This is a genomic window from Janthinobacterium sp. ROICE36, assembly GCF_002869965.1.
Lineage (GTDB): Bacteria > Pseudomonadota > Gammaproteobacteria > Burkholderiales > Burkholderiaceae_D > Janthinobacterium.
Map to the genome: position 1 here is coordinate 56991 of NZ_PEBS01000014.1, position 42441 is coordinate 99431.

Below are 42441 nucleotides of genomic sequence, written 5' to 3' on the forward strand. Positions count from 1 at the left end.
AGAGGCCGAAAGCCTGATCAAGACGGTGCGCAGCGTCGGCTACATGTTGTCTGAAAAGTAAAGCCTGTCTCCTATGAATCCGAAATTGCTGTTCTGGGTGCCGGCCGCCTTGCGCATGATACTGGCGCTGCTGGGCGTGGCCGTCGTCTGGTATCTGTTTGGCGCCACGTATGCGCTGGGCATCGCCTTCGTGCTGATGGCCATGATGGTGTTCGTGCAGTTGTCGTATCTGTTCCAGCTGAGTAACTGGCTGGACAATCCGCAAAGCGCCAAGCTGCCCGACGGCTGGGGCGCCTGGACCAGCATTTTCGCGCGCCTGTACCGCATGCGCCGCGACGACGAGAAAAACCAGGCCGAGCTGACGGAATGGCTGGCGCGTTTCCGCCAAGCCATGCATTTGCTGCCGGACGGCGTTGTCATCATGGACGACGTGCTGTTCCTCGAATGGTGCAATCCGGCGGCCGAGAAGCACCTGGGCCTGACGCACGAACGCGACAAGGGCATGCGCGTCACCAACCTGATCCGCAGCCCCGAGTTCATGGATTACATCATCCTGGGCCGCTACGACCAGCCGCTGACGATCACTTTCCGCAACCGCAAGCTGATCGTGCAGATCATCCCGTTTGAAAACCGCCGCCAGATCCTCGTCACGCACGATGTGACGGAGACGGAACGCATCGAAATGATGCGCCGCGACTTCATCGCCAATGCCTCGCACGAACTGCGCACGCCGCTGACGGTCATCGTGGGCTTCCTGGAAATCGCTTCTGCCGAGCTGGACCTGGATGCCACCACGCGCGCCGCCCACCTCAAGCTGATGACGGAGCAGGGCCACCGCATGCAGCATTTGATCGAGGACATGCTGACCCTGTCGCGCCTGGAATCGGTCGACTACCCGCTGCGCCCCGAGCCCGTGGATGTCAAAAAGCTCATGCAGCAAGTCTTGCGCGACGCCAAGGGTTTGTCGGCCGGCAAGCACGAGATCAAGATGGAATGCAAGGGCCCCGACGTGCTGGGGAGTTATGACGAGCTGTATAGCGCCTTCGGCAACCTGGCTTCGAACGCCGTGCGCTACACGCCGGCCGGTGGCAGCATCACGCTGCGCTGGCAGGATGGCCCGGCCGGACCGCAATTCATTGCGCAGGATACGGGCATCGGCATCAGCCCCGAGCATATCTCGCGCCTGACCGAGCGTTTCTACCGCGTCGACAAGAGCCGTTCGCGCGAAACCCAGGGTACGGGCCTGGGCCTGGCCATCGTCAAGCACGTGCTGTTGCGCCATGGAGGTACTCTGGCCATCCAGTCCGTGGCCGACAAGGGCAGCAGCTTCATCGTCAGCATGCCCAAATCCGTCGTCACGCCGCTGCAGGGAGAGTTGCTGGTCAAGTAGTCCGGGGGAGGGCAGTCCCCTCCCTGTTTCTCCGGCGACTGGTGCAATGTTGGCATAAGTCGTTACAATCAGGCCATGACTTTAAACAACACTTCTTTTCGCCACGCCGGCGCGCAGCAACTGGCCCAGTCGCTGCAAGCTGCGCGCCAGGACACCTTGTCCCTGTTCGACTGTTATGTCAGTGCCGGTCTGGACGTGGTAGCTGGCCTGCCCCGCCATCCGCGCCTCAATCCGCCCTTATGGCAACTCGCGCACATCGCCTGGTTCGCCGAGTGGTACATCCTGCGCGAAGCCGCTTCCAGCCATCCGGCCGACGCCATCTACAATTCTTTGCTGACGCGTGGCGACGACCTGTTTGACGCCAACATGGTCGAGCACCGCGCGCGCTGGAAGCTGGAATTGCCCAGCCCGGGTGCCGTGAAAACGTATTGCCACGAAGTGCTCGACCGGGTCCTGGATAAACTCTCGCGCGAAGCCAATGTCGACAGCGCGCTGGCGCCGTACCGGCTGGCGCTGGCGCATGAGGATTTATGCGGCGAGGAAATGCTGGCTGGCTTGCAATGGCTGGGCCTGGAAGCACCGGAATCGCTCGCCTCCAGCCCGGCCTTGCCGCCAGGCGCGGGTGAGATCGTTTTTCCTGGCGGCAGCATCGAACTGGGTTCGCCACGCGGCGCCGGGTTTGCCTTCGACAATGAATCTCCACCTTACCGCTGCTACGTGCCGCCGTTTTCCATCGATGCTTGCGCCGTATCAAATGCCCAGTTTGCCGATTTCGTCGCCGATGGCGGCTACCAGAACCGCCAGTTCTGGAGCGTGGCCGGCAGCGCCTGGCTGATGCAGCAGGAGCGCTCGTCGCCTTTGTACTGGCTGCGCGAAGCGACGCAGTGGCGCACCATGCGTTTCGGCCAGCGCACGACCTTGCCGCCGAATGAAGCCGTGCGCCACATCAATCTTTATGAAGCACAAGCGTACTGCGCCTGGGCGGGGCGGCGCCTGGCGACCGAGGCGGAATGGGAGTATGCTGCGCTGTCCGGCCATCCGCGCTTTCACTGGGGCCAGGTGTGGGAGTGGACGGCGACGCCGTTCGAGCCGTATCCGGGCTTTGCGCCCGATGCCTGGCGCGAGTATTCAGCGCCGTATTTCATGCAGCAGCAGGTGCTGCGCGGCGCCGCCTTCGCCACGCCGCCGCGCCTGCAGTCGGCCCACATGCGCGCCTTCCACGCGCCCGAGCGCGGCGATATCTTTGCCGGCCTGCGCACCTGCGCCTGGTAAGTCCGAGACAGCCAGCTGCTACCCTTTTCAGGAATACTTTTGAGTACAGATAACGCCCCGCAGTTCATTCCCAAACGCATCACGCCCACGCCGGAGCAGGTCGCCATCCAGACGTCGCAAAAGAAAGTGGTCTTGATCGATGCCAATGCCGGCGCGGCCAAGACGACAACCCTGGCCCTGCGCCTGGCCGAGGCGCTGCACCGGGGCCGCGCGCCGGAACGCATGCTGGCCCTCGTGTTTACCGAGGCGGCGCGCGTGGCCCTGCGCCAGCGCCTGCTGGAAGTGGGCGTGCCGCTGGGCGTCGTCAAGCGCCTCGTCATCGACACCTTCGACGCTTTTGCCGCCAAGGTGCTGCTGCAGCTGGAAAGCATGCAGGTGGCATCCATGCGCAGCGATGAAGAGCTGCGCCCCGTGGCCTGGGAAGCGCTGGAAGTGGTCTCCGAAAAGTACGCCGACCGTTACCAGCTGGAAATCAACACGACCAACGGGGCGATCGCCGAATTCCTGAAATTGCAATTGCGTACCAAGGCGCGCATGGATTTTCAGCATCCCGACTTCGAGAGCAACTCGCTGGACGACAATCTGGAAATGCTGGGCATGTCGCGCACGCATTATCTGTGGCTGCGCGAATACGAGGGCTTGCGCGGCGCCGACACGGGCGACATCCAGTTCCGCGCGCCGTTCGACGCCACCTACGACCTGGTGCGCATGCTCGACGGCGACGAGCCGCTGCGCCAGCAATTGCCGGCCTTCCAGATCATCGTGGCCGATGAATTGCACGATTTGAACGAAGCGTCGTTCCGCCTGCTGACCATGCTGATACGCCGTGGCAACGCGTTTTTCTGCGGCGCCGGCGACAAGGATCAAGTGATCTACACATGGTCGGGCGCCGACCATCGCTTTTTGCGCCAGCGCTTCGAGCAGGAGTTCCCCACCTTGCAGCGCTTGCCGCTGACGGCCTCCTACCGTTACGGGCCGCAACTGGCGCAGGCCGTGGGCGTGCTGAAAAACAAGGCCAGCGTGTCGGCCCTGTCGCGCGCCACCCACATCGAAGTGCTCGAGTATGACCATGCGCAGCCGCAAGCGTGCAGCGCGCAGCTGATCGCCGCGCTCGAACACGCGCATGCGGGCACCACGGCTATTTTGCTGCGCGACCGCGACCAGGCGATCCGCGTGGAAACGGCGCTGTTCCAGAGCGGCATCGCGTATGGCCTGGTGGACATGAACAGCTATCTGCTGAGCCTGGAAGTGCTGATGCTGCGCGGCATGGTCGCCATCGCCCGCAAGGACTTGCACGCGATCAAGAGCGGCCCGCGCCGCGGCGAGATCCTCGAAGCCCTGGTGGCGTTCGCGGAAATCCCGTTTACGCGCGCTGAGCTCCAGCAAGCCAAGGCCGACGTGGCCAATTACCCGGACTTGCTGGAAGGCTTTTTGACGAACCAGCTGGCCAAGTCGCACAACCAGGACAAGGCGGCGCTGACCCTGGCCGCCGTCGATTACCTGCGCGCGCTGCCCGCCGACGCTTTGGCGGGCGACGCCCTGCAGCACATCTTTGGCCTGATGCAGCTGGAACAGACGGCGCGCCGCATCTATGTCGATCCGGCTCAGGCGCGGGTGGTGGCGCGTTCCCTGCACGGTTTTATTGCCGTCTGCAGCGAAGCGGGCGTGGCGCTGGGCGGCTTTGCCGGCTGGCTTGGCGAGATGGAAGAGGCCGTGACGGTCTCCACCGGCAAGCCCAGGCTGGTGATCGCCTGCATCGACCAGATCAAGGGCCTGGAATATAACCACGTGATTTTGCCTTACCTGGCGGTCGATGAATTCCCGCGCAGCAAGACTGACCCGCTGGAAGAGGAAAACCGTTTTTATGTGGCCGCCACGCGCGCGCGCGACAGGCTGACCTTGCTGACGCCGGAAGACCCCGCCTACCGGAGCCGTTACATCGCCGCTCTGCAGCTGAAAAACAAGATTGTTGTGTCCAAGGCATAAATCTTTTGCCGTGTGGCTGCTTTTTGTGAAAGACGAAAGCGGGCATACTTTGTTCATGTGATCGCAATTGATCTGAACCAACAAAGGAGCAAGGGCATGAAAGTATTTCTGACAGGCGCGGCAGGTTTCATTGGCAGTTCCATCGCGGCGGGTCTCGTGCGCGCCGGCCATCAGGTCACGGGGCTCGTGCGCAAACAGGAACAGGTGGCCGAGCTGGCTACCATAGGCGTGCACGGTATCGTCGGCACCTCGAACGACCGCGAGCTGCTCATGGAGCAGGCGAAGGCGGCGGATGCCGTCATCAATGCGGCCAGCAGCGACCATCGGGGCGCAGTGGACGCCATCCTCGACGCGCTGGCCGGCACCAACAAGCCGTTCCTGCACACGAGCGGCTCGTCCATCGTGGGCGACGCGTCGGGCGGCGAGGGCACGCAACAGATTTATTATGAAGACAAGCTGCCGGCGCCCACGGCCGACAAGGCGGCCCGGGTCGCCATCGATGAGCTGGTTCTGGCCAGCGCCGCGCAAGGTGTGCGCGCCAGCGTGCTGTGCAACACCTTGATCTACGGCCACGGCGCCTTGCCGCGCGACAGCGTGCAATTGCCCCGTTTGCTCAAGCAGGCGCGCAAGAGCGGCATCGTGCGCCACGTGGGGCCGGGCCGCAATAGTTGGTCCAATGTGCATATCGACGATGTCGTCAGCCTGTATCTGCTGGCGCTGGAAAAGTCGCCCGCTGGCACCTTTTACTTTGTCGAGTCGGGCGAAGCGGCCTTCCGCGACATGACGGCCGCCATCGCCAAGGCACTGGATCTGGGTCCTGCGCAGGATTGGCCGCTGCCCGAGGCGATAGCCGAATGGGGCGACGAGATGGCGTCCTACGGCCTCGGTTCCAACAGCCGCGTGCGCGGCGCACGGGCGCGCACCCTGCTGGGCTGGCAGCCGCAGGGTCCATCCGTGTTGGCATGGATCGAGAACGACATGCTGCAGGCGCCGCACGCCGTCGCCGTTTGATGTAGCTCAGCAAAACCCCATCAGTGTGCGCTAGCGAACGGTGCTGTATGGCGATCGGGAGTATGATGGCTCTGCTTGGTTGAGACGCACTGCCGTGAAGTTGGCGGCATGTTCGATCTTCCAGCAGGTCAGCCGGTCGCCTCAAGGATCGGCACCAGATTTCCGCTGCCCGCGCGTTGGCGCCATGCGGCTGAGCACTGCAACTCCAGCGCGGTGCGTATTGCGAACCCCTTCAAGGCCGGCCTAGCCGGTCTTTTTTTGCCTGTTGTTGCCGCCGCCGCGCCATTCACCGCCGCCTGTCCGCCATTCGCCGAAACGGTGTTTTCGCGCGCCCGAAATCCGCGTATCTTGACGATCAACCAACTTCAAGGGGTGATCGTGAAACCTGAACCTGCCTATTGCCGCCGTACCCAGCTGCTGTGGGGCGTGCTGCTGATCGCTATCGGCGCCGTCATCCTGCTGGACCGGCTCGATGTGATCTATCTCCACGATTACTATGCACTATGGCATTATTGGCCGCTGATACTGCTCGTCTTTGGCCTCAACAAGCTGCTCACGCCCGTGTCCGCCAAGCAGGTGCTGAGTGGCCTGTGGCTGATCTTTTTCGCTGCATGGTGGTATGTGTCGTACGAAGAACTGTGGAACTTGACCTTCTACAATAGCTGGCCGGCCTTGCTGATCGCCTGGGGCGTGGGCCTGGTGCTGGAACCGCTGCTGAACAAACATTTTATTGCCTATCGGGAGTCCGAGCATGACAAATAAACCGCCGCTGCACTCGCCATCGCAGATTGTGCTGGGCCTCATCGTCATCGGCCTGGGGCTGTTGTTCCTGCTCGATAACCTGGGTTTCATCAATGTGCGCTACACCTTCCGCTTCTGGCCCACGGCGCTGATCGTGTTTGGCTTGCTGAAACTGTCGCAAAGCCGCAGCGCGAACGGTTATTTGCTGGGCGGCATGCTGGTGCTGCTGGGCGTGGTCTGGACCCTCAAGCACATGGGTATCTTCTACCTGAACTGGGACTTGCTGTGGCCCTTGCTGATCATCGGCCTGGGCGTGGCCGTGGTGTCGAAGTCCTTGCCCGGCGCGCAGCAACGCCAGCGGCGCCGGCGCTTTGCTGCGCCGCAAGACGGCACGCCAGCGCCTGACTCTTTCGGTCAGGCCGGGAATGGCGCCGTGTCGCTCGACAAGGATGCCGCCGATGCCACTGCAGCGCCCGGCGCCGACGGGCAGGCGGACGATGACAGCATCATCGAAGTGACGGCCATCCTGGGCGGCTATGTGCGGCGCGTGTCGTCGCAGCGCTTCAGGGGTGGCGATATCAATGTCATCATGGCCGGCTGCGAAATCGACTTGCGCCAGGCGTCGATAGACGGTGAAGCCGTGCTCAACGTATTTGCCCTGTGCGGCGGCGTCACCATCAAGATTCCGCCCGACTGGAGCGTGGTGCTGCAGGGCACGCCCATCCTGGGCGGCTTCGAAGAAAAAACCATCGTGCCGCCGAACCAGAACAAGCGTTTGTACGTGACCGGCTACGCCATCATGGGCGGCCTGGAAATTCGCAACTAGGCGCGCATGTCCGGGCCCTTGTCGAAGCGGCGTGGCGCCGTGGCCGTGGTAGTGGTCTGCCTGGCGCTGGGCTTTGCCCTGGCCGCCATCCTGGCCAGGGTGGTCCATGCGCCCTGGCTCAACGCCGTCTTGCTGGTGGTGCCCGCCACGCTCGTGTATGCGATCGGTTCGGGTTTTTCCGCATTTTACCTGTGCCGCGCCTACCCCTTGCACGCCCGCCATCCGCTCGCCATTGCCGGCGTGATGGGCGTGGCGGCCCTGTTTGCGGGCTTGCTGTGGGCCACCCTGCTGCAATTTTTGAACAGCCTCAGTCTGTTGACGGAGCTGCGCTGGCTGGGCGTGAACCTGACGCAGTCGCTGCTGGCCCTGTTCTTCGGCCTGGGCGTGCTGCTGTATTGCCTGGCTGCCGCCGTGCATTATCTGTTGCTGGAATTCGTGCGTGCCAAGATGGCCGAGCAGCGGGGCCTGGAAGCGCAGCTGATGGCGCAGGAAGCGCAATTGCGTATGCTGCGCACGCAGATCGACCCGCATTTCCTGTTCAACAGCCTGAACTCCATCAGCGCCCTGACGTCCATCGATGCGGCTGGCGCGCGCCAGATGACGATACAGCTGGCCAGTTTCTTTCGCCAGAGCCTGAGCCTGGAAGCGCACAAGCACATCAGCGTGGAACAGGAGCTGGTGCTGATCCGCCACTTTCTCGCCATCGAGCAGGTGCGTTTCGGCGCGCGCCTGCAAGTGGCGGTAGCCATCGACGACGCCGCGCTGGCCTGCCTGCTGCCGCCCATGCTGATACAGCCGCTGGTGGAAAATGCCGTCAAGCACGGTATCTGCGGCTTGACGGAGGGCGGCTTGATCGATATCGAGGTGCGGCGCGCGGGCAGCCTGCTGCAGATTGCCGTACGCAATCCCGTTGATGTGGATCAAGGGCTAGCGCGCGGCAAGGGTGTGGGGCTGGAGAATGTGCGTCAGCGCCTGACCGGCGCGTATGGCCACGAGGCCAGCGTGCACTGGGGCCGGCGCGATGGCCATTTCGAAGTGATGATTTCCATGCCGGCGCAGACCGGCGACACGGAGGAAGCATGAAGCAGGCAAGAATGCGGGTCGCCATCGTCGACGATGAGCTGCTGGCACGTAGCGTGCTGCGTGAATACCTGGCGCGCCATGACGATCTCGACATCGTGGCCGAGTGCGCCAACGGCTTCGACGCCGTCAAGGCCATCGCGGAACTGGAACCGGAACTGGTGTTTCTCGACATCCAGATGCCGCGCCTGGACGGCTTCGAGGTAGCGGAGCTGATCGGCGCGAAGGCAAAGCTGATCTTTGTCACGGCCTATGACCAGTACGCCTTGAAAGCGTTCGAATGCCATGCCCTGGACTATCTGTTGAAACCGTTCAGCGAACAGTGCTTCGAGCAGGCGCTGGCGCATGCGCGCGCCAACCGCAGCACGCCCGAGACGGTGCGCACGGCGGCGCGCGAGGCGGCCGCGCGCGCCGCGCCCCTGGACCGCGTGCTGATACGCGATGGCGCCAAGGTCCATGTGATCGCCAGCGCCCGCATCGATTACATCGAGGCGCAGGACGATTACATCAGCATCCGCTCCGAAGGCAAGTCCTACCTGAAAAGCCAGACGCTGGCGCAACTGGAAACCCAGCTCGATCCTGCCAAGTTCCTGCGCGTGCACAGGTCGTATCTGCTCAATATCGACGGCATTCGCCGCATCGAGGCGGCCACCAGGGATAGTCACGTGGCCATCTTGCGCGATGACACGAGGATACCCGTGAGCAAGGCGGGCTACCAGAAGCTGAAGTTACTGGTTGGCTAGCTGCACATCCCACCAGGTGGGCAAGAGTTGCCGGATTTCCGGGCGCGAAAAGCGGTCGTCGATCAGATACACGACGCCCTTGTCCGACTGCGTGCGGATGACCCTGCCGGCCGCTTGCACCACCTTTTGCATGCCCGGGTACAAATACGTGTAGTCGTAGCCGGCGCCGAAGAGGTCGCCCATGCGCTGGCGGATCTGTTCGTTGACGGGATTGATCTGCGGCAAACCCAGGGTGGCGATGAAGGCGCCGATCAGGCGCGCGCCCGGCAAGTCGATGCCTTCGCCGAAGGCGCCGCCCAGTACGGCAAAGCCGATGCCGCGCGTGTCCAGCCCGAAACGACCGAGGAATTGCGCGCGGGCACTATCGTCCATGCGGCGCGGCTGCTGCCAGATGGGCACATCGGGATAATGCTGTGCAAACAGGGTGGCCGTCTTTTCCATGTAGTCGAAGCTGCTGAAGAAGGCCAGGTAGTTGCCCGGCGTTTCCGCGTACTGGCGCGCCATCAGCTGGGCGATGGGCAGCAGCGAGGCGGCGCGGTGCTGGTAGCGCGTGGAAATGCTGTCGGCCACGCGCACGGACAGCTGTTCTGCCTGGAACGGCGATTCCACGTCGACCCAGGCCGTGTCGGCCGGCATGCCCAGGGTGTCGCTGTAGTAATTCCAGGGACTCAGGGTGGCGGAAAACAGTGCCGTGCTGTGGCTGGCCGCGAAGCGTTCCTTGAGGAAGGGCGCCGGGACGATGTTGCGGATGCACACGGTCGTACCCGTCTCCGTTTTGCTGACGTCGAACAGCGAATGCGCGCCGAAACTCTCTGCCAGGCGATTGATCAGCAGCACGTCGAAATAGAAACGCTGCAAATCGTCATCCAGCCCCCCCGCGTGGTCGGCCAGGTAGTCGCCGATGGCCGTCGCCACCCCTTGCAAGGCGCCAAAGAATTTGTCCGGCAAGGCCGCATGCACGTGATAGTCGCCATCCTGTTCTTTCAGCAAGGCCGTCCACTGGCGCGAGAGGCGGTCCAGCGGCTTTTTCAAGGTATCGGGCGCGAACTTGCGCAGCATTTTCAGATTGATCTGCGCCAGTTCGGCCGAATACATGCTGCGCGCGCGCGACACCATATTGTGCGCTTCGTCGACCAGCACGTTGACTTTCCAGTCGTGGGCCAGGGTCATGCCGTACAGCATGGCGCTGAGGTCGAAATAGTAATTGTAGTCGCCGATGACGACATCGCTCCAGCGCGCCAGCTCCATGCCCAGGTAGTAGGGGCAAATACCCTGTTGCAAGGCGATGGCGCGCACGGCTTCCTTGTCCAGTATCAAGCCGCTGGCCAGCGCGACTTCGCGCGCCAGTGGCAAGCGGTCATAAAAACCCTTGGCCAGCGGACACGATTCGCCGTGGCAGGCCTTGTCAGGATGCACGCAGGCGCTGGTCTTGGCGCTCAGTTCCAGCACGCGCAAAGGCAGCAGCGGGGCGCTGTCTTTCAGGATGGCGCAGGCGTCGAGCGCCATTTGCCGCCCGGGCACCTTGGAGGCGAGGAAAAACAGTTTATCGAGGCCATGCGCGGCCGTGGCTTTCAACATGGGAAACAGGCTGCCCACCGTCTTGCCGATACCCGTGGGCGCCTGCGCCAGCAAGCCGCAGCCGCGGCTGCTGGCCTTGTACATGGCTTCGGCCAATTGGCGCTGGCCCGGACGGAAGTCGGCATGGGGGAAGGCCATGCTGGTGAGCTGCACATCGCGGTTGGCGCGGTGCGCCATTTCCTGCTCGGCCCAGTCGAGGAAGAGGGCGCAATGCTGTTCGAAGAACAGACGCAGTGCTTCGGCCGTGCATTCCTCATGCATGAGCGTTTCCTTCTGGCTGGCGATGTCGAAATACACGAGCGCCACGCGCAGCATGGGCAAGTTCAGCTGCTGGCACAGCAAGTGGCCGTAGATGCGCGCCTGCGCCCAGTGCAGCTGGCGGTGGTTGGCTGGCATGGCGTCCAGCTCGCCCCGGTAGGTCTTGATTTCTTCCAGTTGGCGCCGCGCGGGATCATAGCCATCGGCGCGGCCCCGCACATGCAGGGGGCCGAAGTCGCCGGAAAGACTGATTTCGCGTTGGTAATCGTCGTCGCGCCGGCCCGTGACGGTGGCGTGGCCGGCCATGCCTTCCTGCGCCGTGGGCGACGGTGTGAAACGCAAGTCCAGGTCGCCCACCTTGGCCGTGAATTCGCACAGGGCGCGTACGGCGATCGTGTACTTCATGCTGGCTCCCACTGCAGGTAGCACACGCTGACGGGCATGGCGTGCTCGGCGCAATACGCGATCCAGCGCAGCTGGTTGTCTTGCAAGCGGTCGCCGGGACCCTTGACTTCGATCATGCGGTAGCGCTGCTCGGCCGGCCAGAACTGGATTAAATCAGGCAAGCCGCTGCGGTTGCTTTTGATATCGAGCAAGATGCGTTCAAACGCCTTTTTCAGATGAAAGGCCGGAATGCAGCTCAGCGCCAGGTCCAGCAAGCCGTCGTCCAGCACTTCCCAGCTGACAAAGGGCGAGACGATGCCATGCTTGGCTGCAAGCGTGGCGCGGATGGCGGCCCCATAGCTGCCGTCGTCCAGTTGCGCCAGGCAGGCGGCGAAGTCCGTGCTGCGGCGCGGGTAAAAATCGGCGCTGTGCAAGTCGGCCGGCCCCCGGTGGAACGGGTGGAAGAAGGCGCCCGGCATGGCCTTGAAGATGGCGGGCCAGCACAGCAGGCCGAACAGCGAGTTGATCAGGGTGTTTTCCACGTAGTACACGGGCGCGTCATCCTGCATCAAGTGCTGTTGCACCACCGCTTCCACATAGCATGCTTCGCCTGGATGCGGCAGCAGCAGGTCGATGCGCTCCACGGCCGCCGCCGCGCTGGCTGCCAGCTTCGCATGGCCCAGCTTGCGTCGCAAACGGGGCGCCATGCGCAGCAGCAATTGCTGTTCCGCTTCGCTTTCCGGCGCTGCCAGCGCGAGCGTCAGGCGCTCGTAGGCCGCTTGCGTCTGCTCATCTTTTTCCAGCACGCGGATGGCGCGGCCGCGCGCGCCCGGGTAGCGGCAATCGGCATAGGCGCGGTAGGCGGCGGGCCAGTCCTGGCATTTCTCCAGGTGCTGGGCGATCTGGAAGCGCAGCTTGTCGCGCCGGCTGGCCAGCCAGGTATTGTCCCGTGACAAGGGCAGTGCCGCCAGTTCCTGCAGCACTTCGTCTGCCGGCGCACTGTCGTTGTAGCGTTCGCGGCACTGGTGCAGCACTTCGTAGTGCTCGATATCCTGGCGCGTGCGAAAGCCCCGCGATTGCGGCGAAAACTCCACTTTTTCATACTGGTACACACCGAGGTCGGAGAGCACGAATTCCGACCAGTCCTGGTGATAGTTGCCAAAATAAATCAGGCGCAGGCGGTCGCACAGCGCTTGCAGGCCGATGCGGTACAGCACGTCGGTGCAGGCTGGATGCCATGCAGAAAACGGTTTTTCGTCCGCATGCTGTTCGCGCAAGGCATCCAGCTGCTCGGACTTGCGCGCCGCCTTCAGGGGCGCGGCGAGGCTGAAGGCCTGGACGATTTCCCCTTTCAGCAGTTGCTCGAACAGTGTATCGAGCGCAATAGCAGGATCGGCTACCACCCAGCCCGTGGCCAGCAAGGGAAGGGCGGCCGCGCGCGTGTCGCCGATTTCCGGGTAATTGAGCTTGCTGGCGCGAAACAGACAGCCCTTGCGCATGACGAGGCGCACGAACAGCGCGCGCGACGGCTGCGGCAGTGCGCCGAATGCGGCGATGAATTGCGTTTCTTCAGCACTCAGCAGATCGGCGTAACGCGCGCCTATCCAGCTCAGCACATCCTGGAAATTATCCAGATAATACAGGGGATTTTCCAGGACTCTCAGCATAGCAATGTTAATAAGGCAAGATACAAGGTGATCGGTTTTACTGTGTTTATATACAGCTTAAACCTTCCGTCGCCGCTTGCCCAGCGAATTATGTTCAGCCAGCCGTGCTGTAGGCAAAACAGCTGTCGAAGTTTTCGTAGGGAATGAATTCCTCGCGCAGGCTGGCCAGTTCGATATCGGTCAGCAAACCCCGATGTGCCTCTTTTCTTCCTTTGGGCAGCACCACCTCGTAATGGACGATGTCCCTGGCCAGCAGCGCGGACAGGACCTGCGCCTGTTCCGGCTTCAGGTAGCGCGCATGCGTGGCCAGGGTCTTTGCCAGTTGATCCTTGAAGTCCGCGTCGCTGACCTCGTTGTAACTATCCTGCTCGGCCATGCTGTTCAACAACATGTGAAACATAAAATCTTGCAGGTTTTTCGCCAGGTACTGGGCTTCATTCTGGTCGTGCCACAGCAGCACGATGGGCAGCTCGCCATCGTGCTGGCCTGACGCAAAAAAACAGTAGTGGTCGCCCGCGCCCGTTTGCGCGAACGGGATGAACTGGTAGGCGGGGTCGATGTGCCGATAGTCGTCCGCGTCCAGCAAGGTTTCCACTGCTTCGGCAACGGCCTCGATATTGAGCAATTCGAAATCGTCCGCATGCAGCAGCAAGGTGGGATGATCCTTTAATGTGGGAAACACCAGCTTGTACCAGTCGGGGCCGTATTCGCCCACGGCCAGCATGTCGTCGCGCTCCAACTGCCGGTACAGAGCGGGATAGGTGAAGCCGTGTTGCTGTTCAATTTCTGACAATCTCATGTTTGCTCTGTTCAAGGTGATTCATGGGGCAATGATAGCCGAGGCGATGGCTTGCACGGCAACAATGATGGGCATAATTAATAAACATTTTAGTTTACTTATATGACATGGTCACGTAGTCTTGCCAGACAATAGCCATCGAGCCCGCATGAAAAACATCATTTTAATTTCCGCCGCCTGTTTGCTGGCCCTGCTGTCGACCATCGGCGCCTCGCTGCCATACCCTATCCTGCCGCCTTTGTTCGCCGCCGAGGCGCCGAACGCCTTCAATAATTTCCTGGGCTTGCCGTCGAAACTGCTGTTCGGCCTGGCGCTGACCATCAACCCGCTGGGCTTGCTGATCGGCTCGGCGGTGCTGGGGCCCCTGTCCGACCGCTATGGCCGCCGTCCCTTGCTGATGCGCACGGCCGTGGGCGCCGCCATTGGCCACGCCATCACGGCCTGGGCGCTGCTGATCCAGTCCTACCCGCTGTTCATCGTCGCCCGTTTCATCACCGGTTTGCTGGAGGGCAACGGCGCCGTGGCGCGCGCCATGCTGGCCGACCAACTGACGGGACCGCTGCGCCTGCGCGCCATGTCCTGGCTGAATGGCGCGTTTTACCTGGGCTGGCTGGTGGGCCCCATCCTGGCGGGCGCGACGCTGCATTGGGGCGTGACGGTGCCGTTCTGGATTGCCGCCGCCGCCCTGATGCTCGTCGCCGTGCTGGTAGCCGCCGGCTTGCCGCGTGAAACACCGTCCCTGCTGACGACGTCGTGGTGGCAAGTGGCGCGCGACCGGCATTCCCTGAACCTGCTGCGCCATGCCGAGCTACGCACCCTGTTCATCGTGCAACTGGCGCTGACCTGCGGGGTGGCCAGTTTTTACGAGTTTTATCCGCTGTGGCTGGTTGAAACGGCCGCTTACCGTGCGCAGGAGATTGCCTGGGTGAATGTGGGCCTGTGCGGCACGATGACCGTCACTTCGCTGCTGGCGGGCGGCCCCAGCCGCCATGCGCCCTTGTTGCGTGCCAGCTGGTATGCCTGCGGCGTGGCGCTGGCCGTAGGGATATTGGCGCTGGGCAATATCTGGGTGGGCATCGCCGCCATCGTCCTGTTCGGCATTCCGAATGCCTTGTACAACACGGTGATACAGGGCTGGTGCGCCGAGCGCTTCAGCGCGCACGGGCAGGGCGCCGTGATGGGCTTGTTGGCCACCACCTTTTGCATCGCCAACATCGTCGTGGCCCTGAGCGGCTCGCTGCTGACCCTGATCGACACGCGGCTGATCCTCGTTGCGGGTGCCGTGTCCGCCGCTTGGGCTGCCTGGCGCATGGCGTCCTGGCGCCGCCAGCTGGACGACGCCGTCGACGCCAAGGCGGTGGCATGAGCGCGAACACGTCCGAACAGACGCTGTTCCTGCTGAAGATGCGCGGGCCGCAGACGGCGCAGCAGCTGGCGGCCTTGCTCGATATCACCTCCATGGGCGCGCGGCGCCAGCTCGAGGCGGCGCAGGACAAGGGCCTGGTGGCGCACGCGGATGTGGCGGACAAGGTGGGCCGCCCGTCGCGGCGCTGGCAACTGACGCCAGCGGGCCACGCGCGCTTTCCCGACCGCCATGCCGACCTGGCCTTGGAATTGATTACGCAAGTGAAAGCCCTGTTCGGCGACGAGGGCTTGGATAAACTGATCGGTGCGCGCGAGCGCAGCAGCGAGCTGGCCTATGGCAGGCTGGTCGACCCGCAGCTTGCGCTGGCGCAAAGAGTGGATAGTCTGGCGCGCGCGCGCGATGGCGAGGGCTACATGGCCCATGCCGAGCCGCAGGACGATGGCAGTGTCTTGCTGGTGGAAAACCATTGCCCGATGTGCGCGGCGGCCACGGTGTGTCAGAATTTCTGTCGCTCGGAGCTGGCCATCTTTCAGCGGGTATTGGGAGAGGACTGCACGGTGGAGCGCAGCGAGTATCTGCTGGAGGGGGGAAGGCGCTGCGTGTACCGGATCATGCCTATCGGAACCTGAGGACTCAGGCCCCGATAGTGGCAAACTTACTTCTTGGCAGCCTTCGGCTTGGCAGCAGGCGCCGCCTTTTCAGCCGCAGCTTGTACGCCTGCCGTGGCCTGCGCCACTTGCGCGCTGGCCTTGGCAATTTGATCTTCCACGGTTTTCACGGCTTGTTTGGTGGCCTTGGTCACTTGCTCGTAGCCAAGGAAGGCATTGTCGATGGCGGCCTTGACGATGGCTACGGCGTTTTCCGAGCCCGGCGGCACGTTTTTCGTGACGTCGTAGATCAGGGCGCTCAAATTGCTTTTCGCTTCGGCCACGTGGGCTTCCGCGGCCGTGGTGAATTCCGTGTGGATTTCCTTGATGATGTCGTCGAGTTGCTGTTTATACGCTTTCGCGCCGGCCACGCCCGGTTGCAACTGGGCGGCGGCGGCGGCCATGGCGGCCTTCGGATCCTTGGCCTGGCTGATTTCCTTGCCGGCGGCAAGGCCTTCCTCGATGCCGGACTTGGCGGTGGCCATGTTCAGTGCCAGCACCTGTTCCACGCCTTGCACGGCCTTGGAGGTGAGGGTGTTGAAGGTCATCAGCTGGAATTCAAACAGGGCCTTGGTGGCCGATGCGAATTGTTCTGGATTCGTAAACATGTGGTCTCCTCGGTTTGAATAGATACGTTCTTATCGTTCCATACTCTTTCGACGCCGCAATGCCATCGCTTGATCTCAAGCCGGTGCCCCGTGTGGTCATGACACCATTATTTAGCAAGCGCCGGTTTTTCGCAACGGCTATCTTTATACGGTCCCGAGGCCAGCTCCCAGCCAAATCCCAGGGTGGACTGGGCACACGACAGGGTGCCGTCGATCTTGCTGCGCCACTGGTACCAGGGCGCCGGTCCGGCCGAGGCGCAGGCGCAGGCTGCCAGCAGGGTCGTGGCAATCAGGTATTTCATAAGTGCTCCGAAAGAAAAGCCTGCAGGCATTGTAGCGCGCTTGCCGTTCAGGGAGGGGGCGATTGCGGCGCCGCAGCGGGCAGCTGCAGGGTGAAGGTGGTGCCGCTGCCGGCGCCGGTGCTGCTGGTGGCGTCGATATGGCCGCCCAGCACGCCCGTGACGATGTTGTGCGCCACGTGCAGGCCCAGGCCCGAGCCGCCCGAACCGAGCTTGGTCGTGAAGAAGGGGTCGTAGACATGCGCCAGGTCGTCGGCGGCGATGCCCACGCCCGTGTCGCTGATGGACAGGATGATCGTCTGCCCGTCGTCGCTGCCGCGCGCGGTGATGGCGATATTGCCGCCGCTGCAGCCCTCGAAGGCATGGCGCTGGCAGTTTTCCAGCAGGTTGCTCAGCACCTGGCCCAGCGGACCGGGATAGCTGTCCATGGCCAGGCCGTCCGGCACGTCCTGCGTCAGGCTCAGGCCGGCGGCCTTGAGGGGCGTCGACATGGGCAGCATCAGTTCGGCGATGAACTGGCGCAGCAGGAAGTGGCGGCGTTGCGAGCTGGCGCGGTCGACGGCGATCTGCTTGAAGCTGGAGACCAGGTCGGCGGCGCGCTGCAAGTTGCGCAGCATGATGGCGTCGGCCTCGCTGGCCTGGGTCAGGTAGGCGCCCAGTTCGGAGCGGCGCAAGCCATCGAGGAAGCTGGCCTGGATTTCGCGCGTGCGTTCGGCCATGGTGGTGGCTACCACCAGGCCGTTGCCGATCGGCGTATTGAGTTCATGCGCGATGCCGGCCACCAGCGCACCGAGCGCGGCCAGCTTGTCGCGGCGCACCAGTTCTTCCTGTGTGATGGACAGGTTTTCCAGCGCAGCGGCCAATTCCAGGTTGGTTTGCTCCGATTGTTCCTTGGCCTGCGTCAAGGCCGCCGTGCGTTCATCCACCAGCTCTTCCAGGTGGGTGCGGTGACGCTGCAGCTCGCGTTCATGGCGCATGCGGCCGATGGCGATGCCGGCCAGGTCGGTGGCCGTGTCGATCAGCTCCAGGTCGCGCGCATCGGGCTTGCGCACTTCGCGGTAATACATGGCGAACGAACCGAGGACGGCGCCATCCTGACCGAAGATGGGGCGCGACCAGCAGGCGCGCAAACCGAACGGCGCCGCCAGCTCGCGGTAGGGCGCCCACAGCGGGTCTTGCATGATGTCGGCGACCACCACCAGTTCGCGCAGGAACATGGCCGTGCCGCAAGACCCCACGCCGGGACCGATGGCCACGTCTTCGAGCAGGGCCATGTACTCGGGCGGCAGGCTGGGTCCGGCCGCGCTGTGCATGCGGATGCCGTCGTCATCGAGCAGCATGATGGAGCAGACCACGCCGCGCGACTGGCCTTCGATCAGCAGCAGCAGCTGGTTCAGGGTGGGGATCAGAGGAGCGCCCTTGGCGACCATTTCCAGCAAGTCGCTCTGGCCCGCGCGCATGGCTTCGGCGAGATTGCGTTCGGTCAAATCGATGATGCGCGCATGCACGAGCTGGCGGCCCGGCACGGACAGGCGCATCAAACGGATTTCGCAGGCGATCGGGTGGCTGTCGCGGTGGCAGCAGCTGGCGCGGAAGACGACGATCTTGCCTTGCAAGGTATCGGCGATCTTCTCTTCCAGCAATTGCGGCGAGGCGCGGCCATCGTCCTGATGCCTGGGGAATAGCGGCTCCATGCCGCCTTGCAGCAGCTCGGCCAGCGGCAGGCCGAACAATTCTTCGGCCAGGTGGTTGGCGTCGATCAGCAGGCGGTTGTCGATATCGAACAGCAGCACGGCATCGGGCGAGCCGGCCAGGATGGAATGGTAATTGACTTCCAGCGTTTGCGGATGCAGGGGCCGCGGTGGCGTGGCGGGAATGGCGCAGGGGCGGTCGGCGGGCGTTGCGGCCTTGTGCAGCGCCAGTTCCATGAGGATTTTCTCCGCCACGTCGCGCGCATTGAACGGCATCTTGATGTAGTCGGAAGCGCCAGCGCCCACGCTGCGTCCCTGTTCCTCGGCGCTGGGGGTGGCTGACATCAGCAGCAGCGGCACGCCATGGCGTGCGCCCGCATTGCGCAGGCGCATGCAGGTGGCGCCGATATTCGCGCCGGCCAGGGCCGCGTCGAGCAGGATCAGGTCTGTGCCGCCGGCCGCCAGTTCCACGCCTTCGTCGATATCGCCCGCCAGTCCCGTGCCCAGGTTATGCCGGTCCAGCACATACAGCAGTTCGCGCACATCGTTAGGCGAATTGCTTACCAGTAGCACGTTGGCCCGGTCGGCGTTGGAGGAAATCAACTGATTCATGGTGTCGCGTCCTTACGCGTATCGTGAGGCTAGTATTACATCAAGGCAAGTAGGAGTAAACGATAATTCTTGATAAGCAAAAGCAATGCGTTTGCGCGCTGTTTTACGCTGCGTTTTGCGCGTTCTGCGGCGCCAGTTCGGCGCGCGCCTGTTCGATGCGCGGGTAATTATCCTCGATCCAGTCGACCAGCACGGCCAGGCGTTCGGCCGCTTCGTGTCCCAGCGGCGTGAGGCTGTATTCCACCTTGGGCGGTATCACCAGATACGCCTGGCGCAGCACGAAGCCGTCGCCCGCCAGCGCTTCCAGGGTTTGCGCCAGCATTTTTTCGCTGACCCCGCCCACTTCGCGGCGCAGTTCGCTGAAGCGCCGCGTGCCGCTCAGCAGTAGTACCAGTACCAGCACGGCCCAGCGGCTGGTCAGATGGCTGAGCACGGCGCGCGATGGGCAGGCGGCCGCCAGCAGTTGCGCTCCCTGGCCTTGCCGGGCGAGGGCGGCGCGCAGGCTGGCGCCGGGAGTGTCTCTGGACATGATAGTTGGCCTTCATTGTTCTAGTGTTAATTGATACTTACCAAAAGGTACGTACTTACAATAAGTAAGTAATAGTCCTATTATAGGGTTTTACCCGTCACCCTCCAAGGAAAAATCATGATCGTCATCACCGGCGCCACAGGCAATCTGGGCCAGCACGTCATCGCCAGCCTGCTCGCATCCATACCCGCAGCCAGCATCATCGCCGCCGTGCGCAATCCGGCCAAGGCCGCCAACCTGGCTGCAATGGGCGTGCAAGTGCGCCAGGCCGATTACAACGATGGCGCCAGCCTCGATGCGGCGTTCAAGGGCGCAAGGAAGATTTTGCTGATTTCGTCGAGCGAAGTGGGCCAGCGCGCGCAGCAGCACCAGAATGTCATCGATGCGGCCAAGCGCGCCGGCGTGGCCTTGCTGGCCTACACCAGCGTCTTGCGCGCCGACACGTCGCCGCTGGGCCTGGCTGCCGAGCACGTCATCACGGAAGCGGCCATCCGCGCCTCCAGTCTGCCGTATACTTTCCTGCGCAATGGCTGGTACCTGGAAAACCATACGGAACACCTGGCGCCTGTGCTTGAGCATGGCGTCGTGCTGGGCGCGGCGCAGGATGGCCGTTTCTCGTCGGCCGCGCGTCTTGACTACGCCGCCGCCGCCGCTGCCGTCCTGATGGCGGCCCAGCCGCAAGCCGTGTACGAGCTGGCGGGCGACCACGGCTTTACCCTGGCCGAGTACGCCGCTGAAGTGGCGCGCCAGACGGGCAAGGCGATTGTGTATAAAGATTTGCCGCAGGCGGACTTCAAGGCGGCGCTGGTGAGCGTGGGCGTGCCGGAGGGGTTTGCCGATCTGCTGGCCGATTCCGATGCGGGCGTGGCCAAGGGCGGCCTGGAAGACAATGGCAAGCAATTGAGCGCGCTGATAGGCCGTCCGACGACGACCCTGTTTGACGCCGTGAAGGCGGCGCTGGAAAAATAAGGGGAGGGGGCCGCAGCTTGGGAAGACCGCGCGGCATCCGGTATGAAAAAAGCCGCAAACTCGTGAAAATTTGCGGCTTTTTTGCGAATGAGGTAATGGTGCCCACGAAGGGACTCGAACCCCTACACCCGAAGGCACATGGACCTGAACCATGCGCGTCTACCAATTCCGCCACGTGGGCACTGATGCTGCTTATTACTGCTGTATCTCACTACTGTACTGCGGACTACAACGAAAACAAGTCGTTGCTGGTGGTGCCCACGAAGGGACTCGAACCCCTACACCCGAAGGCACATGGACCTGAACCATGCGCGTCTACCAATTCCGCCACGTGGGCATTGTGCTGCTTGCGTCAACTACTTACTGCTTTACTGCGGATCACAACAATCAACAACTTGTTGCTGGTGGTGCCCACGAAGGGACTCGAACCCCTACACCCGAAGGCACATGGACCTGAACCATGCGCGTCTACCAATTCCGCCACGTGGGCATTCTTACTGCTTGCTGCTTCACGCTGCGTGTTCTGCAGCGAGGACAAAATCATAAGGGCTGGCGCGCATTCGGTCAATCAACATTTTGCACTTTTCTTCAAGAAACATGTTTTTTCGCCTGAAAAGGACTGCCTCCTATGAAAAAAAGTCAAATCTGCCTCTTTTTTCAGCGACTTTCCGCCGGTTTCCGTCGGCAGGCGTGCCGGCTTGCTCGGCGGCCGGGAGGTAGGGATTTTCGCCGCAGAAATGAAAAAAGCCGCAAACTCGTGAAAGTTTGCGGCTTTTTGCGAATGAGGTAATGGTGCCCACGAAGGGACTCGAACCCCTACACCCGAAGGCACATGGACCTGAACCATGCGCGTCTACCAATTCCGCCACGTGGGCACTGATACTGCTTGTTGCTAAATAACTTAGCAACAATTCTGCTATTATAGCGGCTTGAAGAGTTTTGCGCCAGATGAGCATTCGCTCCATACTGCACATCAACCCTGTACCGCTTTCCTGCAACTGCATCCCCGTGAAGGTTTGTCGCTGCAAGAGGGTTGGATTATAGAGCAATATTTGCCGAAGTCAAAGGCATTGCGCAGCTTTTCTCCTTTTTTTCATCGGCGGGGCACTTGTTCGGTTTTCGCTACGCTGTCCGTTAGGCAAACCAAGGCGTCCTCCGGTACACTACCGGACATCACCGTGTCAATATTGACGGTGATGTCATCGGTCTTTGTCTTCCGTTTGATCACTGTCAATAACAACTATAGAAATACTTTTGAGCCAAAATACCCACACCATCCCCAGCCGGGAGGACATTCTCGGCATATTCCGTAGCGTCAGCGCGCCTCTCGATCCGCAGTCTCTCGGGAAAACGCTGCAAGTGCATGCCGATTCCATGGATGTCCTGGTCCGTCGCCTGAAGGCGATGGAGCGCGACGGCCAGCTGAAGTCTGATGCCAGCGGTGTTTTCAGCCTGGCCGACCAGAGCGCGCTTGTCGCCGGTCGCGTCACCAGCCACCGCGATGGCTTCGGTTTCGTCATTCCCGACGACGCCAGCGCCGACCTGTTCCTGCCTGAGAAAGAAATGCAGAAAGTCCTGCATGGCGACAAGGTCATGGCCCGCATCGTCGGCACGGACCGCCGCGGCCGCCCGGAAGGCACGATCGTGGAAGTCACTTACCGCGCGAATAGCCACGTCATCGGCCGTTTGACCCAGGAAAACGGCACCTGGGTCGTGGCGCCGGAAGACCAGCGCATCGGCCAGGATATCCTGGTGACCGGTTCGGTGGGCAAGGCGAAGGCTGGCCAGATCGTCAGCGTCGAGCTGACCGAGCAACCGATGCGCTTCAAACAGCCGGTCGGCAAGATCGTCGAAGTGCTTGGTGCGCTCGATGACCCCGGCATGGAAATTGAAATTGCCGTACGTAAATTCAACGTACCGCATATTTTCTCCGCTGCCGCCCTGAAACAGGCAGAAAAACTGCCGTTTGACGTGCGCGAGGCCGACCTGAAAGAGCGTGTCGACCTGCGCGACGTGCCGCTCGTCACCATCGACGGCGAAGACGCGCGCGATTTCGACGATGCCGTGTATTGCGAACCCGTCAAGATCGGCCGCGCCAACTGCTTCCGCCTGATCGTGGCGATTGCCGACGTCAGCCATTATGTGAAGCCGAACGACGCGCTCGATGCCGATGCGCTCGAACGCAGCACGTCCGTCTACTTCCCGCGCCGCGTGATCCCGATGCTGCCGGAAAAACTCTCGAATGGCCTGTGCTCGCTGAACCCGGCCGTCGACCGATTGACCCTCGTCTGCGACGCCGTCGTCAGCGACAAGGGCGAGCTGAAGGCATACCAGTTCTACCCGGCCGTGATCCATTCGGCCGCGCGCCTCACGTATGACGAAGTCGCTGCCGTGCTGGGCAACACCAAGGGACCCGAAGCGGTGCGCCGCGCGGACATCCTGCCGCACCTGCAAAACCTGGAAGCGGTCTACCGCGCCTTGCTGAAAGCACGCACGGAGCGGGGCGCCATCGATTTCGAGACGACGGAAACGTATATCGTCTGCAATAGCGCCGGCAAGATCGAAAAGATCATCCCCCGCACGCGCAATGAAGCGCACAAGATTATCGAAGAGTGCATGCTGGCGGCCAACGTTTGCGCGGCCGACTTGCTGCTGCGCAACAAGCATCCGGGCACTTACCGCATCCACGCCAGCCCGACCAAGGAAAAGCTCACGCAGGTGCGCACCTTCCTCAAGCAGGTTGGCCTGAACCTGACGGGCGGCGACACGCCATCGGCATCGGATTACCAGACGCTGATGCAGCAGATCAAGCTGCGTCCCGACGCGGCCCTGCTGCAAACGATGCTGCTGCGCTCGATGCAGCAAGCCGTCTACAGCCCGGACAATATCGGCCACTTCGGCCTGGCCTACGAGGCGTATGCCCACTTCACCAGCCCGATCCGCCGCTATCCCGACTTGCTGACGCACCGCGCCATCAAGGCTATTTTGCAAGGCAAGAAATACGAGCCGAAGCTGTCCGATAAAATCGTGTTGAACACCAACGTGTCGAACGCCACGCGCAAGCAGCAGGCCAAGGACAAGGCCGACGGCAAGCCGAAGAAGACCGACCTGACGATCTGGGACGCGCTGGGCGTGCATTGCTCGGCCAACGAGCGCCGCGCCGATGAAGCGTCGCGCGACGTGGAAGCCTGGCTGAAGTGCTACTTCATGCAAGATAAATTGGGCGAAGAATTCACCGGCACCATCACGGGCGTGACCACCTTCGGCGTGTTCGTGCAGCTCGACACCCTGTTTGTCGAAGGCCTGGTGCATGTCACCGAGCTGGGCACCGACTACTTCCAGTACGACGATGCGCGCCATGAATTGCGCGGCGAACGCACGGGAAAACGTTATCAATTGACCGACCGTCTGACGGTGCAAGTGGCGCGTGTCGACCTGGAAACGCGCAAGATCGACCTGCGTCTGGTGACCGATGCGGAACTGGCGGGCGAAGAAGCGCCGGCCAAGCCGAACGGCGGCGGCAAGCGCAAGGGCGAAAAAAAATCCATGGTCAAGCCCGGTCCCGCGACCGAGCAGCGCCATGAGATCAAGGCCGGCAATGGTTCAGGCGGTCGTTCCAACGGCGCAAAGGCGCAAGCCAAGCCTGCAGCCAAGGCAGCCCTGAAGGAAGCCCCTAAGGCGGCCGCCGCGCCGACGCGCAGCAAGAAACCAGCCGCGGCACCCGCTGCGGCGGCACCACGTGCAGCAAAAACTGTATCAAAATCAAGCAAGAACAAGCGATAAAAGAAGCGATAACACATGAAGAATAAAATGATTTTCGGCTTCCACGCCGTCACCTCGCGTTTGCGTCACGAAGCGTCGTCCGTGGAAGAAATTTTCGTCGATGCCAGCCGCGTTGACGGCCGCATGAAGGACATGATCGCCGCTGCCAAGGCGGCCAATGTGCGCGTCATGCCCGTCGATTCGTCGCGTCTGGACAAGATCGTCGGCACGCGCCGCCACCAGGGCGTGATCGCCTTTGCGTCGCAGCTGTCGCTGGCGCGCAATCTCGATGAGCTGCTGGACGCCATCGATGGCCCACCGCTGCTGTTGATACTCGACCGCATCACCGATCCGCACAACCTGGGCGCCTGCCTGCGCGTGGCCGACGGCGTCGGCGCACATGCTGTCATCGTGCCGAAGGACCGCGCCGTGGGCTTGAATACCACGGCCGCCAAGGTCGCCAGCGGCGCCGCCGAAACCGTCCCGTACATCACCGTGACGAATCTGGCGCGCACCATGCGTGAACTGAAGGAGCGCGGCATCTGGCTGATCGGCACCACCGACGATGGCGAAAAAGGTTTGTACGAAGCCGATTTCACAGGCCCGACGGCCCTGGTCATGGGTTCCGAAGGCGAAGGCATGCGCCGCTTGACGCGCGACACCTGCGACATCCTCGTCAGCATCCCGATGTTTGGCTCCGTCGAGAGTCTGAACGTGTCGGTCGCTTCCGGCGTGTGTTTGTACGAAGCGCGCCGCCAGCGCATCGCCCTGGAAGCCTAAAAACCTCCTGACGGTTTTGTAGCGCTGCCAAAAAAATCTGCCGCCGCCCTTGAGGCGGCGGTTGTTTATCTGCCTCTCCGGCAGCACGCCGCCGAATACGCTACCATTTGCGTTCCACCTTATCCGTTTTCATTATGTTCCACCACCTGCGCGAAGACATCAACAGCATCATCGAACGGGACCCCGCCGCCCGCAATGGCTGGGAGGTGCTGACCTGTTACCCGGGCTTGCACGCCATCGTCATGCACGGCTGGGCGCACTGGTGCTGGACGCGGCACATGCAGTGGGTGGGGCGCTTCATTTCGTATATCGCCCGCATCATCACGGGCATCGAAATCCATCCCGGCGCTGTCATCGGCCGGCGCGTCTTCATCGACCATGGCTTCGGCGTAGTGATCGGCGAGACGGCCATCGTCGGCGATGACTGCACCATCTACCAGGGCGTGACCCTGGGCGGCACGTCGCTGCACACCGGCGCCAAGCGCCATCCGACCTTGGAGCGCGGCGTCATCGTCGGTGCCGGCGCCCAGGTGCTGGGCAGCTTCACGGTGGGCGAGTATGCCAAGGTGGGTTCGAACGCCGTGCTGTTGAAACCCGTGCCGTCCGGCGCCACGGCCGTGGGCAACCCGGCGCACATCGTGCAAAAGGATGTCAACGCCTTGCGCGAGGGCAGCACGGCGCATTTGTTTGCCGCGTATGGCGTCACGCCGAACGGCGACGATCCGCTGTCGAAAGCCCTGCAAGGCTTGATCACGCATGCCGTGGCGCAGGAACAGCGCATCGAAACCATCCTCGCCACCCTGAAGGCGGCGGGCATCTGCTGCCAGGCTGTGCCTGAGTGTGATAAATTCGATTCCGAGAAAATGAACAAGCTGGTTGATTAAGGATATAGGCATGAACACTGATGTGACGGCAGGCGAAAAAAGCACTGACAATCCGAATCTGCTCGACCCCTTCGCGATCCGCGTGCTGGCCGTGCTGGCCGAAAAGGAAGCGCTGACGCCGGACAGCTATCCGCTGTCGCTGAATGCCCTGACGAATGGCTGCAACCAGCTGTCCAGCCGCGACCCGGTCATGGTCCTGTCCGAGGAAACCGTGTACGACGTGCTGCAGCGCCTGATGCAGCGCAAATTCGTCAACGGCATCACGCAGGCGGGCGCGCGCGTCGCCAAGTATGAACACCGCATGCGCATCAAGTGGTCGCTGGAACAGGATAAACTGGCCATCCTGACGATCTTGATGCTGCGCGGCTTGCAGACGGCGGGCGAGATCCGCAGCCGCAGCGGCCGCGTGCATGAATTCAAGGCCGTGGCGGAAGTGGAATCCGGCCTGCAGTTCCTGATCGACAAATATCCGCCGCTGGTGGCCAGGCTGGCTGTCGCCCCCGGCGCCAAGGAACCGCGCTATGGCCACTTGCTGGGCGGCGAGGAAGCGCTGGCGCAGTGCGAGACGGCGGCCGGTTTTGCGGGCGCCGTCAGCGCGCCGCAGCAGGGCAGCCGCGTGGCCCAGCTGGAACAGGAAGTACTGCAATTGCGCAGCGACTTCGATGGCCTGGCGGCGCAGTTCGAGGCGTTCCGCAAGCAGTTCGAGTAAAGCGGCATCGGCGCGTGACGTTTTCTTTCCTGTGCCGCTCCTGCGGCGATACCCACACGGGCATGCCCAGCTTCGGCGCCGATGCGCCGTTCAGCTGGGGCGTGTAGGTATTCCTCGGCGGCGACAGCTTCGACGCCTGGGATGCCTGCTTCCACGATGCGCAGCGTTCGCACATCGGCCCCTTCTTCGGCTGGCTCAGCACGCGCCTGCCTGCCTATCCCGACACCCTGAACCTGAAAACCCGCGTGCACCTCATCGACGACGGCCTGCGTCCGTCCATCGAGCTGGAGCCGACGGACCACCCGCTGGCCGTGGAGCAGCGCGATGGCACCACCGCCGAACGGCTAGCCGGGCTGTACGCGCAGCTGCTGCATGGCAGCTGACCGCCCGCCAGGTGCCGCTGTCGAGCTCATCGACTGCGCCATGGGCTCGTCGCGACAGCATAGGCCGCAATGCATGCGAATGTGACAATGTGTGACTTTTTTTGCATGGTATTTCGTTATGCTCTCGTGCCGCCATCCCATACGGTGAATCATCCGCCACGCTGACGGGCGGCCTGGCGGTACAGACATGCATGCAACTACAGGCGGAGAGCGATATGGTAGTGTTAAAGGGTATCTTGTTGTTGTTTATCATCTTTTTTGGCATCCCCAACCAGATCATCGACTACAAGCACCGCAAGAAAAAAGCCTATGAGCCAGGAGATGCGTGGGCCTATTATTCCAGGCTGAGCAAGGAGGGCAGCGCCGAGGGCAAGTTCATGATGTGCTCGACCTACTGCGGCATTGCCTTCATCGTAGTCGTTCTGGCGTATCTCGCCTTGGGCTTGTTTACCACCTACCGGTGACTGCCTGCGGCCGGCAAGGCCCGGCCACCCCGTGGTTCGACCAGCACGGTCCCGCCTGCCGTGGCGTTGCCTGCACGCGTATCGGCCATTTACCTCCTCATCCAAAGGGAATTTATGAAGTTTGCAATTCAAGTCGTACTGGGCCTGTCGCTGGTCTGCGCAGGCCCCGCATGTGCCGCTGCCGCCGCGCCGGCAACGCAGTCCGCCGCACCCGCGCCGGTACACCTCAAGGCCGTGCAGGATCTGCTAGGCGCGATGCAGATTGAAAAATTGCTGAAAGGCGTCGCCGCCCGCAGCCGCTACGCTGGCGAAAGCCAGAAGCAAGCCGTGCTGGCCAAGCTCGACAAGACTCCACCCGCAGAGATTTACCAGCGCCTGGCGCCTGCGCTCACGCGCGTCATTTCCGCCGATACGGCCACCGAGATGTACCGCTTCTATACCACCCCCTACGGCAAGCAGGTCATCCACAAGAAGTACAACTCCGCTGCCCAGCTCATCATGCCGGGCATGACGGCAGCCGTTGCGCCGGAAGAAAAGAAGGAGCGCAAGCGGGCCGCGTACGTGAAGGCGAGCAAGGAGCTTGCGGAGGATGAACCGGCGATCGAGCACGAAGCGTTCAAGCTGCTGCAAGCGATCAACAAGGAAAAGCGCTGAGCTGCGGGGCAGTCTGCCTTGCAGTATGGAAAGTAGGTTCTTCCGATGGCATGCACGCCGCCCTCGGCAACGAATTGGATGCCATATGATGATGCGATATGTCTTGACCTTGCTGCTGGCGGTAGGGGTGTTTGACGCGAATGCGCAGGGCGACAGCGGCGCAGTGACGGCCCGCAAGGCGCGGGTTGAGAACGGCTTGCTGCAGCCCGTTGCCGTGCGCGGGGCGCCAGTCCATGCCATGCGGCTGGCCGAGCGGATGCAGGCCCTGAACGTGCCGGGCGTGAGCATCGCCGTCATCAATGCCGGCGCGGTGGAATGGAGCGGCTCCTACGGCATTGCGAATGCGCGGACGGGCCGTCCCGTCACCTCCGGCACGCTGTTTCAGGTAGCCTCGATCGGCAAGCCGGTGGCCGCCCTGGTGGCGGTGCGGCTCGCGGCCGAGGGAAAGATTGATCTTGATGAAGACGTCAACCGGCGGCCGCGGCAGTGGCAGGTGCCCGGCGCGCAGCCGGTCGTGACGGCCCGGGCGCTGCTCAGCCATACCGCTGGCATGCCAACATTCGGCCTGCCGGGCTACGGCAGCGATGCACCGCAGCCGACGCTGCTGCAGGTATTGGCCGGCTCGCGCCCGGCGACGAATCCGCCCGTCACGATGGACACCCCCGTGGGCGGCCGCTACGCGTATTCCAGCCTTGGCTATGTTGTGCTTGAGCAATATCTGAATGACGCGACTGGCCGGCCGTTCGGCGTACTGGCCGATGAAACGGTATTTGCCCCGCTCGGCATGCGCGATACGCTCTATGCGCAGTCGCTGCCGCCAGCGCTCGCCACGCGCGCCGCATCTGGCCATGCGGCGGACGGCAGCGTTGTAGCCGGAAACTGGCGCGCCTATCCGGAACTGGCCGCAGCGGGGCTATGGAGCACGGCCCATGACCTGGCGCAGTTTGCGCTCGCCGTCCAGCGTGCCGCATCGGGACAGGATGGGCAGCTGATCACGCAGCAGCAGGCAAGGGCGATGCTGACGCCCGTGCGCGGCAGTTATGGCCTCGGTTTCGAACTCGATCATGCGGCAGCTGAACCGGCATTCCATCACAGCGGCTCGAATGCCGGCTACAAGGCGCTGCTGTTTGCGTATGAGCGTACGGGGCAGGGCGCGGTCATTCTCGCCAATGGGGATAACGGCTGGATGCTGATAGAAGAAATCGCGCGCAGCATTGCTGCCGAGTATGGATGGGAAGACTATCGCCCGAGGAAACGCGTCGCCGCCCAGCCGAATGTCGCGCTATTGGCCCGGTTTGCCGGTGATTTTGCCGTGTCCAACACGACGCTGCGCGTCAGCCACGAGAATGGTCATCTGTATATCGCCGGGCCGCCGGTCGGTCCGGTGCCAGTGGAATTGATCCCGGCAGGGGACTACGATTACTTCATGCGTGAAAAGGATGCCACATTGCATTTCGATAACAGTGGCGACGGCAGGATCCAGACACTCACCTTTGTCGATGGCCGGCCGCGCAAGGGTACTCGGCTTGCCGAGGCAGTGCCGCGCGTCGATTAGCGGGGCCAGGGCGCAGGGCGGCCGTGCGGCAGGCGCTGCGGAATTGCCGCATGCGCCATGTTGCTGCGGCCGCTCCCTGTCAGTACGCTCACGTTTCCGGTATCATTCGGCATGAATAAGATTTCTTTCCAACCGTTTGTTATTGGTGTCGCTGGCGGAAGCGGCAGTGGCAAGTCCACCGTATCACAGCAAGTGCTCGCGTCCTTTGGTGCCGACATGGTCTCGGTCGTGATGCAGGACGATTACTACCGCGACCAGACGCACCTCACCCCTGAAGTTCGCCGCCAGCAAAATTACGACCATCCTCAGGCGTTCGAATGGCCATTGCTGGTACAGCACATCCAGGCCTTGCGCAACGGCGAGGCGATCGAGATGCCCGAGTACGACTTCACGCTGCACAATCGCTCCAGCAGGACCATTCCCGTCAAGCCGGCCCCGGTGATCGTGATCGAAGGCCTGTTTGCCTTGTATGACGAAGACTTGCGCGACATGATGTCGCTGAAGATCTTTGTCGATACGGCTTCCGACGTGCGTTTCATCCGCCGCATGCAACGCGATATTACCGAACGCGGCCGTTCGGTGGAAAGCGTCATCGAGCAGTATCTGGAAACAGTGCGCCCGATGCACAAGCAATTCATCGAGCCCACCAAGCGCAATGCCGATGTCATTTTGCCGCATGGCGCCAATGGCCCCGCAGTCGACATGATTACCGCCAAGGTGGCGAGCGTCATTGGCCGCTTGAAGCCTGCCGGCTAAAAGCACGCTGCGTCAGCGTTCCCCCATCGACTCTGAAAACGTCTTGGTGATCGGTTTCGTCAGGTAGCGCAAGACCGTCTTGCGGCCCGTGTTGATTTCCACGGTGGCCGTCATGCCGGGCTGGATCAGAATCGGCTCGCCATTCTTGCCCATCAGCTTGCGCCCGCTGGTCTTGATCTGCACGCGGTAGTACGGCTGCTCGTTGCCCTTGTTGTCTTCACTTAAAGTGTCCGCGCTGATGTAGCTGACGGTGCCGCGCAAACGTCCGTAAATGCCATAGTCGTAGGCGTCGAGTTTCACGGCCGTGGGCAGGCCGGGTTTGATGAAGGCGATATCGGACGGCTTGACTTTCGCCTCGATGATCAGGTCATCGTCCGTGGGCACGATTTGCAGGATTTCCTCGCCCGGCTTGGCCACGCCGCCCAGGGTGGTGAGCCGCACATTGCGCACGATGCCGTCGGTTGGGGCGTAAATGTCCGTCGAGCCCAGCTGTTCCTTGCGCTGCGTCACCGTTTGCAGCACGCCGGCCAGGTCTTCCTGGGCTTTCACCAGGTCCGTCTGGCTGTCCTGCAGGTATTTGTTGCGCCGGTTGGTGATCTGCGCCTGGATGTCCACCACCTGGCGCCGCAGTTTCAGCACCTCGGCGCGGCTCACGTCCCCCGTCTCCAGCAGCGGCAAGTTCATTTCCAGCTCTTCCCTGATCAGCTTCATGGCGCTGTCCAGCGCGCCCACTTCCGCTTGCACGGCGCCCTGGCGCTTGCTGAACAGAGCCATCTGGTTGGCGCGAAATTCCGGAAACGCCTGCAGTTCGGGCGGGAATTTCGGCGCGCCGCCAAACACTTCCGCCTGCAGGCGCGCCACGGCCGCCTTCAACCCGGCCGCCTTGGCCGTGCTTTCCAGGTAACTCGTTTCGGCCCGCGTGCGGTCGAAGCGGGCCAGCAGTGCGCCCTTTTTTACCACGCTGCCTTCATGCACGCGCAGTTCGGCCAGCACGCCGCCGTCGGCCACCTGGATCACCTGGTTGCGCGAACTGGCGATCACCTGGCCATTGGCGCGCGTCACCTGGTCCAGCTCCGCCCACGACGCCCACGCGATGACACAAGCCAGCGCCGCCGTGCAGCTCCAGATCAGCAGCCGGCCCCGTTTTGCTTCTTCCCGCGTTTCGACCTTGGCCAGTTTCATGCGACTGCTCCTTGCGCCACTGGCGCAGTTGCGGGACTGGGTACGGCCTGCGGCTTGCCCGACAGCTTGGCCAGGACAAAGTCGCGCGGGCCATCGAGCAGCACTCGTCCCGCCTGCAGCACCACCAGGCGGTCGAGCAGGGGCAGCAGGGCGTTCTTGTGCGTGGTGGCGACCATGGTCACGCCTTCGGCCGCCAGTTCGCCCAATAGCCCCACGATGCGCGCTTCCGTTTTCGCATCCATGGCGCCCGTCGGTTCATGGAGCAGCCAGATGCGCGGCTTGGCCAGCAGCAGGCGCGTGACGGCGATCAATTGCCGCTGGCCGCCCGAGACGCCGCGCCCACCCTCGGCAATGGCCAGCGCCAGTCCCCGTGGCTGGCCCAGTATCAGCTCGGTCAAGCCCGTGCGTTTGGCTGCCGCCAGGATCGCTTCCTCGCCAGGGTCGGCCAGTCCCAATAGCAGATTGTCGCGCAGGCTGCCGCTGAACAGCCGCGTTTCCTGCGGCAGGTAGCCGATCATTTCGCGCACCACGGCCGGCGCCAGCAGGGCCATGTCGACGTCGCCCAGATAGACCTTGCCTTCGGCCGGCTGGTACAGGCCCGAGGCCAGTTTCAGCAGCGTGCTCTTGCCCGAGCCGATGGCGCCCACCAGGCCGACGCGCTCGCCAGGGCGGATGGCGAGACTTTCCACTTCCAGCGCCACCTTTTGCGCGCCGCCATACGTAAAACGGATGCGTTCGAAGCGCAATCCCGTATCGAGGCTGCGCGGTGTCAGCGCGAACTGCCCGTTGTCCGCCTCGTTGGGCAGGCTGATGACCTGTTCCAGACCGTCGATCGAGGCGCGCGCATGCGCCCACTGCACCATCACGGCGGGCAACTGCACGATGGGCATCAGGGCGCGGTTGCTGATGATGGTGCATGCCATCAAGGCGCCCATGGTCATCTGGTTTTCCGCCACGAACCACGCGCCCATGGAGATCAGCGCCACGTTGGTCAGTTGCTGGAAGGCGGCCGTGATGTTTTGCGACAGGGCCGCGTAGTCGCGGATATTCTGCTCCGCGTGGCTGCTCTCTGCCACCAGTTCGGCCCAGCGTGCCTGCATCATCCATTCGGCGCTGCTGCCCTTGAGCGTTTCCACGCCATCGACGGCTTCCACCAGCAAGCCCGCCTTGCGGTTGCTGGCGTTGAGGTTTTTGCGCGTGTGAGCCTGAATGGCGCGCTGGAACATCAACCCGCACAAGAGGGCCAGCGGCAAGGCCACCAGCGGCACCACTACCAGCGGCCCACCGATGATGGTGATCATGGCCAGGAAGATCAGGGCGAAGGGCACGTCCGTCAGCACGAACAGGGAGGTCGAAGTGAGCACACCGCGCACCATTTCAAAGCCTTTTACCTGCGCCGCCAGAGTGCCAACGGAGGCGGGGCGCGCTTCCATGCGGATGCCCAGCATGCGCTGGAAAAACCACTCGGATAATTCATGGTCTACATCGTTGCACGAATGGTCGACGATGCGGCTGCGCACCTGCTTGAGGATGAACTCCAGGCCGATCGACAGGGCCACGCCCACTACCAGCACCCACAGGGTGCTGAAGCTCTGATTGGGAATCACGCGGTCGTACACCTGCATGGAAAACAGCGAGGTGGCCATGGTCAGCAGGGTCACCAGCGCGGTGGCCAGCACGGCGTCGACGAATACGTTTTTTTTCAGCCACAGGGCATTGCGCACCAAGCCCAGCGCACCGGGGCGGGCGCCGCTTTTGTCGCTGCGGCGCGGCAGGCCCACGCAAGCCAGGCCTGCCAGCGAGGCCAGTTGCAAGGCGCGTCCATCAATGCCTTCGCCGCGCCAGGCACCGTCGGCGCCGTGCGATTGCAGCAAGCCCCAGCCCGAGCTGGCGCTGTAGACGGCGAACGGCAGCTCGCCCGGCGTCGGCTCGTGCAGCAGGCGCGCCGCGCCTTCCAGCCCGGCCGCCTGCCAGACGGTGGTGAGGACCACGCCGGGCGCGGCGTTGTCATCAAGCTGTTCCAGCTGGCGTTGCAGGTCGGCCAGGCGCGCGGCGGCCAGGTGCTGGCCAGTCAGCCGCGCGGCCCTGTCGCTGAGTGTCAGCAAGCCATGTTTGATGGAGGTATCCACGCTGTCTCCTGTTGGCATCATGTCGGTGTCAATTCGTGCGCGCCCGGCCAGGGTGCCTGTTTGCGCGGCCAGGCGCAGGCTGGCGGCAATGGCTTGTGCACGCGTGTCTTCCAGTGAAAGCTGCGCCTGGGTCGCTTCGCGCACCGCGTTGAGCACATCGTTCCAGCTCTTGCGGCCGATCACGTACTGGCGCGCATACGATTCGAACACCTGCGTCGAGGTGGTGCTGGCCTCGCCCGCGTTGTCCAGGCGCTGGCGGCTCGCTTCGGCCTCGTTCCAGTCCAGCGTGAAACGCTCGCGCACCTCGCGTTCGGCCACATCGTGCGCGGCGCGCGCGCCTTCGCGCCGGGCGACGGCGGCGTCCACGCCAGCCTTGGCCGACAAGCCGGCGCCCGGCTGCGCCTGCAGCACCAGCATGGCGCGCGTGCGGTTGTCGGTATGCATGCCGCCCGTGGGCTTTTCCATGCGCAGCACGATTTTTGGCATGTAGGCCGAGCACTGCAGGGTGATCTCGGAATCGGCTGCCTGCGCCTCGAATTCGAGACGGTGCAGGGTGGGGGAGTAGGCTATGGCCTGGCGCATGATTCTTTCCAGGCTGGCGCCGGGCAGCGGTTCGCCCACGCCGATGCCTGTCGCTCTGACCAGGCGCACGGGCTTGCCAGCCAGTTGCGACAGCTGCGCCAGCGCGTTCTCCAGCGCCTGGCGCGCATTCGACACGTCGTTGGCCGCCTGGTAGGTGAGCGACTCGGCCAGGCGCTGGTCCGTCTGCGAACTGACCGACTGCACCACGCGGCGCTTGATCATGTTCAGCAGGCGCTGGTGTTCGGCCAGGCCTTCTTCGGCCGAGCGCACGCGCGCCGTCTGGCGCAGCGCCTCGGAGTAGGCGGCGATCACGCGCAGGGACAGGGTCAGGCGTTCTTCTTCGATGGCCGCGCCGGCCGCGTCGACCCGGCTGCCGGCGGCATCGATGCCGGCGTCGATGCGCCCGCCGCTCCACAGCGGCTGCTCGATGCGCACCACGCCGCCCGTTTCCTGCGAACCCGTGGGTACTTCGGCCGACAGGCTGGGAAAGCGCTGCCACTGCGCGCCATCGAGGTCGGCCCGCGCGGCCGCCTGTGCCGAACGCTTGCCGGCGATGCTTGGATGGCTTTGCAGCGCCTGTTGCAAGACCTGGTCGAAGCTCCAGGCCGTGGCGCCCTGGGCGCTGGCCAGCGGTGTAAATGACGCCATGCAGACGGCCGCCAGTACGGCTACGATGCAGGGCAGGATACCGGGCCAAGGGCGCCGGCGAGGTACTAATGCTGGAAACCTGCGTAATCTCATCCCGTGTTTTTTCCTGCCACGCGGCCTGAACAATTTCCGTTTGCATCACTGGAGTCGCAGGAGCGCGTCTGCATTTGCGCTCCTGCGGCCGTTTTTGCCTACGTTTCCATGGCCGTTGCCTCAGACATGAAAATTCGCTGCCGTCAGTTGCGTGATGTTCACGCCACTCAGCAGCACCAGCGCCGTGTCGATGGCGTTGGCGTTGCTCAGGTCACTCGAGTGATACACCGTCACGGCGCCGCTGTTTTGCGCATCGGCGATGACGATGTAGCCCTGTCCCGACAAGACGCTGTTGTCGGCCGCGATGGCGCTGGCTGCCGCGCCGATCGACACGGACGTGCCGTCGAAAATGAACAGGTTGTCGGCGCCAAAGTCCGTGCCCACGTTCACGCCCACGGCCACCGACGCCGTCAGGTGGGCGATGGCCGACATGTCGATCACGTCGCCGCCGGCAGCCGGCAGGCCGGTGCTGAAGTCGGCCACCGTCAGCGGGTTGTGCAGCGCGTTCTGGCTGAGTACGAACAGCTGGCTTGCGTCCGTCAGATCGGCTTGGGCCTGGGATGCCGCTGCCGCTGCAGCATTTGCCGCCAACGTCAGCGAGCCTGCGTCCGTCAGGTCTGCCTGTGCCTGTGCTTGCAGGGCGGCTGCCGCTGCCGCATCGGCGGCCAGGTGCAGGGCATTGGCGTCCGTCAGGTCGGCCGTATGTGCTGCCGCCAGGGCGGCCGCCGCTGCCGCATTGGCGGCCTGGGTGAGTGCCACGGCATCGGTCTGGTCGGCCAGCGCTTGCGCGGCGGCGGCGTGGGCGGCATCCGCATTCGACACCACCGCCAGGGCGTTGGCGTCGGTTTGCGCGGCGAGGGCATTTGCCTGCGCCAGGGAGATGTCGGCTGCTTGCGCGTCGGCATTGGCCTGGGCCGCTGCCGCATCGTCCGCATGCGCTGCACTTGCATTGGCGTGCGCTTGCGCCGCAACCGCTGCCGCATTGGCGGCGGCGGCATCGTCGGCTTGCGCGGCTCGCAGGGCCAGCAGGGAAGCGGCTGCCTGTGCCTGCGCCAGCGGCGCCGCCGTATCGGCTGCATGCGCGGCCAGCGCGGCGGCCGCCGTGTTGTTGGCGTTGAGGGTGGCCGCTGCCGCCGACGCATCGTCGGCCTGTGCCGCCTGCGTGAGTGCCAGCGAGATGGCGGCAGTAGCTGCCGCCGCTGCCGCTGCGTCGTCGTCGTTCTGCGCTGCGGCGGTGGCGGCAGCGGCATTTGTCGCTGCCTGATTGGCGGCCGTGTCGTCGGCTTGTGCTGCCTGTGCGGCGAGCAGTGCGGATGCCGCTGCCGCTGCGCTGGCAGAGGCTGCGACATCAGCTGCTGCTGCGGCCGTGGCAGCCGCTTGCGCGAGGGAGGCTGCGGCCGCAGCGTCCGCTGCGGCCTGGTCGTCGGCGACGGCGGCGTTGTGCGCTGCCTGGGCGTTGGCAGCGTTGGCCGCTGCCAGGGCCGCTGCCGCATCATCTGCCTGCGCCGCTTGCGTGGCTGCCAGGGTAATGGCGGCCGCGACCGCCGCTGCTGCTGCTGCGGCATCGGCGTCATGCGCATTTTGCGCTGCCAGCTGCGCGGCGGCCGCCGCTGCGGCGGTGGCAGCGACGCTGGCGTCGGCGGCGAGGGCCGCGTCCAGTGCCAGTTGCGCGTTCGCCGCTGCCGTGGCGGCGGCTGCCGCCGTGGCATCGTCCGCCTGGGCATTGAGCGTGGCGGCCAGCGAGATTGCCGCTTGCGCCGCTGCTGCCGCTGCTGCGGCATCGGCATTTTGCGCCGCCACCGCCGCCGTATGTGCCGCAGTCGCATTTGCGGCAGCGGTGGCCGCCGCCGCATCGTCCGCCTGGGCCGCTGCCAGCGCCGCATGGGCGGCGGCGGCATTTGCATTGGCCTGGGCCGCGTCATCGGCCGCACCCTGGGCGGTGAGCAGGAGGTTCAGTTTCAGCGTCCTGTCATTGTTGGCATCCGTGGCATTGGTATCGGCTGTCACGGCAGCGTTCAGGTTGGCGATCGCCGCATTGAGCGCTGCATGGGCATTCAGGGCCCCCGTGTCGGCCAGTTGCGCCGCCAGCGTGGCGGCTGCCGAGAGCGCGGCCGTGTGCGCGGCATTGGCGGCGGCATCGTCGGCCGCCAGCGCTGCGCTGGCGGCGGCATCGTCGGCCGCCAGCGCTGCGCTGGCGGCGTGCAGTGCGTTGTTGGCCGCCGTAGCAAGGACCGCCAGGGCGCCATCGGCCGCCAGCGCGGCATCGGCAATGACTTGTGCCGCTGCCGCAGCTGCCGCCGTGCTGGCCGCCGTGGCATCGGCGCCCAGGGCGGCATCGGTGGCAGCGAGCGAGGTGCTGGCAGCCAGTATCGCCGCGTTGAGTGTGGTCGTGGCGGTATTCAGGGCCGCTTGCGCGTTGCTGGCTGCCGTGCTGGCTGCCGCGGCGGCGCTGTCGTCTGCCAGGGCCTGGTTCAGTGCGGCCAGGGCGTTGGCGGCGGCCGTCGCAGTCGTGCCGACGGCTGCATCGGCAGCCTGGGCGGCCTGGGTGGCGGTCAGCGAGATGGATGCCGTGAGGGCGGCAGCGGCGGCGGCAATATCGTCCGCTTGCGCGTGCTGCGTGGCGGCGGCCGAGATGGCGGCGACGGCGGCGGCTGTCGCATTGGTGGCGTTCAGCACAGCCGCAGCGGCCGCAGCATCGTCGGCCAGGGCCGCATTCAGGGAGGCCAGGGCGTTGGCGGCGATGGTGGCGGCGCTGGCGGCGGCGTTATCGGCCGTTTGTGCTGCCTGCGCAGCGGCCAGCGAGGTGGCGGCCAGGGTCGCGGCCGTCGCTGCGGCAAGATCGTCGGCGATGGCGGCGGCAGTGGCCGCATTCGCCGTCACGGCGGCGGCGGCCGTGGCGGCCGCGTTCGCGTCCGCTTGCAGTGCCGCATTCAGGGCGGCCAAGGCATTGGCTGCCGTCGCGGCCGTCGCGGCGGCGGCTGTATCGGCCGCTTGCGCCGCCTGCGCCGCTGCCAGCGAGGTGGCGGCCACGCCGGCGGCGGTCGCCGCGAGGGTGTCGTCCAGTTGCGCCGCCGTGGCTGCCGCCTGCGAGGTCAGCGCCAGCGTGGCGGCGGCGGTGGCGGCATTGTCGGCTGCGAGCGCATTGTTCAATGTGATCAGCGAGGCGGCCGCCGTGGCGGCGGTCGAGGCGGCTGCCGCGTCGTCCGCTTGCGCCGCCAGCGCGGCATTGTGCGACAAGCCGGCCGTAGTGGCGGCGACGGTGGCCGCCAGCGCTGCCACCAGGTCGAGTGGATGGGCAGTCGAGTAGGCGGCCAGGGCGGTGGCATTCGCTGCGTCGTTGTTGGCGATGGTGGTCAGGGCGGCGGCATCCGTCAAGGCGGCCTTGGTGGCCGCCACGGTGGCGGCCGTGACGTCGAGCGTGTGGGCAGTACCCAGCAGGACGGCATCGGTCAGGCCGGCAACGGTGGCAGCTGCCGTGGCGGCGGTGGCATTCACCGTTGCTATCAGGCCCAGGGCGACGGCATCCGTCAGGTTGGCCGTGGTTTGTGCGGCGGTGGCGGCTGCGGCGTCGACGGTCGCCGCCAAGCCCAGGGCAACGGCGTCGGTCAGGTTGGCGGTAGTGGCGGCCAGGCTGGCGGCCGTGTTGGCAGCCGTTGAAACGATGCCCAATGCCACCGCGTCTGTCAGGTTGGCCGTCGTTTGTGCCGTGGCGGCCAGGGCCGCATTGGCCGTGGCGACCAGGCCCAATGCCGTGGCGTCCGTCAGCGCGGCGGTGGCCGCAGCTGTATTGGCGGCGGTGGTGGCGGCCGCCGAGACGGTGCCCAGAACAACTGCATCGGTCAGGCTGGCAACATTCGTCGCCGTATTGGCGGCAGCAGCGGCGGCCGTGGCGATCAGGCCCAGGGCAGCGGCATCGGTCAGGTTGGCCGTAGTCTGCAAGGCAGTGGCGGCGGCTGCGTCGGCCGTGGAAGCCAGCGCCGTGGCATCCGTCAGCGCCGCCAGGCTGGCCGCCGACGCGGCCGCCAGCCCATCGGCGGTGGAAATGAGGCTCAGCGCGATGGCATCGGTCTGGCCAGCCGTCGTGACGGCCGTGGCTGCAGCCGCATTGGCGGCCGACGAGACCAGGCCCAGGGCCACGGCATCGGTCTGGTTGGCAACAAATTGTGCTGCCGTCATGGCATTTTGCGCCAGCGTATTGGCGGCCGTCAAGGTGGTGACAGCAGTCTGGGCGGCAAGTTCAGCGGCGGCGTCAGCGGTGGAGATTACGCCCAGCGCGCCGGCATCGGCCAGCGCGGCGGCGGCGGCCGTAGCGGCGGCGGCCTGTGCTGCGGCAGCTGCGCTGACGGCCGAGACATCGAATCCGCCCAGCAGGGCAGCCGTTTCCGCCGCCGAGACGGCGGCGGCAGCAGCGGTGATGAGCGCTCCTGCGTCGGTCAGGTTGGCGGTGACTTGCAAGCCTGCTGCCACCAGCGCATCGGCGGCGGAAATTCCGGCAAGCAGGACGACATCCGTCAGGCCGGCAGTGATGTCGGCATTGTCGGCATCGAGCTGCAAGGCATTGACGGTGGCCGTCAAGTCGATGACGCTGGTCTGGCCGGCCGTGACGTTGGCGGCCAGGGCGGCGAGGTTGGCCAGATTGAAAGCATTCAGGGCAACATTGACGTCCAGCAGGGTGGCTTGCGCATTGGCGGCCGCCGCATCGGCGTCCGCCTGGTTCGCAGCTTGCTGCAAGGCCACTACATCGGTCTGGTTGGCCACCGCCTGGGCATTCGCGGCATCGCTGGCGGCGGCCGCGTCGGCAGCGGCCAGGGCCGCCGCATCCGTCTGGTTGGCGATGGTTTGCGCTGCCAGCGCTGCGGCGGCGTCGCTGTCGGACACGACTTGCAACGCGGCTGCATCGCTCAGGGCCGCCTGCGCGGCGGCGGCGACAGACGTGCTGGCGGCCGCATTGGCCGTGATTTGCAGGGCGGCAGCATCGCTCAGGTTGGCGGTGACGATGGCATTGGCGGCCGCAGTGGCGGCAGCGGCGGCAGCGGCGTCGAGCACGGCGGCATCCGTGTTATTGGCCAGTGTGGCGGTGGCTGCTGCCGTGGCCGCGTCGGCGTCGGAAATCACGGCCAGTGCGGCCGCATCGGTCAGGCCAGCCTGCACCTGCGCCGCATCGGCGGCCAGGGTGGCGGCATCAGCAATCAGCCCCAGGGTGGGCGCGTCCGTCATGTTGGCCTGTGTCTGGGCATTCGCCGCGTTCGTTGTGGCGGCGTCGGCGGCGGCCTGCAGGGCCACTGCATCGGTAGCATTGGCGATCGAGGCATCCCTGGCGGCGACGCCGGCAGCGGCGTCTGCGGCCATGGTCAGCGTCACGGCGTCGGTGAGTCCTGCTTGCGTGCTGGCAGCGGCGGCGGCATTCGTGGCGGCGGTAGCGGCGATGCCCAGTGCCGCTGCGTCGCTGGCATTGGCGGCTGTGGCGGCATTCGCTGCTGCGGTGGTGGCAGCATTTGAGGCGGCGGCGAGCGCGGCGGCATCGGTGGCGTCGGCCACGCTGGCGGCAGCGGCGGCGTTGGCGGCATCGGCATTGGAGACGAGCGCCAGCGCGGCGGCATCCGTCAGGCTGGCCTGTATGCCGGCCGCGACGGCGGCATTGGCGGCGGCGGTTGCCGCCAGGTCCAGCGCGGCGGCGTCCGTGGCATTGGCCAGCGCCGTGGCAGCAGCGGCAGCAGCGGCATCATTGGCTGAAATGACGCCCAGCGCCGCTGCATCGGTCAGCGCTGCCTGGGTGTTGGCTGTAGCGGCGACTATATCGGCTGCATCGGCGATGGCTTGCAATGCCGGGGCGTTGTTCTGGTCAGCTTGCGTCTGCGCCGCATCGGCGGCGGCGTGCGCGGCGGCGGCGTTGGCGGCGGCGTGCGCGGCGGCGGCGTTGGCGGCGGCCGTGGCGGCAGCCGCATCGTCATTTTGTGCTGACGTAGTGGCGGCCTGCGATGTGGCAGCGGCGGCGTTGGCGGCGGCTGCCGCGCTGTCGTCATTCGTGGCGGCGCCAGCGGCGGCCTGCGCGCCGGGCACGGCGGCTACCGTGCTGGCAGCCAGTACATCGTCGGTGGTGGCGCTATTGGCGGCGAGCAAGGCTGCCGCCGCGGCAGCGGCGGCTTGCGCCGCCAGCTGGTCGGCGAGGATGGCGGCATTAGCCGCTGCCAGCGCAGCTGCCGCCGTGGCCGCTGCCGCAGCGGCGCTGGCGTCATCGGCCAGGGCATTGTTGGCGGCGGCGAGGGCTGCTGCAGCGGCCAGTACGGCCGCGTCGGTCACGGTAATGGTGGTGGATTGGTTGCCCGTGCCACCCTGGCCGCCGGTCGAGCCTCCCGTACCTGGGCCACCCGTACCGCCCGTGCCTGTACCACCGGTGCCGCCGGTCCCGCCCGTGCCCGTTCCTCCGGTTCCCGTGCCGGACCCGCCAGCGGTGGCGCCACCTCCCCCGCCACCGCCAGCTGCGGCGGCAACCAGACCAAGGCCGCCGAGCGCGCCCAGCACGCCGAGTCCACCCAGGCCGCCCGCAGCGCCGGCGGCGCCACCCGCGCCAGCCGACGCGCCGGCAACGTCCACCACACTGCCGCTGGGGATGCCGGCGGCACCTGCGCCAGTGCCGGCCGCGCCAGCGGCGCCGCCATTGTTATCGCTTTGCGGCGTGCCGAGGTCGGCGCCGCCAGTGCCTGCCTGGCCTGCGGCCGCGCCACTGCCACCCGCGGCCAAGGCGGCTGCCGCCACAGCGGCGGCCGCACCCAGGGCGCCGGCATTGCCGCTATCGGCGCTTCCCGTGACTTCGACGACATTTTCAGGCGGCATGGTCTGGCTTGCATCGGCCCCTTTTATGAGTTCATCGTCGTCATACTGCTTGCGGTTGCCGGTTTTTGGATTGGCGGCTTTTTTTGCTGGCGTTGCGATCTTGGTGCCAGCGCCTTCGGCATTGACGGGAACTTGTGCTGGATTTTGGGTGGTGGCCATTTGGAAGTCTCCGGAAGAGGTTATATATTCGTTAAATTTCTTAAGATATTAAAAAATTAATAATTAAATTCGTTTCCTTATTTACTCCGGCGTGGCTTGGGCCGTGGTCGAACTTTGGTGCTACCGATGTTGATAGTGGCAAGTAAAACATAACTGGAAAAAAATCGCTGGCACAAAATAGCGCTACCTCAGCGTAACTGTTCAGCATGAGCAGTGTTTCAAAAAACAGTTGTAAACCGTAACTGTTCAGCATGAGCAGTGTTTCAAAAAACAGTTGTAAACCTGTAACTGTTCAGCATGAGCAGTGTTTCAAAAAACAGTTGTAAACCTTTTCAAACCGGCTCATCATGCTGTCATGGCAAAAAAACGTACCCCTCCCGATCTCTCCGCCCTGACGCGCGGTGAGCTTGA

At 64.2% G+C, this 42441-nt stretch carries 31 protein-coding genes, 4 tRNA genes and 1 pseudogene (1 of these 36 cut by a window edge); 22 read left to right on the forward strand and 14 right to left on the reverse strand.

Annotated elements, in window-relative coordinates; translation table 11 throughout:
- The 9 genes from CSZ94_RS08235 to CSZ94_RS08275 all read left to right on the forward strand — a co-directional run.
- Positions 1-61, forward strand: the final stretch of a protein-coding gene (locus CSZ94_RS08235) for a response regulator (protein ID WP_034755074.1). 629 nt of this gene lie to the left of the window's left edge; 61 of the gene's 690 nt are visible here — the last part of the coding sequence; its start codon lies off the left edge, out of view; the stop codon is at positions 59-61.
- Positions 62-73: 12 nt separating this feature from the next.
- The gene (gene phoR / locus CSZ94_RS08240; protein ID WP_102121064.1) at positions 74-1390 is read left to right on the forward strand and encodes a phosphate regulon sensor histidine kinase PhoR; all 1317 of its coding nucleotides are present in this window, start codon (positions 74-76) and stop codon (positions 1388-1390) included.
- 75 nt (positions 1391-1465) lie between these two features.
- Positions 1466-2662, forward strand: a complete 1197-nt coding sequence (senA, locus tag CSZ94_RS08245; RefSeq protein WP_258000843.1) for a selenoneine synthase SenA — start codon at positions 1466-1468, stop codon at positions 2660-2662.
- Positions 2663-2701: 39 nt separating this feature from the next.
- Positions 2702-4648, forward strand: coding sequence for a UvrD-helicase domain-containing protein (locus CSZ94_RS08250; protein WP_102121065.1), 1947 nt, complete (start codon positions 2702-2704; stop codon positions 4646-4648).
- A gap of 96 nt (positions 4649-4744) precedes the next feature.
- Positions 4745-5659, forward strand: coding sequence for an NAD-dependent epimerase/dehydratase family protein (locus CSZ94_RS08255; protein ID WP_102121066.1), 915 nt, complete (start codon positions 4745-4747; stop codon positions 5657-5659).
- A gap of 108 nt (positions 5660-5767) precedes the next feature.
- Complete coding sequence (locus tag CSZ94_RS08260) at positions 5768-6421, forward strand: LiaF transmembrane domain-containing protein (protein ID WP_258000844.1); 654 nt, start codon at positions 5768-5770, stop codon at positions 6419-6421.
- The gene (locus tag CSZ94_RS08265) at positions 6411-7226 is read left to right on the forward strand and encodes a LiaI-LiaF-like domain-containing protein (RefSeq protein WP_102121067.1); all 816 of its coding nucleotides are present in this window, start codon (positions 6411-6413) and stop codon (positions 7224-7226) included. The genes CSZ94_RS08260 and CSZ94_RS08265 overlap by 11 nt, the downstream gene beginning before the upstream one ends.
- A gap of 6 nt (positions 7227-7232) precedes the next feature.
- Positions 7233-8309 carry a sensor histidine kinase gene (locus tag CSZ94_RS08270; RefSeq protein ID WP_102121068.1) on the forward strand — a complete coding sequence of 359 codons (1077 nt, stop codon included), beginning with the start codon at positions 7233-7235 and terminating at the stop codon, positions 8307-8309.
- An 11-nt stretch (positions 8310-8320) separates the two neighbouring features.
- Positions 8321-9049, forward strand: a complete 729-nt coding sequence (locus tag CSZ94_RS08275) for a LytR/AlgR family response regulator transcription factor (protein ID WP_102121069.1) — start codon at positions 8321-8323, stop codon at positions 9047-9049.
- On the opposite strand, the gene CSZ94_RS08280 is transcribed toward CSZ94_RS08275, so the two are convergent.
- From CSZ94_RS08280 to CSZ94_RS08290, 3 genes are all read right to left on the reverse strand, one after another.
- Complete coding sequence (locus CSZ94_RS08280) at positions 9035-11290, reverse strand: ATP-dependent DNA helicase (RefSeq protein WP_102121070.1); 2256 nt, start codon at positions 11288-11290, stop codon at positions 9035-9037. The genes CSZ94_RS08275 and CSZ94_RS08280 overlap by 15 nt on opposite strands.
- On the reverse strand, positions 11287-12936 hold the full coding sequence (locus CSZ94_RS08285; RefSeq protein WP_102121071.1) for a VRR-NUC domain-containing protein: 1650 nt from the start codon (positions 12934-12936) through the stop codon (positions 11287-11289). Before CSZ94_RS08285 ends, CSZ94_RS08280 begins: the two co-directional genes overlap by 4 nt.
- 94 nt (positions 12937-13030) lie before the next feature.
- Entirely contained in the window at positions 13031-13735 is a 705-nt protein-coding gene (locus tag CSZ94_RS08290) for an SMI1/KNR4 family protein (protein ID WP_102121072.1), read from the reverse strand.
- A 148-nt stretch (positions 13736-13883) separates the two neighbouring features.
- On the opposite strand from CSZ94_RS08290, the gene CSZ94_RS08295 reads away from it, so the two are divergent.
- On the forward strand, positions 13884-15101 hold the full coding sequence (locus CSZ94_RS08295; RefSeq protein ID WP_102121073.1) for an MFS transporter: 1218 nt from the start codon (positions 13884-13886) through the stop codon (positions 15099-15101).
- Complete coding sequence (locus CSZ94_RS08300; protein ID WP_102121074.1) at positions 15098-15730, forward strand: helix-turn-helix transcriptional regulator; 633 nt, start codon at positions 15098-15100, stop codon at positions 15728-15730. Before CSZ94_RS08295 ends, CSZ94_RS08300 begins: the two co-directional genes overlap by 4 nt.
- Positions 15731-15756: 26 nt before the next feature.
- Here CSZ94_RS08300 and phaP read toward each other — a convergent pair whose 3' ends face one another.
- From phaP to CSZ94_RS08320, 4 genes are all read right to left on the reverse strand, one after another.
- A complete protein-coding gene (gene phaP, locus CSZ94_RS08305) occupies positions 15757-16356 on the reverse strand; it encodes a TIGR01841 family phasin (protein ID WP_102121075.1) in 600 nt (199 codons plus the stop codon).
- A 107-nt stretch (positions 16357-16463) separates the two neighbouring features.
- Positions 16464-16658 carry a hypothetical protein gene (locus CSZ94_RS08310; RefSeq protein ID WP_102121076.1) on the reverse strand — a complete coding sequence of 65 codons (195 nt, stop codon included), beginning with the start codon at positions 16656-16658 and terminating at the stop codon, positions 16464-16466.
- 47 nt (positions 16659-16705) lie between these two features.
- The gene (locus CSZ94_RS08315; RefSeq protein WP_102121077.1) at positions 16706-18958 is read right to left on the reverse strand and encodes an ATP-binding protein; all 2253 of its coding nucleotides are present in this window, start codon (positions 18956-18958) and stop codon (positions 16706-16708) included.
- Positions 18959-19061: 103 nt separating this feature from the next.
- Positions 19062-19487 (reverse strand): winged helix-turn-helix transcriptional regulator, encoded by a 426-nt coding sequence (locus tag CSZ94_RS08320; protein ID WP_102121078.1) that lies wholly within the window; start codon positions 19485-19487, stop codon positions 19062-19064.
- Positions 19488-19604: 117 nt separating this feature from the next.
- Here CSZ94_RS08320 and CSZ94_RS08325 point away from each other — a divergent pair, with 117 nt between their 5' ends.
- Positions 19605-20456 carry an SDR family oxidoreductase gene (locus tag CSZ94_RS08325; protein WP_102121079.1) on the forward strand — a complete coding sequence of 284 codons (852 nt, stop codon included), beginning with the start codon at positions 19605-19607 and terminating at the stop codon, positions 20454-20456.
- A 96-nt stretch (positions 20457-20552) separates the two neighbouring features.
- Here CSZ94_RS08325 and CSZ94_RS08330 read toward each other — a convergent pair.
- From CSZ94_RS08330 to CSZ94_RS08345, 4 genes are all read right to left on the reverse strand, one after another.
- A tRNA-Leu gene (locus CSZ94_RS08330) sits at positions 20553-20637 on the reverse strand.
- 71 nt (positions 20638-20708) lie between these two features.
- Positions 20709-20793: transfer RNA gene (locus CSZ94_RS08335), tRNA-Leu, on the reverse strand.
- Positions 20794-20861: 68 nt separating this feature from the next.
- Positions 20862-20946 (reverse strand) — tRNA-Leu (locus CSZ94_RS08340).
- 300 nt (positions 20947-21246) lie between these two features.
- Positions 21247-21331, reverse strand: a tRNA-Leu gene (locus CSZ94_RS08345).
- A 379-nt stretch (positions 21332-21710) separates the two neighbouring features.
- Between CSZ94_RS08345 and rnr the strand changes: the two genes are divergently transcribed.
- The 10 genes and pseudogenes from rnr (at position 21711) to udk (ending at position 30403) form a co-directional block, all read left to right on the forward strand.
- Positions 21711-24239 carry a ribonuclease R gene (gene rnr / locus CSZ94_RS08350; RefSeq protein ID WP_102121080.1) on the forward strand — a complete coding sequence of 843 codons (2529 nt, stop codon included), beginning with the start codon at positions 21711-21713 and terminating at the stop codon, positions 24237-24239.
- A 15-nt stretch (positions 24240-24254) separates the two neighbouring features.
- Positions 24255-24998 carry a 23S rRNA (guanosine(2251)-2'-O)-methyltransferase RlmB gene (gene rlmB, locus CSZ94_RS08355; RefSeq protein ID WP_102121081.1) on the forward strand — a complete coding sequence of 248 codons (744 nt, stop codon included), beginning with the start codon at positions 24255-24257 and terminating at the stop codon, positions 24996-24998.
- 134 nt (positions 24999-25132) lie between these two features.
- Complete coding sequence (cysE, locus tag CSZ94_RS08360) at positions 25133-25882, forward strand: serine O-acetyltransferase (protein WP_102121082.1); 750 nt, start codon at positions 25133-25135, stop codon at positions 25880-25882.
- 10 nt (positions 25883-25892) lie between these two features.
- Positions 25893-26591: a YceH family protein gene (locus CSZ94_RS08365; protein WP_102121083.1), complete on the forward strand. Its 699-nt coding sequence runs from the start codon at positions 25893-25895 to the stop codon at positions 26589-26591.
- Positions 26592-26605: 14 nt separating this feature from the next.
- Positions 26606-26698, forward strand: a complete 93-nt coding sequence (locus tag CSZ94_RS28545; protein ID WP_258000845.1) for a DUF2199 domain-containing protein — start codon at positions 26606-26608, stop codon at positions 26696-26698.
- A gap of 24 nt (positions 26699-26722) precedes the next feature.
- Positions 26723-26974 (forward strand): annotated as a pseudogene (locus CSZ94_RS08370) (DUF2199 domain-containing protein); the annotation flags it as partial.
- A 191-nt stretch (positions 26975-27165) separates the two neighbouring features.
- The gene (locus CSZ94_RS08375; RefSeq protein WP_146009772.1) at positions 27166-27438 is read left to right on the forward strand and encodes a hypothetical protein; all 273 of its coding nucleotides are present in this window, start codon (positions 27166-27168) and stop codon (positions 27436-27438) included.
- A 114-nt stretch (positions 27439-27552) separates the two neighbouring features.
- The gene (locus CSZ94_RS08380; protein WP_102121085.1) at positions 27553-28092 is read left to right on the forward strand and encodes a hypothetical protein; all 540 of its coding nucleotides are present in this window, start codon (positions 27553-27555) and stop codon (positions 28090-28092) included.
- Positions 28093-28177: 85 nt separating this feature from the next.
- Complete coding sequence (locus tag CSZ94_RS08385) at positions 28178-29647, forward strand: serine hydrolase domain-containing protein (protein WP_180977402.1); 1470 nt, start codon at positions 28178-28180, stop codon at positions 29645-29647.
- A 111-nt stretch (positions 29648-29758) separates the two neighbouring features.
- Positions 29759-30403, forward strand: coding sequence for a uridine kinase (gene udk / locus CSZ94_RS08390; RefSeq protein WP_102121096.1), 645 nt, complete (start codon positions 29759-29761; stop codon positions 30401-30403).
- 12 nt (positions 30404-30415) lie between these two features.
- On the opposite strand, the gene CSZ94_RS08395 is transcribed toward udk, so the two are convergent.
- The 3 genes from CSZ94_RS08395 to CSZ94_RS27960 form a co-directional block, all read right to left on the reverse strand.
- The gene (locus CSZ94_RS08395) at positions 30416-31585 is read right to left on the reverse strand and encodes an HlyD family type I secretion periplasmic adaptor subunit (protein ID WP_102121087.1); all 1170 of its coding nucleotides are present in this window, start codon (positions 31583-31585) and stop codon (positions 30416-30418) included.
- On the reverse strand, positions 31582-34944 hold the full coding sequence (locus CSZ94_RS08400; RefSeq protein WP_180977403.1) for a TolC family protein: 3363 nt from the start codon (positions 34942-34944) through the stop codon (positions 31582-31584). The genes CSZ94_RS08395 and CSZ94_RS08400 overlap by 4 nt, the downstream gene beginning before the upstream one ends.
- A 213-nt stretch (positions 34945-35157) precedes the next feature.
- Positions 35158-42030: a hypothetical protein gene (locus CSZ94_RS27960; protein WP_180977404.1), complete on the reverse strand. Its 6873-nt coding sequence runs from the start codon at positions 42028-42030 to the stop codon at positions 35158-35160.
- Positions 42031-42441 lie beyond the last annotated feature (411 nt).

Bases quoted from the DNA above. Each gene is read 5' to 3' on its own strand.
- phoR (WP_102121064.1), top strand. From the start codon at position 74: ATGAATCCGAAATTGCTGTTCTGGGTGCCGGCCGCCTTGCGCATGATA.
- senA (WP_258000843.1), top strand. From the start codon at position 1,466: ATGACTTTAAACAACACTTCTTTTCGCCACGCCGGCGCGCAGCAACTG.
- CSZ94_RS08255 (WP_102121066.1), top strand. From the start codon at position 4,745: ATGAAAGTATTTCTGACAGGCGCGGCAGGTTTCATTGGCAGTTCCATC.
- CSZ94_RS08260 (WP_258000844.1), top strand. From the start codon at position 5,768: ATGTTCGATCTTCCAGCAGGTCAGCCGGTCGCCTCAAGGATCGGCACC.
- CSZ94_RS08265 (WP_102121067.1), top strand. From the start codon at position 6,411: ATGACAAATAAACCGCCGCTGCACTCGCCATCGCAGATTGTGCTGGGC.
- CSZ94_RS08270 (WP_102121068.1), top strand. From the start codon at position 7,233: ATGTCCGGGCCCTTGTCGAAGCGGCGTGGCGCCGTGGCCGTGGTAGTG.
- CSZ94_RS08275 (WP_102121069.1), top strand. From the start codon at position 8,321: ATGCGGGTCGCCATCGTCGACGATGAGCTGCTGGCACGTAGCGTGCTG.
- CSZ94_RS08280 (WP_102121070.1), bottom strand. From the start codon at position 11,290: ATGAAGTACACGATCGCCGTACGCGCCCTGTGCGAATTCACGGCCAAG.
- CSZ94_RS08285 (WP_102121071.1), bottom strand. From the start codon at position 12,936: ATGCTGAGAGTCCTGGAAAATCCCCTGTATTATCTGGATAATTTCCAG.
- CSZ94_RS08290 (WP_102121072.1), bottom strand. From the start codon at position 13,735: ATGAGATTGTCAGAAATTGAACAGCAACACGGCTTCACCTATCCCGCT.
- CSZ94_RS08295 (WP_102121073.1), top strand. From the start codon at position 13,884: ATGAAAAACATCATTTTAATTTCCGCCGCCTGTTTGCTGGCCCTGCTG.
- CSZ94_RS08300 (WP_102121074.1), top strand. From the start codon at position 15,098: ATGAGCGCGAACACGTCCGAACAGACGCTGTTCCTGCTGAAGATGCGC.
- phaP (WP_102121075.1), bottom strand. From the start codon at position 16,356: ATGTTTACGAATCCAGAACAATTCGCATCGGCCACCAAGGCCCTGTTT.
- CSZ94_RS08310 (WP_102121076.1), bottom strand. From the start codon at position 16,658: ATGAAATACCTGATTGCCACGACCCTGCTGGCAGCCTGCGCCTGCGCC.
- CSZ94_RS08315 (WP_102121077.1), bottom strand. From the start codon at position 18,958: ATGAATCAGTTGATTTCCTCCAACGCCGACCGGGCCAACGTGCTACTG.
- CSZ94_RS08320 (WP_102121078.1), bottom strand. From the start codon at position 19,487: ATGTCCAGAGACACTCCCGGCGCCAGCCTGCGCGCCGCCCTCGCCCGG.
- CSZ94_RS08325 (WP_102121079.1), top strand. From the start codon at position 19,605: ATGATCGTCATCACCGGCGCCACAGGCAATCTGGGCCAGCACGTCATC.
- rlmB (WP_102121081.1), top strand. From the start codon at position 24,255: ATGAAGAATAAAATGATTTTCGGCTTCCACGCCGTCACCTCGCGTTTG.
- cysE (WP_102121082.1), top strand. From the start codon at position 25,133: ATGTTCCACCACCTGCGCGAAGACATCAACAGCATCATCGAACGGGAC.
- CSZ94_RS08365 (WP_102121083.1), top strand. From the start codon at position 25,893: ATGAACACTGATGTGACGGCAGGCGAAAAAAGCACTGACAATCCGAAT.
- CSZ94_RS08375 (WP_146009772.1), top strand. From the start codon at position 27,166: ATGCAACTACAGGCGGAGAGCGATATGGTAGTGTTAAAGGGTATCTTG.
- CSZ94_RS08380 (WP_102121085.1), top strand. From the start codon at position 27,553: ATGAAGTTTGCAATTCAAGTCGTACTGGGCCTGTCGCTGGTCTGCGCA.
- CSZ94_RS08385 (WP_180977402.1), top strand. From the start codon at position 28,178: ATGATGATGCGATATGTCTTGACCTTGCTGCTGGCGGTAGGGGTGTTT.
- udk (WP_102121096.1), top strand. From the start codon at position 29,759: ATGAATAAGATTTCTTTCCAACCGTTTGTTATTGGTGTCGCTGGCGGA.
- CSZ94_RS08395 (WP_102121087.1), bottom strand. From the start codon at position 31,585: ATGAAACTGGCCAAGGTCGAAACGCGGGAAGAAGCAAAACGGGGCCGG.
- CSZ94_RS08400 (WP_180977403.1), bottom strand. From the start codon at position 34,944: ATGGCGTCATTTACACCGCTGGCCAGCGCCCAGGGCGCCACGGCCTGG.
- CSZ94_RS27960 (WP_180977404.1), bottom strand. From the start codon at position 42,030: ATGGCCACCACCCAAAATCCAGCACAAGTTCCCGTCAATGCCGAAGGC.